Source organism: Rhizobacter sp. P2_D12 (assembly GCF_056404395.1).
Genome location: NZ_JBFUEB010000045.1, coordinates 1 through 46,133 on the forward strand (window position 1 = coordinate 1; position 46,133 = coordinate 46,133).

A 46,133-nucleotide genomic window follows, 5' to 3' on the forward strand; every position below is an offset into this window, starting at 1 on the left:
GTGTAAGGCATGCCGTGTAAGGCATGCCGCCAGCGTTCAATCTGAGCCAGGATCAAACTCTTCAGTTCGATCTTGATAATTTACTCAATGAATTGAAGTGAACTTCACTTCATGAGCGTTTAAGGTCCATGAGACCTCGAGTCTTTCGACCCTTCGGCACTCGCCTTCCAACGCCCACACTTATCGGCTGTATGTTTTTAAAGAGCTGCCGCGCCACTCGTCATTCCTGACTCGCCGCTTGCCTGCCTCGTCGCGCTTCAACTTTCGTTTTGCACTTCGTTCAGCAGAGCCTGCGACTGTAGCACGTTTTTAGCGACTTTCACGATTTTTATTCGTGTCGCTCATCGATTTTTCAATCAACTCGCTGCTTGCCGCCGTCCAACATCCCGCTGCTGTCGAATCAGTGATTCGTCATCAGCGAAGACCACGACTATAGCATCCTTTTTTGGCCATTCGCAACGCTGTCATGAATTCGCGTGATGACTCAACGCCTGCAGCGACGCCGTCACATCACGGCAGGCAGCCGCCGGGTCCTCGCATCCCAGGATCGCCGCCAGGTGCGGCGCCAGTCGCCGGGTGTCCGCCCGCAGCACACGCTGCTTGATGGCCGAGATCTGCGACGGATGCATCGAGAAGTTGCGCAGACCCATTGCCAGCAGCAGGTCGGTGAAGTCCGGATCGCCCGCCATCTCTCCGCAGACGCTGACACTCTTGCCCGCGGCGCGCGCATGGGAGATCGTCTGGAAGATCAGGCTCAACACCGCCGGATGCCACGGGTCGTACAGGTGCGATACCGCCTCGTCAGCCCGGTCGATCGCCAGCGTGTACTGGATCAGGTCGTTGGTACCGATCGACACGAAATCGAAGTGCTTCAGCAGCAGCGGCAATGCCAGCGCAGCCGCGGGCACCTCGATCATCGCGCCCACCTCCACCACACCGAACGGCCGCCCCGCATCGGCCAGCTGCTGGCGCGCACGCTCCAGCGCGTCGAGGAACATCCGCACCTCGCTCAGGTGCGCCACCATCGGCACCAGGATGCGCACCGGCCCCACCGCGGCTGCGCGCAGGATGGCCCGCAACTGCTGTCTGAACATCCCCGGCTCCGACAGGCTCCAGCGGATCGCCCTCAGCCCGAGCGCCGGATTCAGCGCGTGCTCGTGCCGCAACTCGTTGACCGACATCCGGTCCAGCGGCTTGTCCGCACCGATGTCGACCGTGCGGATAGTCACCGGCAACCCGTTCATCGCGATGACCGCCGCGCGGTATGCCTCGAACTGCTCTTCCTCGCCCGGCAGCTCGCTGCCCCGGTTCATGAACAGGAACTCGCTGCGGAACAGCCCGACGCCGACCGCACCCGCCTCCAGGGCTGCCGTCGCGTCCACCGGCAACTCGATGTTCGCGTGCAGCTCCACGCGTTCGCCATCCAGCGTCACGGCCGGCGTATGGCGCAGCCGCGACAGCCGATCCCGTTCGAGCCCGCTCTGGCGCTGCCGGAACCGGTATTCCTCCAGCACGATGGGCGACGGGTTCACGATGACCGCCCCGCAGTCGCCGTCGATCACCACCCAATCGTCCTGCCGGATGATGTGGCTCGCCTCGCGCGCGCCCACCACCGCCGGGATGTCCATGCTGCGTGCAACGATCGCGGTGTGCGAGGTCTTGCCGCCGACGTCGGTGATGAAGCCGGTGAAGATGCTGCGCTTGAACTGCAGCATGTCGGCCGGCGCGATGTCATTGGCGACCAGCACCAGCGGATCCTCGCCGCCGAAGTCCCTCGGGCTCACGCCCGGCGCCGGCGCGTGATCCGACAGCGGCCCGCGCGCCATCGCCCGCAGCAGGCGCTCGACCACCTGCTCCAGGTCGGCCTTGCGCTCGCGCAGGTATTCGTCCTCCATCTCGTCGAACTGGCGCGCCAGCACTTCGAGCTGGGCCGACAAGGCCCATTCGCCGTTGTAGTGCCGCTCCTGGATCCAGTTCTTGGTGGCGCCCGTCAGCGAGTCGTCGTGCAGCAGCATCAGGTGCACGTCGAGCAGCGCCGACAGCTCGCCCGGCGCGTCGGCCGGCAGCTCGCGCTGCAGCGTCGTCAGTTCCTGCGCGACGGCGTCGCGCGCGGTGCGCAGCCGTTCGATCTCGGACTCGACCTGCGAAGCCTCGATGAAGTAGTGCGCGACGTCGATGCGGCTGGACGCGACCATCACCGCGCGCCCGATCGCGACACCCCGTGAAACCGGTAGACCGAAGACCTGGAAGCTCATCCGGACGATCGTAGCAGCGGCCGCTGCGCCTGCACGCGGGGAAACGCGCACTTGTCATGGACGCGTCATGTCCGCTTCATGGGGGCGTCACCGTGGTCCGCGACCATCCGGGCAGTACACAGGAGAACGCCATGAGGGACCTGCCCCTGCCGACGATGCCTCTGTCCGATTTGCGTGGTGACACGTCCCGGAGGTCACTTCACGAAAGCTCACCTGCTCCACAAGCGCGCCGGGTTGATGCAGCTCAGCTGGAAGTGGTTTGGGCACGCGATGAAGACGAAGTTCGCCAGGCGCAGCGCCTGAGGCACCTGGTTTTCGCCGAGGAGATGGGCGCACGCCTGAGCGTGCCGCACGGCTCGCCGGCCGGCCACGACATCGACATGTTCGACCCGTTCTGCGAGCACCTTCTGGTGCGTGCGCCGGGCGAAGCGGGAGACCCGGGCCCGGTGATCGGCACCTACCGCGTGCTGACGCCCGATTCGGCGCGCCGCATCGGCGGCCTGTACAGCGAAACCGAATTCGACCTGACCCGCCTGCGCCCGCTGCGCTCGACCATGGTGGAACTGGGCCGCTCCTGCGTGCACCCGGCGTGGCGCTCGGGCGGCGCGATCCTCGCGCTGTGGGGGGCCCTGGCCGAATTCATGGTGCGCAACAAGCTCGACACGATGGTCGGCTGCGCCAGCGTCAGCATGCGCGATGGCGGTCATTTCGCCGCCAGCCTGTGGGAGCAGCTGCGCCACACGCACCTCGCGCCGATCGAGCTGCAGGTGCGCCCGCGGCTGGCCCTGCCGGTGGAGGAACTGCAGCACGACCTGGCGGTCGAGGCCCCGGCACTGATCAAGGGCTACCTGCGCTGCGGTGCAAAGGTGCTGGGCCCGCCGGCCTGGGATCCCGATTTCAACACCGCCGACCTGCCGATGCTGATGCGCATCGCCGACCTGCCCTCGCGCTACCGCAAGCACTTCCTCGGCCACGGCGCCAACTGAGCCCGGATCACTCGCCTTCGCCGAACTTGTCGTTGATCAGGGCAAGGAGGGCCTGCATCGCAGCCTCCTCGTCGGCCCCCGAGGTTTCCAGCTCGACCTCGGTGCCGAGGCCGGCGGCCAGCATCATCACCCCCATGATGCTCTTGGCATTGACCTGACGGCCGTTGCGGCTCATCTGGACTTCGCACTGGAAACTGCCGGCCAGCTTGCTGAGCTTGGCCGAGGCCCGCGCGTGCAGGCCGAGCTTATTGCTGATGATGATGCTGGTTTTGGTCATTTCCACCTGGTTTGAAGGCCTGGTTCTGCGGACGCGCCGAGGCCACCTGCATCACGCCTTGCGTGGCTCCGGCCATCGCGCGCGCCACCATCGCGTCGAGTGATTCATCCGCATAGCAAAGAGAGCGCCACAGCATCGGCACGTTGACGCCGGCGATCACCTTCACGTGCAGGCCGTCGGCCAGGCGCTGCGCCACGTTGCAGGGTGTCGCGCCGAACACGTCGGCAAAGATCAGCGCATCGGGGTTGCTGACCCGGCCGAGCATCTCGCGTGCCCGGGCCTCGATCTCTTCCAGCGGCATGCCGGGCGGCACGTCGAGCGCCTCCACCAGGCGCGCACAGTCGGGAAAGGTGTGCTGCGCCACCGCTTTCAGCGATGACGCCAGGGGCGCGTGGGCAATGATGAGCAAGCCGGGCATGGTCTTTGATTATCGGCAGTTCGGCCGGGCGATCCGGTGGGTGCGGGAACCGGCGGACGCCGGTCTCGCCACAAAAACCACAGATATGCACCAAACTGGCATGCACTCACAACGCTGCCGCACGCTGTTGCGACGACATTCGCATCACGCCCCGAGCTTCAGCCCTTCGAAAAAGGCATCGATCGCCGCCGGATCCACGTGCGGCCCCAGCACGGTCGCCTGGTAGACCACGGTGCCCTTGACGAAGAACAGCAGTTCCTGGCGCACCGCCGAGCCGTCCGGCAATCGCCCTTGCAGCGCGACCCGCTGGGCCAGGGCCTGCGGCGTCATGCCGGGCACCTGCGCGGGGCCGACCACCACCGGCGTGCCGGACAGGTTGATGCCGGCTGCGGCCCGCAGCGCCTCGAGCGTCGCTGCCACGCGCGCCGGATCGCCGGTGTCGGCAAAGCTGAGCGCGAAGGTCGCGCCACCGGCCTGGCAGGCCTGCAGGCCGATGCGCAGCGGCACCCCGGCCAGCGCGACGCGGCGCGCATCCTTCGACGGCTTGCACGGAAACAACGCCAGCAGCCCGGCCCCTTCGGGCCGCACCTCGCGCCAGTCGAGCGTCGGCGAACAGGCGGCCAGCGCCGACGCGAGCGCCAGCGCGGCACCCGCGCGAAAACCAGGAAACAGCATCGGGCCATTATCCCGGCGCCCGGCGCCACAATGGTCCGGATGAGCACATCCTCCCCGACGTCCCTGCCGCTGGCCGGCATCCGCATCCTCGACCTGTCGCGCGTGCTGGCCGGTCCCTGGTGCACCCAGACGCTGGCCGACCTGGGCGCCGACGTGATCAAGGTCGAGCGCCCGATGCGCGATGGCGCCGGCGGCGACGACACGCGCGGCTGGGGCCCGCCGTTCCTGAAAGACCGCGACGGCCAGGACACCGCCGAGGCTGCCTACTACCTGGGCACCAACCGCAACAAGCGTTCGATCACGGTCGACATCGCCCGCCCCGAAGGCCAGGCGCTGATCCGGCGGCTGGCCGCACAGTGCGACGTCTTCATCGAGAATTTCAAGGTCGGCGACATGGCGCGCTACGGCCTCGATGCGGCCTCGATGCACGCGCTGTACCCGCGGCTCGTCTACTGCTCGATCACCGGCTTCGGCCAGACCGGCCCGTACCGCGAGCGCGCCGGCTACGACTATGCGGTGCAAGGCATCGGCGGCCTGATGAGCGTGACCGGCGAGCGCGACGACCTGCCCGGCGGCGGCCCGCAGAAGGTGGGCGTGGCGGTGGCCGACCTCTTCACCGGCATGTATGCCAGCGTCGGGATCCTCGCCGCACTGCACCACCGCGATGCCACCGGCGAGGGCCAGGTGGTCGACATGGCGCTGCTCGACACCCAGGTCGCAATGCTGGCGAACCTGGGGGCCAACTTCCTGGCCACCGGCGCCGCGCCGCGCCGCGCCGGCAACGCCCACCAGAACATCGTGCCCTACCAGGTGTTCGAGACCTCGGACGGCCACGTGATCCTGGCGGTCGGCAACGACGGCCAGTTCGCCAAGTTCTGCGAAGTCGCCGGCTGCCCCGAGCTGGCGCGCGACCCGCGCTACGCCCGCAACGCCGACCGGGTGCGGCATCGCGACATGCTGGTGCCGCTGCTGGCCGAGCGGCTGAAGACCCGCCCGAAGCAGGCCTGGCTGTCGGCCCTGGAGGCGGCCAAGGTGCCCTGCGGCGCCATCAACGACCTGGCCGAGGTGTTCGCCGATCCGCAGGTCCAGGCACGCGGCATGGCCGTCCCGATGCCCCACCCGCTGACCGACGCGCTGCGCGTGGTCGCCAGCCCGATCAAGCTGTCCGCCACGCCGGTCCAGTACCGTCGCGCCCCGCCGCTGCTGGGCGAGCACACCGATGCGGTGCTGGCCGAACTGGGCTGGAGCGAGGCCGAGCGCGCCGAGCTGCGGCAGCAAGGCGTGCTGTAGCCGGACCGTCCTACCCCCAAGTTCGGGGGATTTGCGCTGCCGGGGGATGGCAGCGGGCCCTGCCTGAAGGACACTTGCAACCAAGGGTGACAAACCCGGGTTTGCCGTCCTTTTTCACACACAGGGACTCACATGGACATGACCGAACTCGACCGCGCAGCGGCACCCAGCGGCAAGACCGCCGACGTCGACACCGACGAGCGCGATCACTGGCGGGAGGTCGTCAACGAGTTGAGCGCCGAAATGGCCTCGCCGCTGACCAGCGCGCTGGAACGCGTCATGTGCCTGGCGAGCACCGGCCGCATCGACCGCACCAGCCTGCGCGCGCTGTCCGACGAGATCCAGTGCGCCCGCAAGATCAGCATGACCGGCCAGCAGCTGGCGCGCCTCGCGTCCGGCCGCCTGCGCCAGACCCACGAGCGCCTGGCGCTGACGCAGACCCTGAAGGACGTGCTGACGCAACGCGCGCAGGAAACCCAGGCGCGCGGCATCCACATCAAGCAGGTGCTGAAGCCGGCCGACGTGATCGTCGATGCCTCGCTGCTGTTCAGCCTGTTCAACACCCTGCTCGACTGGTCGATGCTGCACGCCCATTCGAACATCGAGTACCGCATCGACATCAAGACCTGGCCGACGCACGCCCGCCTCGTCAGCAAGTTCGCCTACCAGCCGGTGGACCAGGCCGACCTGCCGCCGGCCACCGTCGAGGAAGGCTCGCCGCTCGATTCGATGACCTGGCGCCTGCTGGAGCAGACCGCCTGGACGATGGGCCTGCCGATCGACCGCAAGGTCGAAGGCAGCCACGTGACGCTGACCCTCGAGTTCCCGCGCACCGTCAGCGAGCAGCTCGAGGGCCTGAGCATCCTCGAGATCGACAACAACAGCCACGGCTTCTCGCACTCGACGCAGACCAAGCCGCTGGCCGGCAGCCACGTGCTGGTGGTGGCCTCGCGGCGCGACGTGCGCGTGCAGGTGCGCGACGCGGTGCGCAACATGGGCCTGCTGGTCGACTTCGTGACCTCGATCGAGGAAGCCCGCGACTTCTGTCGCAGCGGCCTGCCGCACGCGATCGTCGTCGAGTCGGTGCTGCGCGGCGACCGCTTCAACGAACTGCGCGGCGAAGTCGATTCGGCCGGCACCGACGTGGTGTTCATCGAGATCATCGAAGAGGGCAACACCTTCGAGATCTCCGGCTTCGGCGGGCTGAACATGGCGCGCGTCGGGCGCGACGCCATCCTCACGTCGCTGCCGTCGGCGCTGATGTTCGAGCTGTCGAAGGCCTGATCACTTCAGGCTGCCGAACACCTTCTTCAGGATCGCGCTGCCGGTGGCGACCGGGTTCTCGCGGATCTTGCGTTCCTCTTCGCCGATCATCAGGAACAGCCCGTCGAGCGCCTTCTCGGTGACGTAGGTGTGGATGTTGGCGTCCTGCGCCTTCAACAGCCCGAAACTGGCGGCCTTGCCTGCCACCGCGTTGTACTTGTCGACCAGCGAAACCTTCTCGGTCGCGCGCTTGACGATGGGCAGGAAGCGCACGCCCAGCGGCTCGCGCGTCTTGCCGACGAAGAACTCGGTCACCGAGTTGTCGCCGCCGCTCAGGATGCCCTTGGCGTCCTCGACGCTCATGCCCTTGACGGCGCTGACCAGCAAGGTCTTGGCCTCCGGCACGGCCGCCTCGGCCGCGCGGTTCAGCGAGGTCTCGAGTTCGTCGACGCGCCGCTGCTGGCCGGTCGCCTTCAGGAAGCGCGCCGCCTCGTTCAGGAAGCCGGGCAGCGGGATGTGCACCTTCGGGTTGGCGAGAAAGCCGTCCGGCCGGCCCAGCAGGCTCACCGCCGACACGGCGCCGCGTTCGAGCGCCGCCCGGATGCCGGAGGCGGCATCGCCCTCGCTCAGGCTCAAGGCCTGCGCACTGCCGGCCCAGGCCCACACGCCCAAGCCGCAAGACCCCAGCACGAGCCCTGACGTAAACTTTCGCCGTTCCATCGATCGATCCCCATGAAATTGACCCGCCATCTTGCCGTTGCCCTGAGCGTTTTGGCGATTTTGGCCGCGGCTTTTGGGGGTTATGCGTGGATCAGCCGGCCCGAGGCCGCACCCGATGCCACCTTCACGCGGCTGGACGGCAGCCGCAGCAGCATCGCGCAGCTCAAGGGCCAGGTGGTGCTGGTGAATTTCTGGGCCACCACCTGCACGACCTGCGTGCACGAGATGCCGCGCGTCGTGGCCACCCACGAGAAGTTCAAGTCGCGCGGCTTCGAGACCCTGGCCGTCGCGATGAGCTACGACCCGCCGGCTTCGGTGATCCACTTCGCCGAGTCGCGCCGGCTGCCGTTCACCGTGGTGATCGACAACACCGGCTCGGTGGCGCGCAGCTTCGCGCCGATCGAAGGCACGCCGACCATCGTGCTGCTGAACAGGCGCGGCGAGATCGTCAAGCGCTACGTCGGCGAGCCCGATTTCGTCGCGCTGCAGGCACTGGTGGAACGGCTGCTCGCAGAGTCCTAGACCGCGTTCGCGACGCCCGCCTCGTGGGCCTGCTGGTCGGCGTGGTAGCTCGACCGCACCATCGCACCGACGGCGGCGTGCGTGAAGCCCATCTTCATCGCCTCGTCCTCGAACATCTTGAAGGTGTCCGGGTGCACGTAACGACGCACCGGCAGGTGGTGGCCGCTCGGCGCGAGGTACTGGCCGATGGTCAGCATGTCGATGCCGTGCTCGCGCATGTCGCGCATCACCTGCAGGATCTCGTCGTCCGTCTCGCCCAGGCCCACCATCAGCCCGCTCTTGGTCGGCACGTGCGGCGCGAATTCCTTGAAGCGCTTCAGCAGGTTCAGCGAATACGCGTAGTCCGAGCCCGGACGCGCTTCCTTGTAGAGGCGCGGCGCGGTCTCGAGGTTGTGGTTCATCACGTCGGGCGGCGCCGCCTTCAGGATCTCGAGCGCACGGTCCATGCGGCCGCGGAAATCGGGCGTCAGGATCTCGATGCGCGTCTGCGGCGAGAGCTCCCGGGTGCGCTGGATGCATTCGACGAAGTGCGCCGCGCCGCCATCGCGCAGGTCGTCGCGGTCGACGCTGGTGATCACGACATACTTCAGGCGCAGCGCCGCGATGGTCTTCGCGAGGTTCAGCGGCTCGTCGGCGTCCAGCGGATCCGGCCGGCCGTGGCCGACGTCGCAGAACGGGCAGCGCCGCGTGCACTTGTCGCCCATGATCATGAAGGTGGCCGTGCCCTTGCCGAAGCACTCGCCGATGTTCGGGCACGACGCTTCCTCGCACACCGTGTGCAGCTTGTGCTCGCGCAGGATCTGCTTGATCTCGTAGAAGCGCGTGCTGGGCGAGCCGGCCTTGACGCGGATCCAGTCGGGCTTCTTCAGCGTCTCGGCGGCGACGATCTTGATCGGGATGCGCGCCGTCTTGGCTTGCGCCTTCTGCTTGGCGCTGGCGTCGTAGCTGGCCGCGTCCTGGGCCTGGTGGATGACGTTCTCGGTCGACATGGGGGAGGTTCTTTCCAGGATCAACTCAGGTGCGACACCAGCCGGTCACCCAGCCGCTGCGCGACGGTCGTCCAGTCGGTGCGGACGCCCAGTGTAGCCAAGTCGATGGTTTGCAGCCCGGCGTAGCCGCAGGGGTTGATGCCGCCGAAGGGGCTCAGGTCCATCGCGACGTTCAGCGCCAGGCCGTGGTAGGTGCAGTGCCGGCTGACCTTGATGCCCAGCGCGGCGATCTTGCCCAGCCCCCCGAAATCATCATGGGCACGCGGACCGGCCAGCGCCGCATGCCCGCCCGGATCGGCCAGGTTGACGTAGATGCCCGGCGCCCCGGCCACCCGGTGCCCGGTGACACCGAAGCCCTCGAGCGTCTTGATCGCACAGTGCTCCAGCCGGTAGACGTATTCCTTGACGTAGATGCCCAGGCGCCGCAGGTCGACCAGCGGGTAGGCCACCACCTGGCCCGGACCATGGTACGTGACCTGGCCACCGCGGTTGGTCTGCACGACAGGGATGCCATGCGCATCCAGCACGTGCTCGGCCTTGCCGGCCTGGCCCTGGGTGTAGACGGGCGGGTGCTCGCACAGCCAGATCTCGTCCGGCGTGTCGGCGCTGCGCTGCGCGGTGAAGCTGCGCATGGCCTCCTCGGCCGCCGCGTAGTCCGTCCGGCCGAGCAGCTTCAGCAGCACGGCCGTCGCGTCACAGCACCACCTTGACCATCGGGTGGGTCGACAGCGTGCGGTACAGCTCATCGAGCTGCTCGCGGCTGGTGGCGGTGACGGTGATCGTCACGCCCAGGTACTTGTTGCCGCTGCTCGGGCGGATCTCGACCGTCGCGGCGTCGTAGTCGGGGTCGAACTGCTTCGCCACGCTGACGATCGCGTGGACGAAACCATCGACGTTGGCGCCCATCACCTTGATCGGGAAACGGGACGGGTATTCGATCAGCGACTGCTCGGGCGGAATGTCTTGCATCGTGGCGTTCATGCCTGCAGAAATGGGGCCGGCCCCGAGGATTTCAAATCGACTGGGCCGCCTTGGCGCGCTGGTAAGCCTCGTACAGGCGCGCGTAGACCGGGCCGGGCTTGCCGCGCAGGGCCCCGTGGCCGACCGATTCGCCGTCGATCTGAGTGACCGGCAGCACCTCTTTCGTGGCCGAGCTCAGCATCACCTCGTCCGCCGCCAGCACCTCGGCCTCGGAGATCGGCCGCAGGTTGTAGCCGATGCCGGCTTCCTCGCACAGCTCGCGGATCAGCTCGTAGCGGATGCCTTCCAGCACGTGCTCGCTCTTCGGCGCACCGAGCACCGCGCCTTCCTGCACGATCCAGACGTTGCTGGACGAGGCCTCGGTCAGGAAGCCGTCGCGGAACATCAGCGTCTCGACCGCGTTGTGGTCGGCCGACAGCTGGCGCGCCAGCACGTTGCCGAGCAGCGAGACCGACTTGATGTCGCCGCGCTCCCAGCGGAAATCGCGCGCCGTCACGCAGGCCACGCCGTGATGGCGCTGCTCGGCGCTGGCCGGCTTCATCGGGTTGGTCATCATGAAGACCGTGGGCGTCAGATCGGCCGGCATCACGTGGTCGCGGACCGCGACGCCGCGCGTCACCTGGATGTACAGCAGCTGGTCGTCGGCCGCCTGCGCGGCGATCAGCTTGCGGCAGCGTTCCAGCCACTGCGCGCGGTCGAACGGGCTGGCGATGCGCACCTTGGCGAGGCTGCGGTTCAGCCGCGCCAGGTGTTCGTCGAAGCGGAACAGGCGCCGGCCGTAGACCGGCACGACCTCGTAGATGCCGTCGCCGAACACGAAGCCGCGGTCCAGCACCGAGACCTTGGCGTCGCGCAACGGGCCGTACTCGCCATTCAGATAGCACAGGGTGTCAGGTATCGCTTGCATGCGGCCTCCCGGAAGGACTTGCGATCGGAAGATCGGACGAGCTTACTTGATCCACAGCCGCAGGGCATCCCAGGCCCGGCCGAAGATGCCGGCCTGCTCGACTCCCTGCAGCACGACCAGCGGCAGCTCGGCCACCGGCGCGCCGGCGGACGTCGTCACCCGCAGCGTCCCGACGCGCTGCCCCTGGGCCAGCGGCGCGACCAGCGGGTCGGTGCGTTCGATCTTCGTCTGCAGCTTCGCGCCGTCGCCCTTGGGCACGCTGACGAAGACGGCGTTGGCGGCGCCCAGCTGGGCTTCGCGCGCGGTGCCTTTCCAGACCGGCACGGTCGCGACCGCCTTCGACGATTCGAACAGGCGCACCGTGTCGAAAGCCTGGAAGCCCCAGTTCAGCAGCTTCTGACTTTCATTCGCGCGGGCGTCCATCGACGCGGCGTTCAGCACCACGCTCAGCAGCCGGCGCTTGCCGCCGCCGGCACCGTTGGCGGCCAGGTTGGGGAAGTCGCGCTGCGCCGACACCACCATGCAGTAGCCGGCGGCCTCGGTGTAGCCGGTCTTCATGCCGTCGACCGTCGGGTCGCGCGTCAGCAGCACGTTGCGGTTGTTCTCGTTGCTGATCGGCGCGCCGTCGTAGTGGTACTTCTTGATCGAATAGATCGGGTAGTACTCGGGGAAGTCGCGGATGATGCGGCCGGCGATCACCGCCACGTCGCGCGCGGTGCTCTTGTGGCCGGGTTCGGTCAGGCCGGTCGCGTTCTTGAACTCGGTGTTCTTCAGGCCGAAAGCCTGGGCCTGGCGGTTCATCATCGCGATGAACTGGTCGAGCGAGCCACCGACGCCCTCGGCCAGCACCACCGCCGCGTCGTTGCCCGAGTTGACGATCAGCCCGCGCAGCAGGTCTTCGACCTTGGGCGTGCTGCGCGGCTCGATGAACATCAGTGAACCGCCGCCCTTGCGCTCCTGCCAGGCGCGAAGCGACACCGGCAGCGTCTGCTCGAGCGTCAGCTTGTGTTCGCGCAGCGCGGCAAAGGCCAGGTAGGCCGTCATCAGCTTGGTCAGCGAGGCCGGGTCGGCGGGGGCGTCGGCTTCGCGTTCGGCCAGGGTCTGGCCGGTGGTCAGGTCGAGCAGGATGTAGCTCTTGGCGGCAATCTCGGGCGGCTGCGGCGCTTGCGCAAACGACACGGTGGCGGCGCTCAGCGCCAGCACGAAGGCAATCAGACGTTTCATGAACTGCGGATCAGGTTGGGAGGGGGCTCGCCGCGGCATCACCGATGCCAGGAGCGCACCACCAGGTTCTTCAGCAGCGCGAGCTGCCCGTGAAAGAAATGGCCGACGCCGGGGATCACGACCACCGGCAACGACTGTGGCCGCGCCCAGTCGAGCGTGGCCGACAACGGCACGACGTCGTCGGACTCGCCATGGATCACCAAAGTTTCCTGCGGCACCGGCGCGACCTTCTGTTTCTGCGTCGACGGGCCGACCAGCACCAGCCGCTCGGCCTTCGCATCGTCGGGCAGGCGCGCCGCGGCCTGCGATGCGACGTAGCCGCCGAACGAGAAGCCGGCCAGCACCAGCGGCAGCGCCGGGTCGCGGTGCGCGGCGATCACGGCCATCGCATCGTCGATCTCGCCCTGGCCGTCGTCCCAGGCGCCTTCGGAGCCGGCGACGCCGCGGAAGTTGAAGCGCACCGTGCGGTAGCCCAGCTGCAGGAAGGCGCGCGCCAGTGTCTGCACCACCTTGTTGTCCATCGTGCCGCCCTGCTGCGGATGCGGGTGGCAGACCACGGCGACGCCGCGCGGCGCGGCCTCCGGCTGGTCGAGCGCGCATTCGATGGCCCCGGCGGGGCCTGGCGTCAGCTGGCGGAGGGTCTTGGCATTCATTTGCACCGCCTCAGCGCCCGACCGAGTCCGGCAGCAGCAGGCGCTCGACGACGACGCCCTTCTTCAGGTGCGAGTCGACGATCTCGTCGATGTCGGCGTCGTCCACATAGGTGTACCAGACGGCTTCCGGGTAGACCACCGCGACCGGGCCGCCGGCACAGCGGTCCAGGCAACCGGACTTGTTGACCCGCACGCCGCCGGGGCCGGCGAGCTTCTCGCCCTTGACGCGCGACTTGCAATGCTCGAAGCCGCCTTGCGCGTGATGGTTGGCACAACTGTCCTCGCCCTTGTCGCGCTGGTTCAGGCAAAAGAAGATGTGGCGCTTGAAGTAAGTCATCACGGCATTCTACGGACCCGCGCCTGCACGCTCACCGCCATCGCGCGCGGCCACGCGGGCAAACAGGTAGATCAGCGCCGCGTACGGCCACAGCCAGCCCACCCATTGCGCGAGGCCATGGAAGCGGATGAAACGGCCCTGCTCCCAGCCCTGCAGGCTTTCTGCGTAGTAGGGGTCGGTGGGTGCCTGCGCGACCAGCGCGACCAGCGCCGTCACCACCACCAGCCCGAGGGCGGCCGCGCCGCGCCGCGGCATGCGCACCAGGGCCAGGCCGAGCAGCACGCCGGCCAGCAGGCCCGGCAGGGCCGGCGGCGTCAACCAGGCGAGTGCATGCTGCGGCCCGAAGTTCAGCGCGGTCGACAGCGTCGTCGTCGCAAAGCCGAGCACCGCAGCGCCTGGGGCCAGCACGGCGCGGCGCCAGCCCGGGCGCACGATGGTGCCGGCCACCAGGCACGGCGCCAGCAGCCCGAGCAGGATCGCCAGCAGCTCGCTGCCGCGCGACAGCGGCGTCATCGCGACGCTGGCGTCCAGCCAGTCCTCGACCCACGGCGACCAGGGCGTGCCCGACAGGGCTTCGGCCGCCAGCTCCTGCAGCCGCACCAGCACCTGGCCCAGGCCGAGCGGGATCGGGGTCGGGAACAACAGGCCGACCGGCCACAGCAGCAGCAGCAACAGGCCACCGGCGCTGCGCGCAACGAACCAGCGGTCGCGCAGCGTCTGCCAGCGGTCGATGCCGCCCAGCGCGTGCACCGCGACGGCCACCAGCGCGCCAGCCAGTGTGCCGGCGGTATTGAGCACCCAGTCCAGGCTCGACGGCACGCGCTGCTGCAGCCAGTTCTGCAAGCTCTCCATCAGGAACGACAGCAACGCACCCGCCAGCACGGCCACGCCGAACGCGAGCGTCGCGCGGCGCCCGCTGCGCACCAGCGCGCCGACGGCCAGCGCCCCGAGCGGCATGTAGCCGAGCAGGTTGGAGACGACGTCGAAGCTGGTCCAGTAGCGCGGCCACGGCAGGTGGCCGAGGCCGAACAGCGACAGCGCCATCGGCTGCTTCCAGCCGGAGAATGGCGACAGGCTGGCGTAGACGATCAGCGCGGCATACACCCAGGCCAACGGCGCGGCCGAGCTGCGGTGCCGGGCGATCGGCGCTGCCATGGCCGGATCAGAACGGCTTGACGATCACCAGCACGACGATCGCGGCGAACAGCAGGATCGCGGTCTCGTTGAAGAAGCGGTACCAGCGCTCGCTGCGCTGGTTGCTGAACTGCTCGAACTTGCGGAGCAGCGCGCGGCAGCCGTGGTGGTAGCCGATCGCCAGCACCACCAGCAGCAGCTTGGCATGCAGCCATCCGTTGCCCGGCCCGCGGCCGATGCCGAAGCCCAGCCACAGCCACAGGCCGAACAGCAAGGCCGGCACCATCAGGAAGCTGGTGAAGCGGTACAGCTTGCGCGCCATCAGCAGCAGGCGCTCACGTTCGGCGTGGCTGTCGGCCGGCACCGATGCGAGGTTGACGAACAGGCGCGGCAGATAGAACAGCCCGGCGAACCAGCTGGCGACGAAGATCAGGTGGAGGGCCTTGACCCACGGATACAGGTTGCTCATCCGCGGGATTATGGCGGGGGCCAAAAGAAAACCCCGGCCGTCAAGCCGGGGTTGAAAAGCCTCATCGCTGTCATCACGGTAAGGCTCCTGCTCAGGGAGGAAAAGCAGGGAATGACGGCCTTGCGGCTATCATTCAAGGGCGACTTTAGCAGATAGGGGCCGGGCTGTTGAAGGGCCGTCGTACGGGATTTACACGTAAAAAGTCCCGGTGTCTCATCGTCACATCGGTTTCGGCGGCCGGCCCGGCGCCGCAACCCGCCACAGGAAGCCCATGCAACCGCCCGCTCCCTTTCCCGCCAGCCGCCCGCGCCGCCTGCGCCGCGACGACTTCACCCGCGCCCTGGTGCGCGAGAACCGCCTGCACCCCAGTGACCTCATCTATCCGGTGTTCGTGCAGGATGGGCGCGGCCAGGTGCACGATGTCGCATCGATGCCGGGCGTTCAGCGCGTCAGCCTGGATCGTCTGATGCCGCTGGCCGAAGAATGCGTGAAGCTGGGAGTGCCGGTGATGGCGCTGTTCCCGGTCATCGAGCCCTCCCTGAAGACCGAGGACGGCAGCGAGGCGCTGAACCCGCAGGGCCTGGTGCCCACCGTCGTGCGCGAGCTGAAGAAGCACTTCCCCCGGCTCGGCCTGCTGACCGACGTCGCGCTCGACCCGTTCACCACCCACGGCCAGGACGGCCTGCCCGACGCCAGCGGCTACATCCGCAACGACGACACCGTGAAGATGCTGACCGGCCAGGCGCTGGTGCAGGCCGAGGCCGGCGTCGACATCGTCGCCCCGAGCGACATGATGGACGGCCGCATCGGTGCGATCCGCAACGCGCTCGAGGCGCGCGGCTTCATTCACACCCGCATCATGGCCTACAGCGCCAAGTACGCGAGCGCCTTCTACGGCCCGTTCCGCGACGCGGTCGGCTCGGCCAAGAACCTGGGCAAGGCCGACAAGAAGGTCTACCAGATGGACCCGGGCAACAGCGACGAGGCGCTGCGCGAAGTCGCGCTCGACCTGGCCGAAGGCGCCGACATGGTGATGGTGAAGCCCGGGCTGCCCTACCTCGACATCGTGCGCCGCGTGAAGGACGAATTCCGCGTGCCGACCTTCGCCTACCAGGTGAGCGGCGAGTACGCGATGGTCAAGGCCGCCGCCGCCCAGGGCTGGCTCGACCACGACGCGGTGATGCTGGAGAGCCTGCTCGCGTTCAAGCGCGCCGGCGCCGACGGCGTGCTGACCTACTTCGCGCTCGACGCTGCGCGGCTGCTCAGGCAGCAAGGCTGAGCACGACGGCACGAGTCCTCACGAGGCGGCATGCGCATCTTCCACATCACGCCGGACCAGTTCACCGAGATCGAGTCCCTGCCCGACAAGCTGCCGGCCGCCGGCTACCTGTGGATCGGCACGGCGCGGCGCGAGTTCGAGGTCAACATCGCCGAGGTGCAGCTCGCGCTGCAGCGCTGGACCGGCGGTCAGCTGGTCGACCTGCACGTCTCCGACCTGCTGAACAACCAGCTGCCCTCGCACTTCGACTACACCTCGTGGTACGACCTGATGGTGTTCCGCCGCCTCGCGCCCGGCAGCGGCAGCGCGGCGATGTTCCTCGACGACCAGAACGGCACGCTGTCGTCGGCCAAGCGCGCGCTCGAGGCCATCGACACCAGCCCGGTCGGCTTCGCGGTGTTCGACCGCGTGCTGCTGACGGTGCACCCGACCGACTGCCAGGTGCGCGACTTCTTCGCGAGCAAGCTGCAGCAGATGGTCGAGGGCGCCGACCAGCGCTACGAGCCGCGCGGCGCGATGCGCCTGCCCGCCAGCTCCGCCGACCTGATGCTGCGCATGCTGAACCACATGGTGGACAGCTACCTCGAGCTGCGCCGGCTGCTGACCCGCCAGCTCGGCTACCTGCAGCAGGAGCTGTTCAACCCGCGCAGCCAGTTCGACAGCTGGCAGGTGCTGCTCGAATCGCGCAACTCGCTGCACCTGCTGGAAGATACCTGCGAAGACCAGCGCAGCGCGATCGTCGAATGGATCGACTCGCTGGACGAATGGCCCACCGAATCCGACCCGAAGGCGGCGCGCGACCGTGAGCTGCTGCGCGTGCGCTCGCGCGACGTGCTGGAGCACATCGAGCGCGTGCTGAGCCACGTGCGCAGGCTCGAATCGTCGGCCGAGACCGCGGTGCAGATGCACTTCTCGGCGCAGAGCAACCGCACCAACGACATCATGCGCACGCTGACGGTGCTGACCGCCATCTTCCTGCCGCTGAACCTGGTGACCGGCTTCTTCGGGATGAACTTCGAAGGCCTGCCGCTGATCCACAGCGGCGACGGCGTGTGGATGGCGACCGGCTTCATGGTCGTGATCGCGGTCTCGCTCGGCTGGTTCTTCTGGCGCAAGCGCTACCTCAGCACCTCGCGCCGGCCCCACTGATCACTTCGCGTACGGATCGCTGAAGCCCAGCGTCGCGAGGATGCGCGTCTCCTCGGCCTCCATCTCGACCGCCTCGTCCTCGTCCTCGTGGTCATGGCCTTGCGCATGCAGCGTGCCGTGCACCAGCAGGTGCGCGTAGTGCGCCTCCAGCGTGATGCCCTGCTCGCGTGCCTCGGCCTCGACCACCGGCGCGCACAGGATCAGGTCGGCCATCACGACCGGTTCGTGGCTGTAGTCGAAGGTCAGCACGTTGGTCGCGTAGTCCTTCTGGCGGAACTCGCGGTTCAGCGCCCGCCCCTCGTCGGCACCGACGATGCGCACCGTGATCTCGCCCGGCACCGACAGCGCCGCGCGGATCCAGCGCGCCACCTTGTGCCGCGGCAGCTCGGCGCGGTGCGCCGCATCGGCGAACTGCAGCGACAGGCCCAGCACCGGACGGGCGGCCGGCATCGTCAGATCCGCTCCGCCGGCGTCGCGTCGTAGGCCTCGACGATGCGCGCGACCAGCGGGTGCCGCACCACATCGGCCGACGTGAAGCGCGTCATCGCGATGCCGGCCACGCGGCGCAGCACGCGCTCGGCGTCGATCAGCCCGCTGTCGGTGCCGCGCGGCAGGTCGATCTGGCTGACGTCGCCGGTGACGACGCACTTGCTGCCGAAGCCGATGCGCGTCAGGAACATCTTCATCTGCTCGCGCGTGGTGTTCTGCGCCTCGTCGAGGATCACGAAGGCGTGGTTCAGCGTGCGCCCGCGCATGAAGGCGAGCGGCGCGATCTCGATGTTGCCCTTCTCGAACGCGCGGCCGACCTTGTCCATGCCCATCAGGTCGTACAGCGCGTCGTACAGCGGGCGCAGGTAGGGATCGACCTTCTGCGCCAGGTCGCCCGGCAGGAAGCCCAGGCGCTCGCCGGCCTCGACCGCCGGGCGCGTCAGGATGATGCGCTGCACGCTGCTGCGCTCCAGCGCGTCGACCGCGCAGGCCACCGCGAGGAAGGTCTTGCCGGTGCCGGCCGGGCCGATGCCGAAGGTGATGTCGTGCGCCAGGATGTTGCGCAGGTACAGCTGCTGGTTGGGCGTGCGCCCGGTCAGGTCGGAGCGGCGCGTGCGCAGCACCACCTCGTCGCCGTCATCGCTGTCGTCGCCGCCGGCCTCGCGCAGCGCCGGGCGGCCCGATGCCGGGCTGCGCGGGCGCACCGGCGGGTCGTCGGCCAGCGCCTCGGTCAGCGCGAGCTGCAGCGTCTCGGCCGTGATCGGCCGGCGCGAACGGCCGTACAGCGTCTGCAGCAGGGCCACGGCGCGCTCGGTGCTGGCCTTCGGCCCCTCGATGCGGAACGACTCGTTGCGCCGCGAGATGCTGACGCCGAAGGCGGCCTCGATGCTGCGCAGGTGTTCGTCCAGGCTGCCGCACAGGTGGGACAGGCGGGCGTTGTCGAGCGGGATGAAGGCGTGTCGCAGGATCACGGGGCGGCGCGGGTTGGCAAACCGCGATTGTCGCCGCAAGCCCAAGGCAGCGCAGGCATCCTGCACAATCCGCGTCCATGCCCTGCATCCGCCTCCTGCACACCCTCGCCCGCCGGCTGCGCGCCGGGGCCCGGTGCGTGGCAGCCGGGCTGCTGCTGTCGGTGGCCGGGCCGGCCCTCGCCGACGAGCCGGGCGTGGTCCAGATCAACCAGGCGGCCGTGGTCGCCAGCGCCGCCCCCGCCTTCCCGGCCAACGCCAGCCTGCAGACCGTGCGCCTGCCCGACGAATGGGCCGACAGCCGGCCGCAGGCCGACGGCCCGGTCTGGTACCGGCTGCAGTTCACGCTGCCGGCGACGGACGCATCCACGCTGATGGCGGCCTACATCGACCGCGCCTGCAACAACGCCGAGGTCTGGCTGAACGGCAGCATCGTCTTCAGCGGCGGCCGCATGGGCGAGCCGGTCACCCGCAACTGCTACTACCCGCAGCTGGTGACGCTGCCGCCGGCGCTGCTCAACCCGCAGGGCAACGTGCTCGACATCAAGGTCCAGGGCTATGCGCTGCAGCACGTGGCTTCGCGCCAGCGCGCCGGCGGGCTGTCGACGGTGCGCATCGGCCCGCATGCGGTGCTGGCCGCGCAGCACGCCCGCCAGACCTTCTGGAACATCTCGCTGGTGCAGGTGATCTCGGCGATGCTGGTGCTGCTGGGCATCGTGATGCTCGGCATGGGCTGGCAGGACCGGCGCAACCCCTACCTCGGCTACTTCGGGCTGCTGGCCATCGGCTGGGCCGCGCTGTCGGCGCGGCTGTGGTGGCGCCAGCCGCCGTTCGACAACGCCACCGGCGAGTTCCTCACCTGCGTCGGCTTCGGCGTGCTGGTGGGCCTGGCGATCCAGTTCCTGGTGCGCTATGCCGGGCTGCGCTCGCGCAAGCTCGAGATCGGCCTGCTGCTGCAGTGCGTGCTGGTCCCCGCCACGCTGGCACTGGCCGGCGCCGACCGCCTGTACACGATGACCTCCGGCTGGTACCTGCTGCTGTCGGCCGAGGTGATGGCCGCGGTGACGCTGTACCTGCGCGTCACCTGGCGCAAGGGGCTGGACGGCCGCGCCGAGTTCTGGCCGATGGCCTTCATGCTGATGGGCGTGGGCGTGCTGGTGCTGGTCGACCTGGCCACGCAACACCAGCTGGTCACGCTGCTGCCGGTGCACGTGCTGCACTTCAGCATGCCGCTGATGTTCCTCGCGGTCGGTGCGCGCCAGATCCAGATCTTCGGGCGCGCGCTGCAGCTGGCCGAGGCGAGCCGCAACTCGCTCGAAAGCCGCATCAACGAGGTCACCGCCGAGATCGAGCGCAACTTCTCGCAGATGGCCGAGCTGCGCGTCGAGCAGGTGACCGAGAAGGAACGCAAGCGCATCGCCGCCGACCTGCACGACGACCTGGGCGCCAAGCTGCTGACCATCGTGCACACCAGCGAGAGCGAGCGCATCTCCAGCCTGGCGCGCGAGGCGCTCGAGGAGATGCGGCTGTCGGTGCGCGGGCTGACCGGCAAGCCGATGCAGGTGGCCGATGCGCTGGCCGACTGGCGCGCCGAGACGGTGTCGCGCCTGAGCCAGGCCAACATCGAGGCCGACTGGCGCAGCCCGACCGAGGACGTGAACCAGCAGCTGTCGGCACGCGCCTTCGTGCAGACCACGCGCATCCTGCGCGAGGCGGTCAGCAACATCATCAAGCACAGCGGCGCCTCGCACTGCAAGGTGCGCTGCAGCATCGGCGAGCACGATTTCGTGCTGGTGGTGCAGGACAACGGCAAGGGCATCCCGATGGAGCTGGACGGCAAGCTCGACCGCGGCCACGGCATGGCCAGCATGAAGCACCGCGCCAAGCAGATGCAGGGACAGTGCCTGGTYGAGTCGGGGCCGGGCTACGGCACGGTGATCCGGCTGACCTTGCCGCTGTGAGGCGCACAATCCTTTCCTGTCTGTCCTTCCGCTACGATTGACGATTCCAAGAGGGCACGCCCATGAACAAGATCCTGCTGCTTGAAGACCTCCCGGAAATCCGCGCCTGGGTGAAGGCCCTGGTGCTGCAGGTGTTCCCGCAGGCCCAGATCTCCGAGGCCGCCCGGGTGCACGACGCGCTGGCACTGATCAGCGCCGAGCGCTTCGAGGTCGCGCTGGTCGACCTGGGGCTGCCCGACGGTTCGGGCGTCGACGTGGTCGCCGCGCTGCGCGAATCGCAGCCCGAGGCGCAGTCGGTGGTGGTGACCATCCATGACGACGACGACCACCTGTTCCCCGCGTTGCAAGCCGGTGCCTTCGGCTACCTGCTGAAAGAGCAGCCGCGCGAGCACTTCGTCGAGCAGCTGCAGCGCATCAGCCAGGGCGAGCCGCCGCTGACGCCGTCGATCGCGCGCCGCGTGATCGCCTATTTCGCGGCGCAGAACAAGCCGCAGGAGCGGCCGCAGAACCTGCCCCACGTCTCGCTGACCGACCGCGAGAACGAGGTGCTGCTGTGGGTGGCCAAGGGCTTCACGCTGCCCGAGATCGGCACGCAGCTGAACCTGTCGCGCCACACGATTGCCGACTACGTGAAGCAGATCTACCGCAAGCTCAACGTCAGCTCGCGTGCCGAGGCGGCGCTGGAGGCGCAGCGCCTGGGCCTGTTCCGCCGATGATCGGCCGGCTGAGCGGCCTGCTGGCAGAGAAGAACCCGCCCCAGTTGCTGGTCGACGTCGGCGGCGTCGGCTACGAGGTCGACGTGCCGATGAGCACCTTCTACAACCTGCCGGGGCTGGGCGAGCGGGTCACGCTGCTGACGCACTTCGTCGTGCGCGAGGACGCGCAGGTGCTGTTCGGCTTTCTGACAGCCGAGGAGCGCGCCACCTTCCGGCAGCTGGTCAAGATCTCCGGCGTCGGCCCGCGCACTGCGCTGTCCATCCTGTCGGGGCTGAGCGTCGGCGAGCTGGCGCAGGCGGTGTCGCTGCAGGAAAGCGGCCGGCTCATCAAGGTGCCGGGGATCGGCAAGAAGACGGCCGAGCGGCTGCTGCTGGAACTGAAGGGCAAGCTCGGCGCCGACCTGGCCGTGCCGGCCAGCGTCGCAAGCGATGCGCAGGCCGACATCCTGCAGGCGCTGGTGGCACTGGGGTACAGCGACCGCGAGGCCGCCGCGGCGCTGAAGAGCCTGCCGGCGGACGTGGGGGTCAGCGACGGCATCAAGCTCGCATTGAAGGCATTGGCGCGGTAAGCGAGGTAGCCCGGATGCCAATCCGGGGATCAACGTTCAATGCGAATGATCGGCCCCCGCGGCCTCGACGTTCACCGTCACCGTCACCTCCCCCGCCTTCTCGAACTTCAGGCGCAGCGGGAACTTGTCGCCCTCCTTCAGCGGCGCCTTCAGCCCCATGATCATCACGTGCAAGGCGCCGGGCTTCAGCTCGACGAACTTGCCGGCCGGCACCTCGATGGCCGCGACCTCGCGCATGCGCATCACGTCGCCTTCCATCTTCATCGAATGCAGCTCGGTGGCCTTGCCGACCTCGGCGCTGGCCGACAGCAGCTTGTCGTCCGCCTTGCCGCGGTTCTCCAGCCGCAGGAAGGCGCCGCCGGTCGGCTGCCCGGGCGCCGTCGCGCGCGCGTAGGGGTGGCCGATCGCGATGTCGCCGAGCATGAACTCGTGGGCCTGCGAAGCGAAGGAAAGCGCCGACAGCAGGGCTGCGGCCAGGAAGCGGGTGATGGTCATGGTGAGGGTCCGTTCAGGAAGAGAAATCACAGGTCGTACCGCAGTTCCGCACTGTAGGTGCGCTGCGGGTACGGGTGGAAGTTCCAGTACTGGTAGTCGTTCAGGTTGTCGATGCCGAAGGCGGCATGCCACTGCTTGTCGATCGCGAAGCGCACCCGCAGGTCGGTCGTGAAGTACTTCGACGTGCCCATGTAGGTGAAGCCATTGGTGTCGCTGTTGTCCAGGCTGCCGTACTGCCGGCCGCTGTAGCGCGCGCCGTAGCTGACGGTCCAGCGATCGGTCGCCCGCCACGAGGCCAGCGCCGAGGCACGCCAGCGCGGCACCCGCGGCTGCCACTTGCCGACGGTGTCGCCGGGCGTGCTGACGTAGCCGCTGTTGGCGACGATCTTCGAGTCGGCATAGGTCACGCTGCCCTGCAGGTCGAGCCCGCGCAGCAGCACGTTCTCGCCCTGCGCCACCGCCTCGAGGCCGGTGGTGCGCACGTGGTCGACGTTCTGCACGCTGTTGGTCACCGGCGTCACGTTCGGCAGCGCCTGGCTGAACAGCGCGTCGCGCGTGTCCTCGTGGAACAGCGTCAGCCGCAGCGTCGAGGCCTCGGGCAGCGTCCACTCCGAACTCAGCTCGCTGGTCCACGAACGCTCGGGCCGCAGGTCGGGGTTGGCGATGTTGCTGATGCCGTCGGCGGTGGCCGCCCCCTGGTACAGCTCGGACACCGTCGGGAAGCGCACCGCGCGGCCGGCCGAGGCCTTCAGCACCCAGCCGTCGGCCAGCTGATGCGACAGCGCCGCCTTCGGCGACAGGCGCGTGTCGCTGCGCTCCGGGTGCGGGTAGGCGTTGGCCCCCGTCCGCGTGAAGCCCTGGTACGCCTGCCAGTGCTCGCCGCGCAGCCCCAGCACCGCCATCCAGCCATCGGCGAAGCGCCATGCGTCCTGGCCCCAGGCCGACTGCAGCCGGGTGTTGCCGTCGAAGCGCGAGCCCGCACCGCCGGAAACGGCGGTGCGCAGCCGGTAGCCATCCTGCTGCAGGCCTGCTTCGATCACGTGCAGGCCGCCCTCGCCTTCCGGCCGCCAGGTGCCGCGCGCCGACAACGTGGTCCAGCCGGTGCCGGCCAGGTCGGTCGTGGTCGCGGTGGTCGTCCGGCTGCTCTCGTCGGTGCCGTAGTCGTAGACGCTGGCCGCCAGCTCCCAGTCGAAGAAGCCGCGCGCGTTCTGCTTCAGCGACAGCGCCTGCATCCGGTGCTCCAGCACGTCGTGGTTGGTGACCGCATTCAGCGACGGATCGATGTACGACTCGCTGCGCCCGTCGGCATCGTTGCGCCACCAGCCCAGCGTGTAGCTGGCGCGCACGTCGGTCGACAGGTCGTAGGCCAGCTTCAGCTTCAGGTGGTCCTGCATGGTGCGGTACTGGGTGCTGGTGCCCTTGATGTACCAGGGCTTGCCGGTCTTGTCGGTGCCCGGCACGGCACCCGGCGTCGGCGTGGCGGTGGTGTCGAAGACCAGCGGCTGGCCTTCGCTGTCGAGCCGGTTGGCATTGATCCACCACGACCAGTCGCCGCTGCGGTTGCCCAGCGACGCGCTGGTCTGCCAGCCGGTGTAGGTGGTGTCGGTGCCGTACAGCTTGAACGGCTGCGCGAAGCCGCCGGCCAGCGCATGCGCCTCGAACTTGCCCGGCATGCGGGTCAGGTAGTCGACCACCGCGCCGACCGAGTTGCCCGGGTAGGCGGCCGAGAACGGGCCGTACAGCACGTCGACGCGCTCGATCTCCTCCGGCGTCACCAGCCCCCAGCGCGGCGCGAAGGTGGCGCCGTTGCCGAGCAGGTTGGACAGCAGGATGCCGTCGGCATAGACCAGCGAGCGGGCGCTGTTGCCGGTGCCGGACGCGCGCGTCGACAGCACCGCGTGGTTGTAGTCGCCGATGTAGCGCTTGCGCACCAGCAGGCTGGGCAGGTACTTCAGCGCGTCCTCGCTGTCGGTGGCGTTGACGGTGGCCTGCACCTGCGCGCCGGTCACGCCTTCGATGGTGGTCGGGATCTGCGATGGCAGCGAACCGCGGCGCGCACCGGTCACGGTGACGACGCCGAGCCGCTTGACCGGCGCGGCGCCGTCATCGGCAGCGGCGACCGTCGCCAGCCCGGCCTCGTCGGCAAAGGCGCTGCCGCACAGGCAGGCCGACAGCGCCACGGCCGCGCGGGCCCTGGGCGATGGAAAGTGTTTCACGGGAACTCCTGAACGCGGCCGGGCGCACGGCGCCGCGGCTCATCACACGGACCGCCGGCGCAGGTGGCGCGGGGCGGTCGAGACGGTGGGTTCAGGCGAAGGCGGGAGGCCCGTGCTTCAGCCGTGCCATCCAGACGGCACAGGCATCGCGAACCGGCAACCCGGTCTGCGGCAGGACGGTGAACGACCGGGCCGCCGCCGGGGCAACGCCCAGCACGGCCGGCTCGGGTGCCGCGAAGGCCAGCAGGCCCGACAGTGCGCAATGCTCGCTGCCGTGCGCGCCGGCAGGGTCGGCCGGCACCGGCGCCGACTCGCCGCGGTCGTCCAGCGCCACGGTGGCGACGCCGTAGACCGTGCAGACCTCGACCAGCGTCTTGCCCTGCAGCTGGGCCGACGCGCTCGCCAGCATCGGCACCGCGGCCTTCAGCAGCAGGGCCAGCGCAAAGGCCCAGGCGGCCCATCGCGATGCAGGTCGGCGCGAGATCATTGGGCGATTGTGCCGCAGCCGGGCGGCCCCGCGCCTGCACAAAGCCTGCACCGTGGGTGAGCAAACGCAAGCGCCGTCGATAATGCCGCATGGCCATCCAGACCGACGACTTCGGCAGCCTGCCACCGCGCGTGGTGAGCGCCGCCCCCAGCTCGCCCAACGAGGAAGCGATCGAACGCGCGTTGCGCCCCAAGGGCCTGGCCGAGTACGTGGGCCAGGCCAAGGCCCGCGAGCAGCTGGAGATCTTCATCGGCGCCGCGCGCATGCGCAACGAGGCGATGGACCACGTGCTGCTGTTCGGCCCGCCCGGCCTCGGCAAGACCACGCTGAGCCACATCATCGCCAACGAGCTGGGCGTGAACCTGCGCCAGACCTCGGGCCCGGTGCTCGAGAAGCCGAAGGACCTGGCCGCCATCCTGACCAACCTCGAGAAGAACGACGTGCTCTTCATCGACGAGATCCACCGCCTGAGCCCGGTGGTCGAGGAAATCCTCTACCCGGCGCTGGAGGACTACCAGATCGACATCATGATCGGCGAAGGCCCGGCCGCGCGCTCGATCAAGCTCGACCTGCAGCCGTTCACGCTGGTGGGCGCCACCACGCGCGCCGGCATGCTGACCAACCCGCTGCGCGACCGCTTCGGCATCGTCGCGCGGCTCGAGTTCTACACGCCGGACGAACTGGCGCGCATCGTCAACCGCTCGGCCGGCCTGCTGAACGTGCCGACCGACGCCGAGGGTGCGTTCGAGATCGCGCGCCGTTCGCGCGGCACGCCGCGCATCGCCAACCGGCTGCTGCGCCGCGTGCGCGACTATGCCGACGTGAAGGGCAACGGCCGCATCGACAAGGCGCTGGCCGACAAGGCGCTCGCGATGCTCGACGTCGACCCGCAGGGCTTCGACGTGATGGACCGCAAGCTGCTCGAGGCGGTGATCCACCGCTTCGACGGCGGGCCGGTCGGCCTGGACAACGTGGCCGCGGCGATCGGCGAGGAGCGCGAAACGATCGAGGACGTCATCGAGCCCTACCTGATCCAGCAGGGCTACCTGCAGCGTACGCCGCGCGGCCGCATCGCGACGCTGGCCGCCTTCCGGCACCTGGGCGTCACGCCAAGCCGCGCCGCGACCGACCTGTTCGACAACTGAGGTCGGCGGCCCGCAGCGCGCCGGGCGTGTAGCCGAAGCAGCGGCTGAACCAGCGCGTGAAATGCGCCTGGTCGGCAAAGCCGCAATCCTGGGCCGCCTGCGCAATCGGGCAGCCGGCGATCAGCAGGTGCCGCGCGCGGGCCATGCGCGCGGCGCGCAGGTAGTCGCCCGGGCTCAGGCCCAGCCAGCGCGTCGCGATGCGGTGGAAATGCTCGCGGCTGAGCGCACAGCCGCGGGCCAGTTCGTCGATGGCGTCCGGCGCCTCGCCCGCGGCAGCGCGCTGCAACGCGGCCAGCACCTGGCGTGCGGCACGCCCCGGTGGATCCGCCGCGGCGGGCAGCAGCGCGGACCCGCCCTGCAGCGCGGCCAGCGCCCGGGCCAGCCAGGCGGCAGCAGCCTCGCTGTCGTGCACCGCGTGACCGGCGGCGGCCAGCGCCGGGTCGTGCACCCGCGCACTGCCGGACGGCGTTCGCAAGCCCAGCGCCGCGAGCCATGGCGCCTCGGCATAGACCATCACGACCCGCGAGGGCGCGCCGTCATCGAGGGCCAGCCCGCAGGTGTGCACCACGCCCGGCGCGATCGCCAGCAGGTCGCCGGCCGACGCCGTGTGCCGTTGCCCGCCCAGGCTGAAGCGGCAGCTGCCGCTGAGCACCGCGCCGACCGACCATTCCTCGTGCCAGTGCGGCGCCCATTCCTGGCCCGGCCGGTGGTGCGTCACCTGTTCGAGCGCCGGCTGGCCTTCGACATGCCAGCGCCGGACCTGCGAATGGCGCAGGTCTTCAGGCATCGCGGGCCCCGACGATGGTGAGGCCGCACCAGCCGGCGCTGGCCTCGCCGGCCGCCAGCTCGCCGAGCAGCGACAGCTCCTCGCGCGGATGGTCGAACACGCGCAGCGTCGCGGTCGCCGCATGCCAGCGGCTGGCGGTCGGGTTCGCGACGTCGGCGCGCAGCAGCCGCAGCGCGGGCAGCCGCGCCGGCTCGCGCAGGTCGGGGAAGCCGACCACGCCGAGCGTCGGCATGGCGAGGAAGCCGAGCGCCTGGCCCGGCTGCCCGGTCAGGCGCGCCTCGGCCTCGATCACGCGCCGGTCCTTCACCGCGAGGCTGGCGCCCAGCCGCGTGCCTTCGCGCAGCGGTGCGGCGGCCGGATGCTCCAGCGGCAGGCTGCGCGTGAGCCAGGTGCTGCCCATCTTCTTCGGCCAGCCCTGCAGCAGGCCGCGCAGCAGCGAGGTGTCCTGGTCGACCCAGATCGCCGGGCAACAGCCCCAGCGCTGGCCGTCAGGCCGTTCGATTTCCAGCACGACGATGGTCTCGCGGTACTGCGCCTGCACCGGGTCGAGCAGCTCGCTGCCGTCGCTGGTGGCCTGCCAGTCGGCGAAGTGCACGCAGCCCTGGCCGGTGGTGCGGCCGAGGGCCGGCGGCACCAGGTCGGCACCGCGCGCGGCGTCGAAGCCGAACGACACGTTGAGCAGCCAGCCGGCGTAGTGCCAGGGCGGCGCGACGACGAGGGCGCTGCGGCCGTGGACCGTGTGGGGCGGGGTGAAGCTGTGCGGCATGGCGCGATTCTGCGTCGACCGCCCCGCGCCGTCTTGAACGCCAGTGATCAGGCCTGCGGCAGCGAACCGTCTCCGGAACCGAGCGCCCGCTGCATCAGCAGCGTGTCCAGCCAGCGCCCGAACTTGAAGCCGACCGACGCCAGCGTGCCGACGTGCTGGAAGCCCATGCGGCGGTGCAGCGCGATCGAGCCGGCGTTGGCGCTGTCGCCGATCACGGCCAGCATCTGGCGCCACGGGCCGGCCTCGCAGCGCGCCACCAACACCTCGAGCAGTGCGCTGCCGATGCCCCGGCCGGCGCGGTCGTGCGCCACGTAGACCGAGTTCTCGACGGTGTGCCGGTAGGCCGGCCGCGGTCGGTAGACGGCGGCGTAGCAGAAGCCGACCACCTCGCCGCCGGCCTCGGCCACCAGGTAGGGCAGCTGCGCGGCCAGCACCTGCGCGCGGCGCGCCTTCATCTCGTCGACGCCGGGCGCGGCGGTCTCGAACGAGGCCGAGCCGTGCAGCACGTGGTGGGCATAGATCTGCTGGATCGCGGGGACGTCGGCTTCAGCGGCGTCGCGAACCTGGAGGGGAAGGGGTGCGTTCATGGGTCCCCATGCTGCCCGTCGCCTTTGTATAAAGGAAGTGGATCAAAATCATGCAATCCATGAGATTTTCTTTGCCATGAACAGCCTGAACCTCGAGCACCTGAAGGCCTTCGTCGCGGTCATCGACAGCGGCAGTTTCTCGGCCGCCGCCGAGCGCCTGTCGCTGTCGCAGCCGGCCGTCAGCCTGCAGATCCGCCAGCTGGAGAAGCGCCTGGGCTCGACGCTGGTCGAGCGCGTCGGCCGGCGTGCCAAGCCGACCGCGGCCGGTGCCGAGTTGCTGCAGCATGCCGGCCACATCGATGCCGCGGTGGCGGCGGCGATCAATGCCGTCGCGCCGCATGCGAGCGGCGCGCTCGGGCGCCTGCGGCTCGGCACCGGCGCGACCGCCTGCATCTTCCTGCTGCCTCCCCTGCTGGGCGACCTGCGGCGGCGCTACCCGAAGCTCGAGATCACGGTGACGACGGGCAACACCGCCGAGATCGTGAAGGCGGTGCAAGAGAACAACCTCGACCTCGGCCTCGTGACACTGCCGGCCGCCGGCCGCTCGCTGGAGGTCACGCCGGTGCTCGACGACGAGTTCGTGCTGGTCGCGCCGCGCGATTTCGTGCTGCCGGCCCGCATCACCGCCGTGGCCCTCGCACAACTGCCGGTGCTGGCCTACGAACCGGGCGGCAACACGCGGCGCATCGCCGACGACTGGTTCGCGCGCAGCGGCGTCGCGCTGCGGCCGGTGATGTCGCTGGGCAGCGACGAGGCGATCAAGGAACTGGTGGCGGCCGGTCTCGGCTGCGCGATCCTGACCGGGCTGTCGGCGCGCGACGAACGGCGCAGCGGCACGCTGCAGATCCGCTCGCTGTCGCCGCGCCTGCACCGCACGCTCGCGATCGTCGTGCGGCGCGACAAGAAGCTGCACCGGGCGCTGGCGGAGACGATCGCGGCGCTGAAGCAGCTCGGTGCTTAGCGTGGGGTCGCGACCTGGCGCGCCGACGTCCAGCGCACGCCCCGCTCGGAGATCACGCCGATGACCCACAAGCCCAGCAGGATGCCGCCAGCCGCGGCCAGCTGCGCAGCGCCGGACAGGAGGTGCGCATTCCACAGGAAGGCACTGGTGGCCGCGAGCAGCACCAGGAACAGCAGCCCGGCCGTCACCGCCGCGGCCGTGGACCGGTGGGGGTCGTACTTGCGGCGCGCTGCCAGGTCGAACGGCGGCTTCGGGAAGCGCGCTGCCACGTCGGCCGGCCGCCAGCCCGGCGGCTTGACCCACACCAGCAGCTTGTCGCGCCAGCGCTCGGCGTGCCAGGCGTCCTGCAAGAGGTCCCAGTAGACGTGCAGGTTGGCCCACAGCGGGTTCCAGCTGGCCAGCGGCGTGCGCGTGCCGTAGACGCAGGGCTCGGCATCGTCTTCCTCGATGAAGCTGCCGAACAGCCGGTCCCAGACGATCAGGATGCCGCCATAGTTCCGGTCGAGGTACTTGTCGTTCACGGCATGGTGCACGCGGTGGTTGCTGGGCGCGCAGAACCAGCGGTCGAACCAGCCGAGGCGGCCGATCTGCTGCGTGTGCACCCAGTACTGGTACAGCAGGTCGACCAGCGCGACGACGCCGAACACCAGCGGCGGGAAGCCCAGCACCGCCATCGGCAGGTAGAACAGCCAGCCGAACAGCCAGCCGGTGCTGGTCTGGCGCAGCGCGGTCGACAGGTTGTATTCCTCGCTCTGGTGGTGCACCGCATGCGCGGCCCACAGCACCGCCACGGTGTGGCCGAGCCGGTGGTGCCAGTAGTAGCAGAAATCGTAGACCAGCAGCGCGACCCACCACACCCACACGGCATCCTGCGGCAGGCGCTGCACGCTGAGCGATTCGAAGGCCAGCGCGTAGATGCCGACCATCAGCAGCTTGCTGAAGACGTTCAGCACCTGGCTCATGATGCCCAGGCCGATGCTGTTCAGTGCGTCGGCGGTCACGTAGGTGTTGCGGCGCCGCAGCAGGCCGACGGCGAACTCGATCGCGATCAGCAGCAGGAACAGGGGCGTCGCGAGGACGATGATCTGTGAATCCGTCATGACAGGATCGTGGCGCGTGATGCACGTCGCAACCAGTCGGACGGTCCCGGATTGCGCTGCGCTCCATCCGGGCTACAGATGCGCAGCCCGGATGCCGATCCGCGTCACACCACGCAGCCGCGCGCGTCGACCGCCCACACGCCTTCGACCACCCCGCCCGCGAGCCCGCCGCGCAGTGCGACGTAATGGTCATGCAGGTTGACCGTCGGATCGCAGTGCCCCGGCACCAGCCACACCGTGTCGCCGAGCGCCGGCAATGCATCCCGCCCCGGGTGCAGGATGCCGTGCTCGTCGCCGCCGTTGGCGAACACCAGGTCGCGCTGCCACACGCGCGGCAGGCCGCTGTCGATCGCGTGCGACTTGTGCCCGGCATCGACCACCGCGTGCGAGCTGCCGCGGCTCACCACCTGGCTCTTGATGAACAACGCATGCTCGAACACCGGTGCACCGGGCGTCGGCTGGTTGTCGGCGTAGTCGCGGTCCAGGAACAGGTAGCTGCCCGGCTGCAACTCGCCGTAGACCCCGCTGGCCGCCTCGAACGCGAAGCTGCCGGTGCCGGCCCCGGTGACCAGCGGGCAGGCCACGCCGGCCCCGGTGATCGACGCCTGCGCGGCCCGCGCCAGCGCCACCGCATGGCGGATCGCCGCCTCGCGCTCGTCGGCCGCGCGCAGGTGCTGCGCCTTGCCGTGGTAGGCCTGCAGGCCGGCGAAGCGCAGGCCGTGCGACACCACCTGGTGCGCCAGCGCGCCGGCCGCCGCCGGCGCGACGCCGCAGCGGCCCTGGCCGACGTCGATCTCGACGAACACGTCCAGCATGCTGCCGGCGGCCTTCAGCGCCGCCGCGAGCCGCTCGATGCCGAGCGGCGAATCGACCGCGATCGCGAGCTTGATGCGCGCCGCGAGCGCCGCCACGCGCGCCAGCTTGGCCGCATCGACGATCTCGTTGCTGATGTAGATGTCCGTCACGCCGCCGGCCGCCAGCGCCTCGGCCTCCGACACCTTCTGCACGCACACGCCGACCGCGCCGGCCGCCATCTGCAGCTTCGCGATGTGCGCGCTCTTGTGCATCTTGGCGTGCGGCCGCAGCCGCAGCCGGCGCGCCTGCGCGAAGGCCGCCATCTTGGCGAGGTTGCGCTCCATCGCGTCGAGGTCGAGCACCAGCGCCGGCGTCAGCAGCGCGTCGACCGGGTCACCGGGGTGCGGCAGCGTCATGCGGCATGCCCCACCCGGTCCGCGCCGACGGCGTTGCCGGGATCGTCCAGCGTGGCTTCGTCGAAGTGGTGCGTGTCGTTCCAGCCGACCAGCGTGAAGCCCTCGGGCGTGTACAGCAGCCGGTTGATGCTGGCATTGCCGAGCTGCCACGAGCGCGGCGCCTGCAGGTCGATGCGGGTCGCGGCACGGTACAGGCAGTCCATCACGCCGCCGTGAGCGACCACCGCGATGCTGCGGCCCAGGTGGGCCTCGGCCAGGCGCGACACGGCGCCGATGCAGCGCGCGTACAGCTGGTGCAGGTTCTCGCCGCCCTCGGGGCCGTAGTCGGGGTCGCGCTTGCGCCAGCGCAGGCTCTGCTCGGGCCAGCGCGCCTCGATCTCGGCGAAGGTCCAGCCCTCGAAGATGCCGAAGCTGCGCTCGCGCAGCCCGGGGTCGGCCTGCACCTGCAGGTGGTGCGGCCGCGCGACCGCCTGGGCCGTGGCCAGCGCCCGCTGCAGGTCGCTCGAGAAGACGAGGTCGACCTGCTCGTGCGCCAGCGCCGCGCCCAGCCGGCCGGCCTGCCAGCGGCCCTTGTCGTTCAGCGGGATGTCGGTGTGGCCCTGGATGCGGCCGTCGATGTTCCAGGCGGTCTCGCCATGGCGGATCGCCAGGATTCGGGTCAACTGCATCAGGCCAGCCGCTTGTTCAATGTGTAGGTGCCGGAGTGCGTCGCTTCGGCCAGCACGTGGCGTGCGATGGCCTCGCGCACCTGCGCGCCGGTGAAGCTGCCGTCGACCGGCGTGCGTTGCACGTCCAGCGCGTACAGCGTGAACACGTAGTGGTGCACCAGCGAGTCGTTGAACGGCGGGAACGGGCCGTCGTAGCCGAAGTACTGCCCGGACATCTGGGCATCGCCTGCAAACCAGCCGGTGTAGTCGTTGAGGCCGTGGCGTGCGCCATGCAGCGTCGCCGGGCCGGGCTTGCCGCGCGCCGTGAAGCCGCGGCTGAATTCGCCCTCGCCGATGCGGCTCAGCCCGGCCGGCAGGTCGACCACCACCCAGTGGAAGAAGTCGACGCGCGGCAGGTCGCTCGGCACTTCGCGGTCGGCCTGGTTGACGTCGTCGCCGCGGCTGGGCACATCGAAGTCATGGCAGATCAGCGCCAGCGAGCGCGTGCCGGCCGGCACCTCGCTCCAGGCGAGATGCGGGTTGAGGTTGTCCGAGAACCCGACGCCGCCGGCGCCCTCCAGGCGCCCCGCGGCAAAGCGTGCCGGGATCCGGTCGCCGTTGATCCAGCTGTCGCTCCACAACTTCATGGCTGCTCCTCAAACGCCCCAGGTGATGTCCGCGTCGGCCGACTGCGAGCGCTTCATCATCTCGACCAGCGGCCAGGCGCGCTGGCGCAGCGCGACGCCCTCGCCGGCCGGCAGCTTCTTGCCTTCGGCCGCGGCTTCCTGTTCGGCCTGCCTGCGCGCCGCCTCGTCCTGCGCGATGGCGGCCTCGAGCGCCGCGATCGCCGCCGGCATCTGCCCCGGCTCGATGATGCCCTTGGCGGCAGGCTCCTTGCCGATCAGGCGCAGCACCTGGTCGCCGTTCGGCGCCAGCATGATCACGTCGCCGGCCGCCTTCGACTTGAACTTGTAGATCATCGGTACATGTACTCGCGGTTGAACGGGAACGCCGATTGTGCGCCGCGCATCGCCCCGCGCACCACATTCCCGTCCGGGCGCGCCGCCAGCATCTGGAACAGCGAGATCCAGCCGTGCTCGAAGCACATCGCGCTGCCCGCCAGGTACAGCCGGTAGGCCCGCACCACCGATTCGCCGGTCAGCTCGCGCGCCTTCGCGAGCTGGCTCTCGAGCGCGGCGCTCCAGGCCCACAGCGTGCGCGCGTAGTGCGGGCGCAGGTTCTCGGCGTCCACCGGCTCCAGCGCCGATTCGCTCATCACCTTCAGCACGTGAGACACGTGCAACAGCTCGCCGCCCGGGAAGATGTAGCGCTCGATGAAGTCGCCCATGCCGGCGCCCAGCTGGGCATTGCGCGTGCTGCCGGCGGTGATGCCGTGGTTCATCAGCAGGCCGCCCGGCTTCAGCAGCCGGTGGATCTTGTCGAAGTAGGCCGGCAGCTGCACGTGGCCGACGTGCTCGAACATGCCGACCGACGCGATCTTGTCGTACGGCTCGTCCTCCGGCAGCTCGCGGTAGTCGCGCAGTTCCATCGTGACGCGCCCGCGCAGCCCCGAGTTCTCGATCAGCCGGTTGACGTGCGCATGCTGGTTCTTCGACAGCGTGATGCCGTGCGCCCGCACGCCGTAGTGCTGGGCCGCCCACATCAGCAGGCCGCCCCAGCCGGCGCCGATGTCGAGGAAGCGCTCGCCCTCGCGCAGCATCAGCTTGCGGCAGATGTGGTCGAGCTTGGCCTCCTGCGCCTTCGCGAGCGACAGGCTGCCCTCGCGGAAGTAGGCGCACGAGTAGACGCGGCGCGGGTCCAGCCACAGCGCGTAGAAGTCGTCCGAGACGTCGTAGTGGAACTGGATCTGCTGCGCATCCGCCTCGGTGCTGTGTCGGGCCCGCGAACGCGCCGCGCGCGCGATGTTGCGCCACCAGGCGAGCGGTGCGCCGGTCGGCTCGGAGCGGGTCGGGTCGTCGGGGATCAGCGTGGCGGCGATGGCCATCAGGTCGCGCACCGTGCCGTCGAAGTCGATCCGGCCTTCGACGTAGTCCTGCGCCACCCGGCCGACCTGGCCGCCGGCGATGTGCACCAGCGGGCTCAGTTCGTTCAACCGTATCGTCACCGTCGGTTGGGCATGGCCAAGCCGCTGCCCGCCGGGCAGCACCACCGCCATCGGGACGCCCAGGGCATCAACGCGTTGCTCCAGCGTTCGCTCAAGTGGGTTCATCGGGATCCTCCGCGATGCCCAAATGTAAAAAAAATCCCGAAGCCGCGCTGGCCTCGGTTTTTTTTAAGGGAATGTCGCCGTGTGTCGGCCGGTGTCAACCCGGGATCAGACCGGGTGCACCAGGCGCACCGCCCGCGCCGGCGGTGCATCGCGGCCGAGCCGGCCCTCGAACTGGCCGCTGTCGAGCGCCGGCGCGAACAGGAAGCCCTGGAACTCGTTGCAGCCGGCATCCAGCAGGAACTGGCGCTGCGGCTCGGTCTCGACGCCCTCGGCGATCACGCGCAGGTTCAGCGCGCGGCCGAGCTGGATGATCGCGTTGACGATGGCCACGTCGCTGGCGTCGTCCGGCAGGTTCTTGATGAAGCTGCGGTCGATCTTCAGGCGCCCGATCGGGAAGCGCTTCAGGTAGCCCAGGCTGGAGTAGCCGGTGCCGAAGTCGTCGATCGCCATCTGCACGCCCAATTGCTCCAGCGCCTGCAGCCGCTGCAGCGCGCCGGCGGCGTCGTGGATCAGGATCGATTCGGTGAGCTCCAGCTCGAGCAGCTGCGGCGGCAGGTGCGCCGCCTTCAGCACGCCGGCCACGCGGTCGATGAAGTCGGGCTGCTGGAACTGCAGCGCCGACACGTTGACCGACACCTGCATCTGCAGCCCGTTGGCGCGCCACGCGGCGGCCTGCCGCACGGCCTGCGCCAGCACCCAGTCGCCGATCGCGATGATGAAGCCGCTCTCCTCGGCCACCGGGATGAATTCGGCGGGCGCGACCTCGCCGAGCACCGGGTCGCGCCAGCGGATCAGCGCTTCGGCGCCGACCACCTCGCCGCTCTTCAGGTCGATCTGCGGCTGGTAGTGCAGGCGGAACTGGCCGCGCACCAGCGCCTGGCGCATCGCATGGTCGATCTGCATGTGCGAACGCTGGCCGACGTCCTCGCGCGGCTGGTGGAAGCGGAAGCTGGCGCGGCCGGCTTCCTTCACGCGGTGCATCGCGGCGTCGGCACGGCGCAGCAGGTCGTCGGCGCTGTCCCCGTCGGCCGGGCACAGCGCGATGCCGACGCTGCAGGTGACGGTGAAGCTGACGCTGTCGAGCGTGAACGGCCGCGCCATGCCGTCGATCACGCGGCGCGCGGTGGATTCGGCGGCGGCGGCATCGGCCTGGTGCACCAGCAGCACGAACTCGTCGCCGCCCAGGCGCGCCACCGTGTCGACGTTGCGCAGGCAGTCCTTGATGCGGTCGGTCACCTCCAGCAGCACGCGGTCGCCGACGCCCAGGCCCAGCGTGTCGTTGATCTGCTTGAAGCGGTCGAGGTTGAGCACCATCAGCGCGAACGGATTGCCGCCGCGCTGCGCCATCGCGAGCGCGAACTCGATGCGGTCGGCCAGCAGCCGCCGGTTCGGCAGCCCGGTCAGCGCGTCGGTGTGCGACAGCTCCTCGATGCGCGCGCTGGCGGCCAGCTTGTCGGTGATGTCGCGGAACGAGTACACGCGGCCGATCGGCTGGCCGCGGCTGCACTGCGGCAGCGTCAGGCGTTCCAGCACGCGGCCGGAGTGCAGCCGGAAGACGTCGCTGGTCTGCAGCATCGTCGCTTCCTGGATCGCGGCCAGGCGGCGCTCGTAGTCGGCGCCGTCGACGACGCTGCGGCGCATCCAGTCGCGCACGGCTTCGTCGTTGCGCTGCACCAGCAGCTCTTCGGGCAGGCCCCACAGGCCGGCGAAGCGGTGGTTGAAGCTGCGGATGTGGCCGCCCAGGTCGGTGACCAGGATGCCGTCGGCGGTGGATTCGAGCGTCGCGCGCAGTTCGGCGACGCGGGTCTCGAGTTCGTCTTCGGTGGCGCGCTGCGCGCTGCGGTCGCGGCAGGCCACCAGGTACAACGCCCCGGCGATGCGGCTGACGCGGCGCGTCACCGGCACGGTGCGGCCGTCGAAGCTGCGCACCAGCGTGTCGGAGAAGATGCGGTCGGCCTGGGCCGTCGCGACCTCGCTCCAGAACACCAGGTCTTCCGGCGTCGCGCACAGGTCGGTGGCGCCGCGGCCGCACAGCGATGCCGCCTCGACGCCGAACAGCGCGCCGGCGGCGGCGTTGGCCGCGCGGATGCGCAGCGTGCCGGCATCGACCAGCCAGACGGCATCGAGCAGGCCGTCGATCAGGTCCTGCGTGGGATCGGTCGCCGTCATCTGCGCGGTCAAGCGAGGGCCTCGGCCGCCTCGGTATCGGGCACCTGCTCGGGTTCGAAGAAGTACGCCACGCGGGCGCGCGGCGACAGGTAGATCAGCGAGGTCGTCGGCAGCTGCTGCGGCTTCAGGCTGCGGCGGATGCCCAGGCGCGGCGTCTGCTCCAGGTCGAGGATCAGCGCCTCGTCGCGCGGCACCTTGGCGTCGTGCACCAGCACGCGCGGCTTCAGCGGCCGGGTCGAGTTGACCGACACCACCATCGCGTAGCGGTCGTCGGTGAGCTGCACCGTCGAGCCGGGCGGGTAGACGCCCATCATGCGGATGAAGGCGCCGAGGATGGCGGTGTCGAACTTGGCCTTGCTCTGCGCGAACAGCGTCGACAGCGCCTCGTGCGGCGTCAGTGCGCGCGACGGCACGTGCGGGTTGCACAGGTTGTCGTAGCGGTTGACCAGGGAGACGATGCGCGCCGCGGTGCTCATGCGGTCGCTGTTGAGCTTCTGCGGGAAGCCGCTGCCGTCGGCATGCTCGTGGTGCTGGGCGATCACCAGCGTGGCGCCGGGCTGCAGCCCCATCTTCTTCGCCAGCGTGACGCCGTGCGTCACGTGCTCCTGGTAGAACTGGTTCTCGGCGTGCGTGAAGTGCTCTTCGCGGTGGCGCACCCGGTCGGGCAATTCGATCTTGCCGATGTCGTGCAGCAGCGCGCCGACGCCGACGTCCATCATCTCGGCCTCGGACAGCCCGAAGGTCTTGCCCATCAGCAGCGAGATCACCGCGACGTTGACCGAGTGCAGCGAGGCCTTGTCGCCGATGCCGTCGCTGAGCAGGCGGATGCACATGTCCTGCGCCGACAGCATCTTGTCGACGAAGGCGCGGCTGAGCGCCTCGGTCTGTTCGCGCGCCTGCTGCGGCTTGGCCGGCACCAGGTCGAGCACCTGCTTGCAGGCCCTGGTGGCTTCGGCGAACTGGCGCTCGCAGAGGGCCAGCGACGCGCGCTCGGCGGCCAGCGCCTCGCGGTGGCGGCGGCGCTCGGCGGCTTCGGGGCTTTCGACAGGGACCGCCGGGGCCTCGACCGGCAGCGCCAACGGGGCATCGTTCGCGACCGCGTGCACCGGCGGCGGATCGCTCTTGTCCGGGCTCCAGCGCACGCGCGGCAGCCCCAGGCTGCGGATGGTCGCGATCTGGTCGGTGGTGGTCAGCTTGAAGCTGCTGAGCGGAAACGGATGTGCCATCCAGCCCACGTCGAGATGGACGAACATCCCGATGCGCAGCTCATGAACGTCGATGACCAGGGGAGAGATGGCTTCTTTCATGCGAATGGCGCGCAGACCGGGGCAAAGGTTTGCGCGCTTGCGGGGTTTTCGGCGGATATCGCCGATGACTTGAAGTTCATTATCACGAGGGACACATGTCCTCACACCTGCCAACTCTGACAGGATGCTGTCTGCCGGCCGRACAGTGTGTGACTTTTACCGCTCTATCCGTGTCGACAGCACGATGGCCGAGGTGGTCCGCTCGACGCCATCGAGGGCGCCGATGCGGTCGATCAGCGCGTCCAGCTCGCCGATGGAATGCGCGGCCACGATGGCGATCAGGTCGAACGGCCCGCTGACCGAGTGCAGCACCCGCACCTCGGCGATCTTGCGCAGCGCCGCCTCGATCGCGGCGCTCTGGCGCGGTGCCACGGTGATCAGCACGTGGGCGCGCACCAGGGCCGCCTCCAGTTCGTCCGGCACGACGATGGTGTAGCCGGCAACGACGCGCAGGCGCTCCAGCCGTTCCAGCCGGCTTTGCACCGTGGTGCGCGACAGGTCGAGGCGGCGCGCCAGCTCGGCCGTCGAGGCGCGCGCGTTCTCGCGCAGCAGCGCCAGCAGCAGGTGGTCGGTCTTGTCGAGCGGGGCTTTGATCATTTCGTCGGATTCGTTCGGCGATATGCCGAAATGTGCCCTTCGCTTCGTTGAAGTTCAAGCTGCTTTTTGATGGGCCTGTCCGGAGAATCGCTCTCACTTCCAACCCCTGCGAGACGGACATGAAAGACATCCTGGTGATCGGCGGCGGCAAGATCGGCTCCGTCGTGGGGGCGCTGCTGGCTTCGCCCTCCATTGGCACGCCCGGCGGCGGCGAGCGCTACACCGTCACGGTGGCCGACCGCTCGGCCGCTCAGCTGACCGAGATCGCCACCGAGATGGCCGGCACGCCCGGGCTGTCGACGCTGGTGCTGGACGTCAACGATGCCGAGAAGCTGCGCGCCGCGCTGCGCGGGCGCTTTGCGGTGCTGAGCGCCGCGCCCTACCACCTGACCGCCAAGGTCGCGCAGGCCGCACGCGACACCGGCGTGCACTACCTGGACCTGACCGAGGACGTCGCCAGCACCCGGCGCATCCGCGAACTGGCCGTCGGGGCAGGCACCGCCTTCATCCCGCAGTGCGGCCTGGCGCCCGGCTTCATCTCGATCGTCGCGGCCGACCTGGCACGCGAGTTCGATTCGCTCGACAGCGTGCGCATGCGCGTCGGCGCGCTGCCGGCCTACCCGAGCAATGCGCTGAACTACAACCTCACCTGGAGCACCGAGGGCGTCATCAACGAGTACTGCGAGCCCTGCGAGGCGATCGTCGACGGCGCCGTGCGCGAGGTGCCGGCGCTCGAGGAGCGCGAGGAGTTCTCGCTCGACGGCGTGCTGTACGAGGCCTTCAACACCTCCGGCGGGCTGGGCACGCTGTGCGAGACGCTGGCCGGCAAGGTGCGCACGCTGAACTACCGCACCATCCGCTACCCCGGCCACGCCGCGATCATGAAGGCGCTGCTGCACGACCTGCGGCTGAAGGACCGGCGCGACGTGCTGAAGGACATCCTGGAGCAGGCCGTGCCGTCGACGATGCAGGACGTGGTCATCGTCTTCGTCACCGTGGCCGGCATGAAGGAAGGCCGGCTGGTGCAGAACACCTATGCCCGCAAGATCTACGCGCACCCGCTGGCCGGCCGGCTGCGCAGCGCGATCCAGATCACCACCGCGAGCAGCCTGTGCGCCATCCTCGACATGCTGGCCGCCGGCCAGTTGCCGCAGCAGGGCTTCGTGCGCCAGGAAGACGTCAAGCTGGCGGACTTCCTGGCCAACCGCTTCGGTCGCGTCTACGCCTTGGACGAGTTGGCCAAGGCAGCCTGAACGCATTACACTGTTCCCATACAGAACCTACGTTCGTCCAAAGAACTTTTGAACGCGTTGCCGGTTCGGTGGAGAACAGCATGATCAACAAGCTCTGCGATTCGGTGCAGGCGGCGCTGGCCGGCGTGCCCGACGGTGCGACCGTGATGATCGGCGGCTTCGGCGGGGCCGGGCAGCCGAACGAGCTGATCGACGGCCTGATCGCCCAGGGCGCGCGCGACCTGACCCTGGTCAACAACAACGCCGGCAACGGCGAGACCGGGCTGGCCGCGCTGCTGGCCACCGGCCGCGTGCGCAAGATCATCTGCAGCTTTCCGCGCCAGGTCGATTCGCAGGTGTTCGACGGCCTGTACCGCGCCGGCCGGATCGAGCTCGAGCTGGTGCCGCAGGGCAACCTGGCCGAACGCATCCGCGCGGCCGGCGCCGGCATCGGCGGCTTCTTCACGCCCACCGGCTACGGCACCGAACTCGCGCGCGGCAAGGAGACGCGCGAGATCGACGGCCGCATGTACGTGCTGGAATCGCCGATCCATGCGGACGTGGCGCTGGTCAAGGCCGAGCGCGGCGACCGCTGGGGCAACCTGGTCTACCGCAAGACCGCGCGCAACTTCGGGCCCATCATGGCGATGGCGGCCAAGCTGAGCATCGCGTCGGTGCACGAGGTGGTCGAGCTCGGCGGGCTCGACCCGGAGCACATCGTGACGCCGGGCATCTTCGTGCAGCGCGTCGTGCAGGTGCCGCGCACCAGCACCGGCCCGAGCGGCTTCAAGCAGGCGGCCTGACCATGCAGAAACTCGACCGCACCCAGATGGCCCAACGCGTCGCGCGCGACATCCCCGAAGGCGCCTACGTGAACCTGGGCATCGGCCTGCCGACGCTGGTCGCCAACCACCTGCCGCGCGAGCGCGAGATCTTCCTGCACAGCGAGAACGGCCTGCTCGGCATGGGCCCGGCACCGGCCGAAGGCGACGAGGACCACGACCTGATCAATGCCGGCAAGCAGCCGGTGACGCTGCTGCCGGGCGGTGCGTTCTTCCACCACGCCGACAGCTTCGCGATGATGCGCGGCGGCCACCTGGACATCTGCGTGCTGGGCGCCTTCCAGGTGTCGGCGCGCGGCGACCTGGCGAACTGGCACACCGGTGCGCCCGATGCGATCCCCGCGGTCGGCGGCGCGATGGACCTGGCGATCGGTGCGAAGAAGACCTTCGTGATGATGGAGCACCTGACCAAGTCGGGCGAGAGCAAGATCGTCGCCGAGTGCAGCTACCCGCTGACCGGGGTGGGCTGCGTGAGCCGCATCTACACCGACCTGGCCGTCATCGACGTGACGCCGGCCGGGCTGAAGGTGGTGGAGACTTTCAACGGCCTGCCTTTCGAAGAACTGCAGCGATTGAGCGGTGTGCCGCTCCTGGCCTGATCCTGATCGCCTGACCCTGGGACCCCGACATGAACGAAGCCTTCATCTGCGACGCGATCCGCACGCCCTTCGGCCGCTACGGCGGTGCGCTGTCGTCGGTGCGCACCGACGACCTGGGCGCGATCCCGCTGCGTGCGCTGGTGGAGCGCCACCCGCGCGTCGACTGGGACGCGGTGGGCGACGTGCTGTTCGGCTGCGCCAACCAGGCCGGCGAGGACAACCGCAACGTCGCGCGCATGTCGGCGCTGCTGGCCGGGCTGCCGATCGGCGTGCCGGGCATGACGATCAACCGGCTGTGCGGATCGGGCATGGATGCGGTGGGCAGCGCGGCGCGCGCGATCAAGAGCGGCGAGGCCGGCCTGATGATCGCCGGTGGCGTCGAGAGCATGAGCCGCGCGCCCTTCGTGATGCCCAAGGCCGAGAGCGCCTTCAGCCGCAGCAACGCGATGTACGACACCACCATCGGCTGGCGCTTCGTCAACAAGCTGATGAAGGAGATGCACGGCGTCGACTCGATGCCGGAGACGGCGGAGAACGTGGCCACCGATTTCCGCATCGAGCGCGAGGCGCAGGACCGCATGGCACTGGCCTCGCAGCTGAAGGCGGTGGCGGCGCAGAAGGCCGGCTTCTTCGACGCCGAGATCGTGCCGGTGACGATCGCGCAGAAGAAGGGCGATGCGGTCGTCGTGCAGCAGGACGAGCACCCGCGCGAGACCTCGCTGGAGGCGCTGGCGAAGCTGAAGGGCGTCGTGCGGCCGGACGGCACGGTGACGGCGGGCAATGCGTCGGGGGTCAACGACGGCGCGTGCGCGCTGCTGCTGGCGGACGAGGCATCGGCGGCGCGCCATGGGCTGACGCCGCGGGCGCGCGTGCTGGGCATGGCAACCGCCGGGGTTGCGCCGCGCATCATGGGCATCGGCCCGGCACCGGCGACGCGGCGCGTGCTGGCGCTGACCGGGCTGACGCTGGACCAGATCGACGTGATCGAGCTGAACGAGGCGTTCGCGGCCCAGGGGCTGGCGGTGCTGCGCGACCTGGGGCTGAAGGACGACGATGCGCGCGTCAATCCGAACGGCGGCGCGATCGCGCTGGGGCATCCACTGGGAGCGAGCGGTGCGCGGCTGGTGACGACGGCGGTCAACCAGCTGCACCGCACCGGTGGGCGCTATGCGTTGTGCACGATGTGCATCGGGGTCGGGCAAGGCATCGCGCTGGTGATCGAACGCACGTAGCTCGGATCGGCATCCGGGGCTACAGCTGTTTCTGGATCTCCGAGGCGACGGCCTGCAACGGGATCGTCCTCTCGGCCGCGCCGCGCTTGATCGCTTCCTTCGGCATCCCGAACACGACGCAGCTCTCCTCATCCTGTGCGATCGTGCGCGCGCCGACGTTGCGCATCTCCAGCAACCCGGCCGCGCCGTCATCGCCCATGCCGGTCATGATGACCCCGAGCGCATTCGCCCCCGCGGCCTTCGCGACCGAGCGGAACAGGACGTCCACCGACGGCCGGTGACGGTTCACCAGCGGCCCGTCGATCACCTCGACAAAGTACTGGGCCCCGCTGCGCTTGAGCAGCATGTGCCGCCCGCCCGGCGCGATCAGCGCGCGGCCCGGCAGCACGCGGTCGTTGTGCTCCGCCTCCTTGACCTGGATCTGGCACAGGCTGTCCAGCCGCGCCGCGAACGCCGCGGTGAACTTCTCCGGCATGTGCTGCACGATCACGATGCCCGGCGTCACGCGCGGCAGCGCCGTCAGCACCTCCTCGAGCGCCTGCGTGCCGCCGGTCGACGTGCCCAGCGCGACCACGCGCTCGGTGGTCTGCGTCATCGCCCGCGTGGCCGGCGGCAGGATCACGTCGGCGGTGTTCTTCGCGACCGGCGTCGGTGCCAACGCCGGCCCGGCCGCCAGCCGCCGCACGTTGGCGCGCGCCGCGGCGCGCACCGTGCCGACCAGCTCGTCGGCGCTCGCGCTCAGGAACTGCTTCAGGCCCAGCTTCGGTTTCGTGACGATCGCCACCGCGCCGGCGGCCATCGCCTCCAGCGTGGTCTTCGCACCGCGCTCGGTCAGCGTCGAGCAGATCACCACCGGGGTAGGCTTCTGCTGCATCACCATGCGCAGGAAGGTGATGCCGTCCATGCGCGGCATCTCGACGTCGAGCACGATCACGTCCGGCCAGTCCATCTTCAGGCGCTCGATCGCGAGCACCGGGTCGGCCACCGCGGCCATCACCTCGATGCCCGGTGCGTCTTCCAGCAGGCCGGTCAGCACCTGGCGCACCACCGCCGAATCGTCGATCACCATCACGCGGATGTTGCTCATTGGCTGCCATCCAGCGGCATGGCTGCCGATTCGGGCGTGACCTGGCGCACCCAGACGTCGCCGGTCGACAGGTCGAACACCATCTGCCGGTGGCCGTTGCCGAACAGGTTCTCGGAATGGACGCGGATGCCGTGCGCCAGCAGCAGGTCGCGCGCGGCCTCGCCGTTGCGCCGGCCGATCTGCTGGCCGCCGGCCGGCTGGTCCGGGAACATGGTGCCGCCGCCGAAGATCTTGGCCTCGCACTCGGCCGGCGCGATGCCGCGCTTGTGCAGCTGGCGCAGCATCAGCGCCAGCGCCTCTTCGCCGTAGCGCGCATCCGGCACGCCCTGCTGCGACGGCGAGCGCGCCGCCAGCAGGAAGTGCGACATCGCGCCGACGCGCCGCTGCGGGTGCCACAGCGTGATCGACACGCACGAGCCCAGCAGCGTTCGCATGCGCAGCGGCGCCTCGCCGACCGCGTACTCGCCCGGGTTCAGCACCCGGTCGGTCGGCTCGGCGGCATCGAGGCGGATCGCGGTCCCGGCCATGCGGGCCTCACGGCTTGCGGTAGATCGACGGCGCGACCTGCTGCAGGGCGTTCGTGATGTCGTTCAGGCTCTCGGAGTGCCCGATGCAGAAGTAGCCGCCCGGCTTCAGCGTCTCGAGGATGCGCGCCACCACCTGGCGCTTGGTCTCGCCGTTGAAGTAGATCATCACGTTGCGCAGGAAGATCACGTCGAACGCCGCCAGCCGCGGCAGCGCGGCGTTCAGGTTGATCTGCATGAACTGCACGCGGCTGCGCAGCGCGCGCTCCACCAGCAGCGTGCCCTGCTGCTCGTCGATGCCGCGCAGGCAGAAGCGCTTCAGGTACGCCTGCGGGATCTGCCGGCAACGCTCCATCGGGTAGTGGCCCTGGCGCGCCCGCTGCAGCACGCGGGTGCTGATGTCGGAGCCCATGATTTCCCACGGCGCATCGCCCAGCGCGTCGGCCAGCACCATCGCCATCGTGTAGGCCTCTTCGCCGGTCGAGCTGGCCGCGCTCCAGACGCGCAAGGGCTGCCCGGCGCGCTGCGGCGCTGCCAGCGCCGCCTCGCGCAGCAGCTCGAAGTGCTTGGGCTCGCGGAAGAAGTAGGTCTCGTTGGTGGTCAGCAGGTCGACCGCGGTCTGCACCTCGGCGCCGGCCTGGCCGCTGGTCAGCAGCTTGAAGTACTCGCTGTAGCTGCCCAGGTTGCAGGCCTGCAGCCGCTTGGCCAGCCGGCCGCACACCAGCGCCTTCTTGGCCGACGACAGCGTGATGCCGGCGGCGTCGAAGATGAAGCGCTGGAACAGCCCGAATTCGTTGTCGGAGATCGTGTGCATCGCAGCCACCCGCCCGCCTGGTCAGAAACGCGCGAACTGCGACTCGTCGATGCTGCCGGCGCCGTTCAGGTGCAGCGCGTAGCCGTTGTGGCCGGCACCGTTCGACGCAGCCGGCTTGCGGGCCGCCGGCCTGGCGCCCTTGCCCGCCGGCTTGCGCACCGGCACCGCCACCGGACGCGGCCGGGCTTCGCCCTGGGCCGACAGCTTGAAGAACGACATGGTCTGCTGCAGCTGCTCGGCCTGGCTGCTCATCTCTTCCGAGGTGGCCGCCAGTTCCTCCGAGCTCGACGCGTTCTGCTGCGTCGTCTGGCTCAGCTGGCTCACCGCCGCGTTGATCTGGCTCACCCCCGACGACTGCTCTTCCGACGCCGCCGTGATCTCCTGCACCAGGTCCGAGGTCTTCTTGATGTTCGGCACCATCTGGTCCAGCAACCGGCCCGCCTTCTCGGCCAGCTCCACGCTCGACCCCGCCACCGTGCCGATCTCCTGCGCCGCCACCTGGCTGCGCTCGGCCAGCTTGCGCACCTCGGCCGCCACCACCGCGAAGCCCTTGCCGTGCTCGCCCGCACGTGCCGCCTCGATCGCCGCATTCAGCGCCAGCAAATTCGTCTGGTACGCGATGTCGTCGATGATCCCGATCTTCTGCGCGATCTGCTTCATCGCCGCCACCGTCGCCCTCACCGCCTCGCCGCCTTCGCTGGCCTCGCTGGCCGCCTTCGTGGCCATCCCGTCGGTCACCTTCGCGTTCTCGGTGTTCTGCGAGATCGACGCCGTCATCTGCTCGATCGACGCGCTCGTCTCCTCGACCCCGGCCGCCTGCTCGCTCGACGCCTGCGATAGCGACTGCGCCGTCGCGCTCACCTCTTC

The 46,133-nt window shown here is 69.6% G+C and carries 49 protein-coding genes and 1 pseudogene; 15 read left to right on the forward strand and 35 right to left on the reverse strand.

Going from position 1 to position 46,133, the window contains the following annotated elements; translation table 11 throughout:
- Positions 1-464 precede the first annotated feature (464 nt).
- Complete coding sequence (ptsP, locus tag AC1DYN_RS16365) at positions 465-2,255, reverse strand: phosphoenolpyruvate--protein phosphotransferase (RefSeq protein ID WP_477961363.1); 1,791 nt, start codon at positions 2,253-2,255, stop codon at positions 465-467.
- A 131-nt stretch (positions 2,256-2,386) separates the two neighbouring features.
- On the opposite strand from ptsP, the gene AC1DYN_RS16370 reads away from it, so the two are divergent.
- Positions 2,387-3,241 (forward strand): GNAT family N-acetyltransferase, encoded by an 855-nt coding sequence (locus tag AC1DYN_RS16370; RefSeq protein ID WP_477961365.1) that lies wholly within the window; start codon positions 2,387-2,389, stop codon positions 3,239-3,241.
- Between the two features lie 7 nt (positions 3,242-3,248).
- Here the strand turns inward: AC1DYN_RS16370 and AC1DYN_RS16375 are convergent, their stop codons facing one another.
- The 3 genes from AC1DYN_RS16375 to AC1DYN_RS16385 form a co-directional block, all read right to left on the reverse strand.
- Positions 3,249-3,518: an HPr family phosphocarrier protein gene (locus AC1DYN_RS16375; RefSeq protein ID WP_477961366.1), complete on the reverse strand. Its 270-nt coding sequence runs from the start codon at positions 3,516-3,518 to the stop codon at positions 3,249-3,251.
- Positions 3,487-3,936 carry a PTS sugar transporter subunit IIA gene (locus AC1DYN_RS16380; protein ID WP_477961368.1) on the reverse strand — a complete coding sequence of 150 codons (450 nt, stop codon included), beginning with the start codon at positions 3,934-3,936 and terminating at the stop codon, positions 3,487-3,489. The genes AC1DYN_RS16375 and AC1DYN_RS16380 overlap by 32 nt, the downstream gene beginning before the upstream one ends.
- Before the next feature lie 144 nt (positions 3,937-4,080).
- Positions 4,081-4,611 carry a hypothetical protein gene (locus AC1DYN_RS16385; protein ID WP_477961370.1) on the reverse strand — a complete coding sequence of 177 codons (531 nt, stop codon included), beginning with the start codon at positions 4,609-4,611 and terminating at the stop codon, positions 4,081-4,083.
- A gap of 39 nt (positions 4,612-4,650) precedes the next feature.
- Between AC1DYN_RS16385 and AC1DYN_RS16390 the strand changes: the two genes are divergently transcribed.
- The gene (locus tag AC1DYN_RS16390; RefSeq protein ID WP_477961372.1) at positions 4,651-5,901 is read left to right on the forward strand and encodes a CaiB/BaiF CoA transferase family protein; all 1,251 of its coding nucleotides are present in this window, start codon (positions 4,651-4,653) and stop codon (positions 5,899-5,901) included.
- A gap of 132 nt (positions 5,902-6,033) precedes the next feature.
- Positions 6,034-7,185, forward strand: a complete 1,152-nt coding sequence (locus tag AC1DYN_RS16395; RefSeq protein WP_477961374.1) for a hypothetical protein — start codon at positions 6,034-6,036, stop codon at positions 7,183-7,185.
- Here the strand turns inward: AC1DYN_RS16395 and AC1DYN_RS16400 are convergent, their stop codons facing one another.
- Positions 7,186-7,884: a DUF4197 domain-containing protein gene (locus AC1DYN_RS16400; RefSeq protein WP_477961376.1), complete on the reverse strand. Its 699-nt coding sequence runs from the start codon at positions 7,882-7,884 to the stop codon at positions 7,186-7,188.
- Positions 7,885-7,896: 12 nt separating this feature from the next.
- On the opposite strand from AC1DYN_RS16400, the gene AC1DYN_RS16405 reads away from it, so the two are divergent.
- Positions 7,897-8,406 carry a TlpA family protein disulfide reductase gene (locus AC1DYN_RS16405; RefSeq protein ID WP_477961378.1) on the forward strand — a complete coding sequence of 170 codons (510 nt, stop codon included), beginning with the start codon at positions 7,897-7,899 and terminating at the stop codon, positions 8,404-8,406.
- Here AC1DYN_RS16405 and lipA read toward each other — a convergent pair.
- Genes lipA through AC1DYN_RS16450 form a run of 9 tightly spaced genes read right to left on the reverse strand, consistent with a single transcriptional unit; the run spans position 8,403 to position 15,100 of the window.
- Positions 8,403-9,395, reverse strand: coding sequence for a lipoyl synthase (gene lipA / locus AC1DYN_RS16410; protein WP_477961380.1), 993 nt, complete (start codon positions 9,393-9,395; stop codon positions 8,403-8,405). The genes AC1DYN_RS16405 and lipA overlap by 4 nt on opposite strands.
- A gap of 20 nt (positions 9,396-9,415) precedes the next feature.
- Positions 9,416-10,078: a lipoyl(octanoyl) transferase LipB gene (gene lipB, locus AC1DYN_RS16415; RefSeq protein ID WP_477961382.1), complete on the reverse strand. Its 663-nt coding sequence runs from the start codon at positions 10,076-10,078 to the stop codon at positions 9,416-9,418.
- Between the two features lie 10 nt (positions 10,079-10,088).
- On the reverse strand, positions 10,089-10,364 hold the full coding sequence (locus AC1DYN_RS16420) for a YbeD family protein (protein ID WP_477961384.1): 276 nt from the start codon (positions 10,362-10,364) through the stop codon (positions 10,089-10,091).
- Between the two features lie 43 nt (positions 10,365-10,407).
- Entirely contained in the window at positions 10,408-11,283 is an 876-nt protein-coding gene (locus tag AC1DYN_RS16425) for a D-amino acid aminotransferase (protein WP_477961386.1), read from the reverse strand.
- 42 nt (positions 11,284-11,325) lie between these two features.
- Complete coding sequence (locus AC1DYN_RS16430; protein WP_477961388.1) at positions 11,326-12,507, reverse strand: D-alanyl-D-alanine carboxypeptidase family protein; 1,182 nt, start codon at positions 12,505-12,507, stop codon at positions 11,326-11,328.
- 38 nt (positions 12,508-12,545) lie between these two features.
- On the reverse strand, positions 12,546-13,160 hold the full coding sequence (locus AC1DYN_RS16435) for an alpha/beta hydrolase (RefSeq protein ID WP_477961390.1): 615 nt from the start codon (positions 13,158-13,160) through the stop codon (positions 12,546-12,548).
- A gap of 10 nt (positions 13,161-13,170) precedes the next feature.
- Positions 13,171-13,497, reverse strand: a complete 327-nt coding sequence (locus AC1DYN_RS16440) for a (2Fe-2S) ferredoxin domain-containing protein (RefSeq protein ID WP_477961393.1) — start codon at positions 13,495-13,497, stop codon at positions 13,171-13,173.
- Positions 13,498-13,506: 9 nt separating this feature from the next.
- Positions 13,507-14,652, reverse strand: coding sequence for a VanZ family protein (locus tag AC1DYN_RS16445; protein WP_477961395.1), 1,146 nt, complete (start codon positions 14,650-14,652; stop codon positions 13,507-13,509).
- 7 nt (positions 14,653-14,659) lie between these two features.
- On the reverse strand, positions 14,660-15,100 hold the full coding sequence (locus tag AC1DYN_RS16450) for a CopD family protein (RefSeq protein ID WP_477961397.1): 441 nt from the start codon (positions 15,098-15,100) through the stop codon (positions 14,660-14,662).
- 271 nt (positions 15,101-15,371) lie between these two features.
- Here AC1DYN_RS16450 and hemB point away from each other — a divergent pair, with 271 nt between their 5' ends.
- The gene (hemB, locus tag AC1DYN_RS16455; protein WP_477961399.1) at positions 15,372-16,379 is read left to right on the forward strand and encodes a porphobilinogen synthase; all 1,008 of its coding nucleotides are present in this window, start codon (positions 15,372-15,374) and stop codon (positions 16,377-16,379) included.
- 30 nt (positions 16,380-16,409) lie between these two features.
- The gene (locus tag AC1DYN_RS16460; RefSeq protein ID WP_477961401.1) at positions 16,410-17,528 is read left to right on the forward strand and encodes a magnesium transporter CorA family protein; all 1,119 of its coding nucleotides are present in this window, start codon (positions 16,410-16,412) and stop codon (positions 17,526-17,528) included.
- Here the strand turns inward: AC1DYN_RS16460 and ybeY are convergent, their stop codons facing one another.
- Positions 17,529-17,978, reverse strand: a complete 450-nt coding sequence (gene ybeY / locus AC1DYN_RS16465) for an rRNA maturation RNase YbeY (RefSeq protein ID WP_477961403.1) — start codon at positions 17,976-17,978, stop codon at positions 17,529-17,531.
- 2 nt (positions 17,979-17,980) lie between these two features.
- Positions 17,981-18,988 (reverse strand): PhoH family protein, encoded by a 1,008-nt coding sequence (locus AC1DYN_RS16470; RefSeq protein ID WP_477961405.1) that lies wholly within the window; start codon positions 18,986-18,988, stop codon positions 17,981-17,983.
- A 77-nt stretch (positions 18,989-19,065) separates the two neighbouring features.
- Between AC1DYN_RS16470 and AC1DYN_RS16475 the strand changes: the two genes are divergently transcribed.
- The 3 genes from AC1DYN_RS16475 (at position 19,066) to ruvA (ending at position 22,231) form a co-directional block, all read left to right on the forward strand.
- Positions 19,066-20,946 carry a sensor histidine kinase gene (locus AC1DYN_RS16475; RefSeq protein WP_477961407.1) on the forward strand — a complete coding sequence of 627 codons (1,881 nt, stop codon included), beginning with the start codon at positions 19,066-19,068 and terminating at the stop codon, positions 20,944-20,946.
- 62 nt (positions 20,947-21,008) lie between these two features.
- On the forward strand, positions 21,009-21,662 hold the full coding sequence (locus tag AC1DYN_RS16480) for a response regulator (protein WP_477961409.1): 654 nt from the start codon (positions 21,009-21,011) through the stop codon (positions 21,660-21,662).
- Complete coding sequence (ruvA, locus tag AC1DYN_RS16485; protein ID WP_477961411.1) at positions 21,659-22,231, forward strand: Holliday junction branch migration protein RuvA; 573 nt, start codon at positions 21,659-21,661, stop codon at positions 22,229-22,231. The genes AC1DYN_RS16480 and ruvA overlap by 4 nt, the downstream gene beginning before the upstream one ends.
- A 36-nt stretch (positions 22,232-22,267) precedes the next feature.
- On the opposite strand, the gene AC1DYN_RS16490 is transcribed toward ruvA, so the two are convergent.
- The 3 genes from AC1DYN_RS16490 to AC1DYN_RS16500 all read right to left on the reverse strand — a co-directional run bounded on the left by AC1DYN_RS16490 (position 22,268) and on the right by AC1DYN_RS16500 (position 25,429).
- The gene (locus AC1DYN_RS16490) at positions 22,268-22,726 is read right to left on the reverse strand and encodes a copper chaperone PCu(A)C (protein WP_477961413.1); all 459 of its coding nucleotides are present in this window, start codon (positions 22,724-22,726) and stop codon (positions 22,268-22,270) included.
- A gap of 26 nt (positions 22,727-22,752) precedes the next feature.
- Positions 22,753-24,942 (reverse strand): TonB-dependent receptor, encoded by a 2,190-nt coding sequence (locus AC1DYN_RS16495; protein ID WP_477961415.1) that lies wholly within the window; start codon positions 24,940-24,942, stop codon positions 22,753-22,755.
- A 91-nt stretch (positions 24,943-25,033) separates the two neighbouring features.
- On the reverse strand, positions 25,034-25,429 hold the full coding sequence (locus AC1DYN_RS16500) for a DUF2946 family protein (protein ID WP_477961417.1): 396 nt from the start codon (positions 25,427-25,429) through the stop codon (positions 25,034-25,036).
- 89 nt (positions 25,430-25,518) lie between these two features.
- Here AC1DYN_RS16500 and ruvB point away from each other — a divergent pair, with 89 nt between their 5' ends.
- Entirely contained in the window at positions 25,519-26,574 is a 1,056-nt protein-coding gene (gene ruvB, locus AC1DYN_RS16505; RefSeq protein WP_477961419.1) for a Holliday junction branch migration DNA helicase RuvB, read from the forward strand.
- Here the strand turns inward: ruvB and AC1DYN_RS16510 are convergent.
- From AC1DYN_RS16510 to AC1DYN_RS16520, 3 genes are read right to left on the reverse strand one after another with little or no spacing between them, the layout of a single operon-like run.
- A complete protein-coding gene (locus AC1DYN_RS16510; protein ID WP_477961421.1) occupies positions 26,534-27,361 on the reverse strand; it encodes a helix-turn-helix transcriptional regulator in 828 nt (275 codons plus the stop codon). The genes ruvB and AC1DYN_RS16510 overlap by 41 nt on opposite strands.
- The gene (locus AC1DYN_RS16515) at positions 27,354-28,127 is read right to left on the reverse strand and encodes an acetoacetate decarboxylase family protein (RefSeq protein WP_477961423.1); all 774 of its coding nucleotides are present in this window, start codon (positions 28,125-28,127) and stop codon (positions 27,354-27,356) included. Before AC1DYN_RS16515 ends, AC1DYN_RS16510 begins: the two co-directional genes overlap by 8 nt.
- Before the next feature lie 47 nt (positions 28,128-28,174).
- Positions 28,175-28,714, reverse strand: coding sequence for a GNAT family N-acetyltransferase (locus AC1DYN_RS16520; protein WP_477961425.1), 540 nt, complete (start codon positions 28,712-28,714; stop codon positions 28,175-28,177).
- Between the two features lie 76 nt (positions 28,715-28,790).
- On the opposite strand from AC1DYN_RS16520, the gene AC1DYN_RS16525 reads away from it, so the two are divergent.
- A complete protein-coding gene (locus AC1DYN_RS16525) occupies positions 28,791-29,675 on the forward strand; it encodes a LysR family transcriptional regulator (protein WP_477961427.1) in 885 nt (294 codons plus the stop codon).
- 56 nt (positions 29,676-29,731) lie between these two features.
- Here the strand turns inward: AC1DYN_RS16525 and AC1DYN_RS16530 are convergent.
- From AC1DYN_RS16530 to AC1DYN_RS16570, 9 genes and pseudogenes are all read right to left on the reverse strand, one after another.
- Positions 29,732-30,775 (reverse strand): annotated as a pseudogene (locus AC1DYN_RS16530) (sterol desaturase family protein); the annotation flags it as partial.
- 104 nt (positions 30,776-30,879) lie between these two features.
- Positions 30,880-31,986 (reverse strand): DSD1 family PLP-dependent enzyme, encoded by a 1,107-nt coding sequence (locus AC1DYN_RS16535; RefSeq protein ID WP_477961428.1) that lies wholly within the window; start codon positions 31,984-31,986, stop codon positions 30,880-30,882.
- Positions 31,983-32,654 (reverse strand): histidine phosphatase family protein, encoded by a 672-nt coding sequence (locus AC1DYN_RS16540; RefSeq protein WP_477961430.1) that lies wholly within the window; start codon positions 32,652-32,654, stop codon positions 31,983-31,985. Before AC1DYN_RS16540 ends, AC1DYN_RS16535 begins: the two co-directional genes overlap by 4 nt.
- Complete coding sequence (locus AC1DYN_RS16545) at positions 32,654-33,280, reverse strand: YbhB/YbcL family Raf kinase inhibitor-like protein (protein ID WP_477961432.1); 627 nt, start codon at positions 33,278-33,280, stop codon at positions 32,654-32,656. Before AC1DYN_RS16545 ends, AC1DYN_RS16540 begins: the two co-directional genes overlap by 1 nt.
- 9 nt (positions 33,281-33,289) lie before the next feature.
- Positions 33,290-33,613, reverse strand: coding sequence for a DUF1840 domain-containing protein (locus AC1DYN_RS16550; protein ID WP_477961435.1), 324 nt, complete (start codon positions 33,611-33,613; stop codon positions 33,290-33,292).
- Positions 33,610-34,863: a class I SAM-dependent methyltransferase gene (locus AC1DYN_RS16555; RefSeq protein ID WP_477961437.1), complete on the reverse strand. Its 1,254-nt coding sequence runs from the start codon at positions 34,861-34,863 to the stop codon at positions 33,610-33,612. Before AC1DYN_RS16555 ends, AC1DYN_RS16550 begins: the two co-directional genes overlap by 4 nt.
- Positions 34,864-34,968: 105 nt before the next feature.
- On the reverse strand, positions 34,969-37,032 hold the full coding sequence (locus tag AC1DYN_RS16560; protein WP_477961438.1) for a putative bifunctional diguanylate cyclase/phosphodiesterase: 2,064 nt from the start codon (positions 37,030-37,032) through the stop codon (positions 34,969-34,971).
- 8 nt (positions 37,033-37,040) lie between these two features.
- On the reverse strand, positions 37,041-38,339 hold the full coding sequence (locus AC1DYN_RS16565) for an HD-GYP domain-containing protein (protein ID WP_477961440.1): 1,299 nt from the start codon (positions 38,337-38,339) through the stop codon (positions 37,041-37,043).
- Positions 38,340-38,495: 156 nt separating this feature from the next.
- Positions 38,496-38,936: an Lrp/AsnC family transcriptional regulator gene (locus AC1DYN_RS16570; protein ID WP_477961442.1), complete on the reverse strand. Its 441-nt coding sequence runs from the start codon at positions 38,934-38,936 to the stop codon at positions 38,496-38,498.
- A gap of 119 nt (positions 38,937-39,055) precedes the next feature.
- On the opposite strand from AC1DYN_RS16570, the gene AC1DYN_RS16575 reads away from it, so the two are divergent.
- From AC1DYN_RS16575 to pcaF, 4 genes are all read left to right on the forward strand, one after another.
- A complete protein-coding gene (locus AC1DYN_RS16575; protein ID WP_477961444.1) occupies positions 39,056-40,189 on the forward strand; it encodes a saccharopine dehydrogenase family protein in 1,134 nt (377 codons plus the stop codon).
- An 80-nt stretch (positions 40,190-40,269) separates the two neighbouring features.
- Entirely contained in the window at positions 40,270-40,971 is a 702-nt protein-coding gene (locus AC1DYN_RS16580) for a 3-oxoacid CoA-transferase subunit A (RefSeq protein WP_477961446.1), read from the forward strand.
- Between the two features lie 2 nt (positions 40,972-40,973).
- Positions 40,974-41,609: a 3-oxoacid CoA-transferase subunit B gene (locus tag AC1DYN_RS16585; RefSeq protein WP_477961448.1), complete on the forward strand. Its 636-nt coding sequence runs from the start codon at positions 40,974-40,976 to the stop codon at positions 41,607-41,609.
- A 29-nt stretch (positions 41,610-41,638) separates the two neighbouring features.
- The gene (gene pcaF / locus AC1DYN_RS16590) at positions 41,639-42,841 is read left to right on the forward strand and encodes a 3-oxoadipyl-CoA thiolase (protein WP_477961450.1); all 1,203 of its coding nucleotides are present in this window, start codon (positions 41,639-41,641) and stop codon (positions 42,839-42,841) included.
- A 19-nt stretch (positions 42,842-42,860) separates the two neighbouring features.
- Here pcaF and AC1DYN_RS16595 read toward each other — a convergent pair whose 3' ends face one another.
- From AC1DYN_RS16595 to AC1DYN_RS16610, 4 genes are all read right to left on the reverse strand, one after another.
- Positions 42,861-43,928: a protein-glutamate methylesterase/protein-glutamine glutaminase gene (locus AC1DYN_RS16595; protein ID WP_477961452.1), complete on the reverse strand. Its 1,068-nt coding sequence runs from the start codon at positions 43,926-43,928 to the stop codon at positions 42,861-42,863.
- Positions 43,925-44,455, reverse strand: a complete 531-nt coding sequence (locus tag AC1DYN_RS16600) for a chemotaxis protein CheD (RefSeq protein ID WP_477961454.1) — start codon at positions 44,453-44,455, stop codon at positions 43,925-43,927. The genes AC1DYN_RS16595 and AC1DYN_RS16600 overlap by 4 nt, the downstream gene beginning before the upstream one ends.
- A 7-nt stretch (positions 44,456-44,462) precedes the next feature.
- Positions 44,463-45,266, reverse strand: a complete 804-nt coding sequence (locus tag AC1DYN_RS16605; RefSeq protein ID WP_477961456.1) for a CheR family methyltransferase — start codon at positions 45,264-45,266, stop codon at positions 44,463-44,465.
- 21 nt (positions 45,267-45,287) lie between these two features.
- On the reverse strand, positions 45,288-46,133 hold an 846-nt coding region (locus AC1DYN_RS16610), incomplete at its 5' end, for a methyl-accepting chemotaxis protein (protein WP_477961457.1).

Bases quoted from the DNA above. Each gene is read 5' to 3' on its own strand.
- ptsP (WP_477961363.1), bottom strand. From the start codon at position 2,255: ATGAGCTTCCAGGTCTTCGGTCTACCGGTTTCACGGGGTGTCGCGATC.
- AC1DYN_RS16370 (WP_477961365.1), top strand. From the start codon at position 2,387: ATGAGGGACCTGCCCCTGCCGACGATGCCTCTGTCCGATTTGCGTGGT.
- AC1DYN_RS16375 (WP_477961366.1), bottom strand. From the start codon at position 3,518: ATGACCAAAACCAGCATCATCATCAGCAATAAGCTCGGCCTGCACGCG.
- AC1DYN_RS16380 (WP_477961368.1), bottom strand. From the start codon at position 3,936: ATGCCCGGCTTGCTCATCATTGCCCACGCGCCCCTGGCGTCATCGCTG.
- AC1DYN_RS16385 (WP_477961370.1), bottom strand. From the start codon at position 4,611: ATGCTGTTTCCTGGTTTTCGCGCGGGTGCCGCGCTGGCGCTCGCGTCG.
- AC1DYN_RS16390 (WP_477961372.1), top strand. From the start codon at position 4,651: ATGAGCACATCCTCCCCGACGTCCCTGCCGCTGGCCGGCATCCGCATC.
- AC1DYN_RS16395 (WP_477961374.1), top strand. From the start codon at position 6,034: ATGGACATGACCGAACTCGACCGCGCAGCGGCACCCAGCGGCAAGACC.
- AC1DYN_RS16400 (WP_477961376.1), bottom strand. From the start codon at position 7,884: ATGGAACGGCGAAAGTTTACGTCAGGGCTCGTGCTGGGGTCTTGCGGC.
- AC1DYN_RS16405 (WP_477961378.1), top strand. From the start codon at position 7,897: ATGAAATTGACCCGCCATCTTGCCGTTGCCCTGAGCGTTTTGGCGATT.
- lipA (WP_477961380.1), bottom strand. From the start codon at position 9,395: ATGTCGACCGAGAACGTCATCCACCAGGCCCAGGACGCGGCCAGCTAC.
- AC1DYN_RS16420 (WP_477961384.1), bottom strand. From the start codon at position 10,364: ATGCAAGACATTCCGCCCGAGCAGTCGCTGATCGAATACCCGTCCCGT.
- AC1DYN_RS16425 (WP_477961386.1), bottom strand. From the start codon at position 11,283: ATGCAAGCGATACCTGACACCCTGTGCTATCTGAATGGCGAGTACGGC.
- AC1DYN_RS16430 (WP_477961388.1), bottom strand. From the start codon at position 12,507: ATGAAACGTCTGATTGCCTTCGTGCTGGCGCTGAGCGCCGCCACCGTG.
- AC1DYN_RS16435 (WP_477961390.1), bottom strand. From the start codon at position 13,160: ATGAATGCCAAGACCCTCCGCCAGCTGACGCCAGGCCCCGCCGGGGCC.
- AC1DYN_RS16440 (WP_477961393.1), bottom strand. From the start codon at position 13,497: ATGACTTACTTCAAGCGCCACATCTTCTTTTGCCTGAACCAGCGCGAC.
- AC1DYN_RS16445 (WP_477961395.1), bottom strand. From the start codon at position 14,652: ATGGCAGCGCCGATCGCCCGGCACCGCAGCTCGGCCGCGCCGTTGGCC.
- AC1DYN_RS16450 (WP_477961397.1), bottom strand. From the start codon at position 15,100: ATGAGCAACCTGTATCCGTGGGTCAAGGCCCTCCACCTGATCTTCGTC.
- hemB (WP_477961399.1), top strand. From the start codon at position 15,372: ATGCAACCGCCCGCTCCCTTTCCCGCCAGCCGCCCGCGCCGCCTGCGC.
- AC1DYN_RS16460 (WP_477961401.1), top strand. From the start codon at position 16,410: ATGCGCATCTTCCACATCACGCCGGACCAGTTCACCGAGATCGAGTCC.
- ybeY (WP_477961403.1), bottom strand. From the start codon at position 17,978: ATGCCGGCCGCCCGTCCGGTGCTGGGCCTGTCGCTGCAGTTCGCCGAT.
- AC1DYN_RS16480 (WP_477961409.1), top strand. From the start codon at position 21,009: ATGAACAAGATCCTGCTGCTTGAAGACCTCCCGGAAATCCGCGCCTGG.
- ruvA (WP_477961411.1), top strand. From the start codon at position 21,659: ATGATCGGCCGGCTGAGCGGCCTGCTGGCAGAGAAGAACCCGCCCCAG.
- AC1DYN_RS16490 (WP_477961413.1), bottom strand. From the start codon at position 22,726: ATGACCATCACCCGCTTCCTGGCCGCAGCCCTGCTGTCGGCGCTTTCC.
- AC1DYN_RS16500 (WP_477961417.1), bottom strand. From the start codon at position 25,429: ATGATCTCGCGCCGACCTGCATCGCGATGGGCCGCCTGGGCCTTTGCG.
- ruvB (WP_477961419.1), top strand. From the start codon at position 25,519: ATGGCCATCCAGACCGACGACTTCGGCAGCCTGCCACCGCGCGTGGTG.
- AC1DYN_RS16510 (WP_477961421.1), bottom strand. From the start codon at position 27,361: ATGCCTGAAGACCTGCGCCATTCGCAGGTCCGGCGCTGGCATGTCGAA.
- AC1DYN_RS16515 (WP_477961423.1), bottom strand. From the start codon at position 28,127: ATGCCGCACAGCTTCACCCCGCCCCACACGGTCCACGGCCGCAGCGCC.
- AC1DYN_RS16520 (WP_477961425.1), bottom strand. From the start codon at position 28,714: ATGAACGCACCCCTTCCCCTCCAGGTTCGCGACGCCGCTGAAGCCGAC.
- AC1DYN_RS16525 (WP_477961427.1), top strand. From the start codon at position 28,791: ATGAACAGCCTGAACCTCGAGCACCTGAAGGCCTTCGTCGCGGTCATC.
- AC1DYN_RS16535 (WP_477961428.1), bottom strand. From the start codon at position 31,986: ATGACGCTGCCGCACCCCGGTGACCCGGTCGACGCGCTGCTGACGCCG.
- AC1DYN_RS16540 (WP_477961430.1), bottom strand. From the start codon at position 32,654: ATGCAGTTGACCCGAATCCTGGCGATCCGCCATGGCGAGACCGCCTGG.
- AC1DYN_RS16545 (WP_477961432.1), bottom strand. From the start codon at position 33,280: ATGAAGTTGTGGAGCGACAGCTGGATCAACGGCGACCGGATCCCGGCA.
- AC1DYN_RS16550 (WP_477961435.1), bottom strand. From the start codon at position 33,613: ATGATCTACAAGTTCAAGTCGAAGGCGGCCGGCGACGTGATCATGCTG.
- AC1DYN_RS16555 (WP_477961437.1), bottom strand. From the start codon at position 34,863: ATGAACCCACTTGAGCGAACGCTGGAGCAACGCGTTGATGCCCTGGGC.
- AC1DYN_RS16560 (WP_477961438.1), bottom strand. From the start codon at position 37,032: ATGACGGCGACCGATCCCACGCAGGACCTGATCGACGGCCTGCTCGAT.
- AC1DYN_RS16565 (WP_477961440.1), bottom strand. From the start codon at position 38,339: ATGAAAGAAGCCATCTCTCCCCTGGTCATCGACGTTCATGAGCTGCGC.
- AC1DYN_RS16570 (WP_477961442.1), bottom strand. From the start codon at position 38,936: ATGATCAAAGCCCCGCTCGACAAGACCGACCACCTGCTGCTGGCGCTG.
- AC1DYN_RS16575 (WP_477961444.1), top strand. From the start codon at position 39,056: ATGAAAGACATCCTGGTGATCGGCGGCGGCAAGATCGGCTCCGTCGTG.
- AC1DYN_RS16580 (WP_477961446.1), top strand. From the start codon at position 40,270: ATGATCAACAAGCTCTGCGATTCGGTGCAGGCGGCGCTGGCCGGCGTG.
- AC1DYN_RS16585 (WP_477961448.1), top strand. From the start codon at position 40,974: ATGCAGAAACTCGACCGCACCCAGATGGCCCAACGCGTCGCGCGCGAC.
- pcaF (WP_477961450.1), top strand. From the start codon at position 41,639: ATGAACGAAGCCTTCATCTGCGACGCGATCCGCACGCCCTTCGGCCGC.
- AC1DYN_RS16595 (WP_477961452.1), bottom strand. From the start codon at position 43,928: ATGAGCAACATCCGCGTGATGGTGATCGACGATTCGGCGGTGGTGCGC.
- AC1DYN_RS16600 (WP_477961454.1), bottom strand. From the start codon at position 44,455: ATGGCCGGGACCGCGATCCGCCTCGATGCCGCCGAGCCGACCGACCGG.
- AC1DYN_RS16605 (WP_477961456.1), bottom strand. From the start codon at position 45,266: ATGCACACGATCTCCGACAACGAATTCGGGCTGTTCCAGCGCTTCATC.